Genomic DNA, 55,138 nt, shown 5'->3' with positions numbered 1-55,138 from the left:
GAGCGCAACCCTTATCCTTGTTTGCCAGCGAGTAATGTCGGGAACTCCAGGGAGACTGCCGGTGATAAACCGGAGGAAGGTGGGGACGACGTCAAGTCATCATGGCCCTTACGAGTAGGGCTACACACGTGCTACAATGGCGCATACAGAGGGCAGCCAACTTGCGAGAGTGAGCGAATCCCAAAAAGTGCGTCGTAGTCCGGATTGGAGTCTGCAACTCGACTCCATGAAGTCGGAATCGCTAGTAATCGTGGATCAGAATGCCACGGTGAATACGTTCCCGGGCCTTGTACACACCGCCCGTCACACCATGGGAGTGGGCTGCAAAAGAAGTAGGTAGTTTAACCTTCGGGAGAACGCTTACCACTTTGTGGTTCATGACTGGGGTGAAGTCGTAACAAGGTAGCCCTAGGGGAACCTGGGGCTGGATCACCTCCTTATACGATGATTACTCACGATGAGTGTCCACACAGATTGATGGTTTATGTAGTTTAAGAGACGATACTGGGTCTGTAGCTCAGGTGGTTAGAGCGTTCGCCTGATAAGCGAGAGGTCGGTGGTTCAAGTCCACTCAGACCCACCAATTTCCCTTGTGAGATTGGCACACAGTATCAACACCTGATGGGGCTATAGCTCAGCTGGGAGAGCGCCTGCCTTGCACGCAGGAGGTCTGCGGTTCGATCCCGCATAGCTCCACCATCTTTAAGTGTTCTTGAAAAAGAATCTTTAAAAATGGTTTCATTAGAAATCTAGCTCTTTAACAATTTGGAAAGCTGACAAATCAACAATTTATTTGTTGATTGTAAAGTTCTCAATGTTTGTCTTTAAGACAAACACCAATACAACACATTCAAGTGTTCTTGGGAATGTCACTTTTAGTGACTATTCAAAATTGAGTCCGGCAAAATCGAGTCTGCACATGTATAAAAATGCAGACAACTTTGGTTGTTTAACAACATCCTCAAGATTCGCTTCGCGAAACTCTTTGGGGTTGTATGGTTAAGTGACTAAGCGTACACGGTGGATGCCTTGGCAGTCAGAGGCGATGAAGGACGTATTAACTTGCGATAAGCCCAGATTAGGTAGTAAAAACCACTTGAGTCTGGGATTTCCGAATGGGGAAACCCACGTGCATAAGCATGTATCATTAACTGAATACATAGGTTAATGAGGCGAACCGGGGGAACTGAAACATCTAAGTACCCCGAGGAAAAGAAATCAACCGAGATTCCGAAAGTAGCGGCGAGCGAAATTGGACTAGCCCTTAAGCTTTATATGCGTTAGACGAACGGTCTGGAAAGTCCGGCGATACAGGGTGATAGCCCCGTAGTCGACAACGCACATTCAGTGAAATCGAGTAGGGCGGGACACGTGATATCCTGTCTGAATATGGGGGGACCATCCTCCAAGGCTAAATACTACTGACTGACCGATAGTGAACCAGTACCGTGAGGGAAAGGCGAAAAGAACCCCTGTGAGGGGAGTGAAATAGAACCTGAAACCGTGTACGTACAAGCAGTAGGAGCACCTTCGTGGTGTGACTGCGTACCTTTTGTATAATGGGTCAGCGACTTATATTCAGTAGCAAGGTTAACCATCTAGGGGAGCCGTAGAGAAATCGAGTCTTAACTGGGCGTCGAGTTGCTGGATATAGACCCGAAACCAGGTGATCTAGCCATGGGCAGGTTGAAGGTTGAGTAACATCAACTGGAGGACCGAACCGACTAATGTTGAAAAATTAGCGGATGACTTGTGGCTAGGGGTGAAAGGCCAATCAAACCTGGAGATAGCTGGTTCTCCCCGAAATCTATTTAGGTAGAGCCTCGGACGAATACTACTGGGGGTAGAGCACTGTTAAGGCTAGGGGGTCATCCCGACTTACCAACCCTTTGCAAACTCCGAATACCAGTAAGTACTATCCGGGAGACACACGGCGGGTGCTAACGTCCGTCGTGGAGAGGGAAACAACCCAGACCGCCAGCTAAGGTCCCAAATTATTACTAAGTGGGAAACGATGTGGGAAGGCTTAGACAGCTAGGATGTTGGCTTAGAAGCAGCCATCATTTAAAGAAAGCGTAATAGCTCACTAGTCGAGTCGGCCTGCGCGGAAGATGTAACGGGGCTAAGTAATAAACCGAAGCTGCGGCAATGTAGTTTACTACATTGGGTAGGGGAGCGTTCTGTAAGCCGTTGAAGGTGAGTTGTAAAGCTTGCTGGAGGTATCAGAAGTGCGAATGCTGACATGAGTAACGATAAAGGGGGTGAAAAACCCCCTCGCCGGAAGACCAAGGGTTCCTGTCCAACGTTAATCGGGGCAGGGTAAGTCGACCCCTAAGGCGAGGCCGAAAGGCGTAGTCGATGGGAAACGGGTTAATATTCCCGTACTTCTTATAATTGCGATGGGGGGACGGAGAAGGCTAGGTGGGCCTGGCGACGGTTGTCCAGGTTCAAGTGCGTAGGCTTAAGAGTTAGGTAAATCCGGCTCTTTCTAAGGCTGAGACACGACGTCGAGCACCTACGGGTGTGAAGTCATTGATGCCATGCTTCCAGGAAAAGCCTCTAAGCTTCAGATTATAAGGAATCGTACCCCAAACCGACACAGGTGGTCGGGTAGAGAATACCAAGGCGCTTGAGAGAACTCGGGTGAAGGAACTAGGCAAAATGGTACCGTAACTTCGGGAGAAGGTACGCTCTTGTCGGTGAAGTCCCTTGCGGATGGAGCTAACGAGAGTCGCAGATACCAGGTGGCTGCAACTGTTTATTAAAAACACAGCACTGTGCAAAATCGTAAGATGACGTATACGGTGTGACGCCTGCCCGGTGCCGGAAGGTTAATTGATGGGGTTAGACTTCGGTCGAAGCTCTTGATCGAAGCCCCGGTAAACGGCGGCCGTAACTATAACGGTCCTAAGGTAGCGAAATTCCTTGTCGGGTAAGTTCCGACCTGCACGAATGGCGTAATGATGGCCACGCTGTCTCCACCCGAGACTCAGTGAAATTGAAATCGCTGTGAAGATGCAGTGTACCCGCGGCTAGACGGAAAGACCCCGTGAACCTTTACTACAGCTTGGCACTGAACATTGACCCTACATGTGTAGGATAGGTGGGAGGCTTTGAAGACGGTACGCCAGTATCGTTGGAGCCGTCCTTGAAATACCACCCTTGTAGTGTTGATGTTCTAACATTGACCCCTGAATCGGGGTTGTGGACAGTGCCTGGTGGGTAGTTTGACTGGGGCGGTCTCCTCCCAAAGAGTAACGGAGGAGCACGAAGGTGGGCTAAACACGGTTGGACATCGTGTGGTTAGTGCAATGGCATAAGCCCGCTTGACTGCGAGAATGACAATTCGAGCAGGTGCGAAAGCAGGTCATAGTGATCCGGTGGTTCTGTATGGAAGGGCCATCGCTCAACGGATAAAAGGTACTCCGGGGATAACAGGCTGATACCGCCCAAGAGTTCATATCGACGGCGGTGTTTGGCACCTCGATGTCGGCTCATCACATCCTGGGGCTGAAGTCGGTCCCAAGGGTATGGCTGTTCGCCATTTAAAGTGGTACGCGAGCTGGGTTTAGAACGTCGTGAGACAGTTCGGTCCCTATCTGCCGTGGGCGTTGGAAGATTGAAGGGGGCTGCTCCTAGTACGAGAGGACCGGAGTGGACGAACCTCTGGTGTTCGGGTTGTGTCGCCAGACGCATTGCCCGGTAGCTAAGTTCGGAATCGATAACCGCTGAAAGCATCTAAGCGGGAAGCGAGCCCTGAGATGAGTCTTCCCTGACCCCTTGAGGGTCCTAAAGGGTTGTTCGAGACTAGAACGTTGATAGGCAGGGTGTGTAAGTGCTGCGAGGCATTGAGCTAACCTGTACTAATTGCCCGTGAGGCTTAACCATACAACACCCAAAGGGTTTTGATGGACTCAATACAAGAATATTGAATGTGTTAAGAACTTAAACAGCTTTCCGAATTTTAAGAATTTGCTTGGCGACCATAGCGATTTGGACCCACCTGATTTCCATGCCGAACTCAGAAGTGAAACGAATTAGCGCCGATGGTAGTGTGGGGTTTCCCCATGTGAGAGTAGGACATCGCCAGGCTTTAAATTTAGACTCTAGAGTCTAACCAGTGCGGAGCGGTAGTTCAGTTGGTTAGAATACCGGCCTGTCACGCCGGGGGTCGCGGGTTCGAGTCCCGTCCGCTCCGCCACTTATTCAGACAAAGCCCTAGCAGAAATGCTAGGGCTTTTTCGTCTGTATAGGGTTAATTTGGTCTGTGACCAACGAGTCCCGCTTGCCTGCAAGCCCAGCCATCTGCCACTTATTTAGAAAGCCTAGTCTTACGACTAGGCTTTCGTCGTTTATGAATGCATATTTTAGAAGCCCGTTGCTGACGCAACGGGCTTTTTGCGTTTAAGAGGTAAGGAATAGTGCTAGCTCTCTATAGCGCTTCTTGGAGCTGAGAAATTGCCTTCCTTCGGTCTTTGACTGACACATTGTCATTCCATAGAACGACGAAGGAGTGAGTAGGGGATCTCATTGATTTTTCGACTTACTTCAAGCGAACTCTCTACTGTTGACGCCTCACTAGTGAGCATAGCTGTCTAACTCATCGAAACAAAGTAGGTTGACACTAAGTGCTAACCTCTAATAATTTCTCGTTTCTCGACAACAAAAAAGGCCAGCTCATGCTGACCTTCTGTTAATGCTAGTGGTTGCCCTATTAAAGGATAATATCTCTTACTTCAGGATCTTTACGCTCTAAGTAGTGAATTGACTTAATACGACGAATCGTACGGCAGCGACCACGGATGAGCAGTGTTTCGGTAGTTGCGATATTGCCTTGACGAGTGATGCCTTCAAGTAGATCACCTTTTGTAATACCGGTCGCTGAGAAAACAACGTTATCACTGCGCGCCATATCTTCCATCGTTAGAACAACATTAGCTTTTACGCCCATCTCTTCACAGCGTTTCAACTCAGCAGCGCCATAGATACGGTTTTCTTCGCTGTCACCTTTTACTTCATGGCGCGGAAGTAGTTGACCATGCATATCGCCATCTAGTGCGCGAATAACTGCCGCAGAGACTACACCTTCAGGAGCGCCACCGATGCAGTACATTGCATCGACTTCACTGTCCGGCATACAAGTTAGGATAGAAGCGGCGACATCGCCATCAGGTACGGCGAACACTCTTACGCCCATTGCTTGCATCTGTGCAATCACTTCATCGTGACGAGGCTTAGCTAGGGTAATAACAACCAAGGTATCTAGTGTTTTGTTTAGTGCCTTAGCGATGTTCTCTAAGTTTTCTTTTAGCGGCTTATTCAGGTCGATGCAGCCTTTTGCACCTGGACCTACTACCAACTTTTCCATGTACATGTCTGGTGCTTTAAGGAAACTGCCTTTCTCGCCTGCAGCCAGCACAGCAAGAGCATTTGATTGACCCATTGCTGTCATGCGCGTTCCTTCAATTGGGTCTACTGCAATGTCGACTTCGTCACCACCTACACCGACTTGCTCACCGATGTAGAGCATTGGAGCATCATCGATCTCACCTTCACCAATTACGATCTCTCCGCTGATCTCTGTTTTGTTGAGTAAGGTACGCATGACTTCTACTGCTGCACCATCAGCTGCATTTTTGTCGCCTCGACCAAGCCATTTGTAACCAGCTAGTGCTGCGCCTTCGGTAACTCGAGAAAATGCCATTGCTAAATCGCGTTTCATGATGACTCCAAAATTCAAGGAAAGAGAAAAATAAAAAACGGCAGAATTTTAGCATATCAAGAAGGAAACGTTTGCTTTTTTAATTGAACGACCATTGAACTGCATCAATCTAGTGGGTTAAATTGGTCATTGAGATTAACCAGCTCCCTAGATGTAAGGTGATTGTCAATTTGCGCTGTTTTTTTGACCGAATGGTGCAAAATATCAAATATAGGGAGTGTTTATCAGCTCTCGGCTGAGTAGAATGGAACAAAATAGGTTTTGCTACATCAGTGGTCAAAACCCTTATCCGAATAAATATAGGTAGGCTAAGATGTCTTTTGAAGTACTAGAACAACTAGAAACTAAAATCCAAACTGCAGTAGATACTATTGCCCTTCTACAGATGGAAGTTGAAGAGCTTAAAGAAGAAAAAGAAAAGCTAGCAACTGAAGCGAACGAACTACGCGAAAACCGTCAAGAGCTAGAGCAGAAAGCTCAACAGATGCAACAAGAGCACACTGCATGGCAAGAGCGCATCCGTAACCTACTAGGTAAAATGGATGAAGTAGAGTAATTGATACTTTACTTGAGTAGATCGAAAAGGCCGAACGTAATGTTCGGCCTTTTTGTTTTGAGTGGGATTTTTTGAGGCTTAGCTTAGCCTTGAGGGCGAACCCCCAGTGTATGACATAATGCGTAAGTCATCTCTGCGCGGTTTAGAGTATAGAAGTGGAAGTCTTTGACTCCTTCACGGCTTAGTGTTCTTACCATATCGATTGCTTGGCTAGCACCCACTAGCTGGCGGGTCGTTGGATCATCATCCAGCCCTTCAAATTGTTGCGCCATCCAGCCAGGTACTTTTACATTGTTCATTGCAGCGAAACGTGACGCTTGCTTAAAGTTCGAAACAGGTAGGATGCCCGGGACGATTTCTACATCGATGCCTGCAGCAACACTGCGGTCACGGAAGCGTAGGTAGCTTTCAACATCGAAGAAGAATTGAGTGATGGCGCGGTTAGCACCAGCGTCCACTTTACGTTTTAGGTTTAGCAGGTCTGCTTGAGCACTCTTTGCTTCAGGGTGGACTTCTGGGAAAGCCGCAACGGAAATATCAAAATCATGGCGTTCTTTCAATAGTGTCACTAGGTCAGATGCATACATTTCAGGCGCGCCGCCACCCGGTGGAATATCACCACGCAGAGCCACAATGCTTTGGATGCCATTTGCCCAGTAATCGTCAGCAATCTGGATAAGCTCTTCGCGTGAAGCGTCAATACAGGTTAGGTGCGGTGCTGCTACTAGACCTGTTTGATCTTTGATTTCTTTGATGATTGAATGAGTTCTGTCGCGCTCACCTGAATTTGCGCCGTAAGTAACAGAAACAAATTTAGGTTTGAGAGTTTTTAAGCGGTGTACTGAATTCCATAGAGTCTCTTCCATTTTTTCACTGCTTGGTGGAAAAAACTCAAATGACACATTGATATTGTCAGACAGTTCAGCGATATTCTGATTTAAAGCGTCAATATGACTGGCGTGTGTGTATCCCATCTTACTCTCCCTGTGGCCATCAGTGCCAAAAACTCAAAAATCCAAATCGACGTTTAGACGTCTATATGTCTACAGAATGTATTGAATACGATTTAATGTCAACCGTACGATTATGAATTTTTCTCAAGTTAATTATGAGTGAAGTTCAAGTTGAGTTGAAATCGATTCATGATGAGAGAGGAAGAGTATTAGGCGCAGTGATGACTGCGCCTATTTTGCTTAAAGTAAGCTAGAAAGGAGATTGAGATCCGACTGAATTGCCCCTGCGGTGACTTCTCTGCCAGCACCAGGGCCACGAATGACCAATGGGTTATCTTTGTACCACTTACTCTCTATCGCGAAGATGTTGTCACATGGTAAGAGATTGGCTAATGCGTGCTCTTTATTTAGCGCCTCTACGCCGACTGTAGCTGTTCCATTCTTTTCTAAACGTGCGACATACCTTAGGACCTTATCATCGCGCTGAGCCTTTTCTAGGCGCTCTGCGAGTAGCTCGCTTAGTATTTGGCTTTTATCTAAGAACTCATCTAAAGATACATCGGCAAGCTCTGCAGGAACTAAGCTTTCTACTTTGACCGATTCAGGTTCTAACGATAGGCCAGATTCACGCGCTAATATTACCAGCTTACGCATTACGTCCGACCCATCTAGGTCACTGCGTGGATCTGGTTCAGTCAGGCCTTGTTGCCATGCTAAGTCGACCAACTCTGCAAATGGAATCGTGCCGTCATATTGCTGGAATAGCCATGAGAGTGTTCCTGAGAAGATGCCTGAAAGTGCGATAATGTCATCACCACTTTCGCGCAGATCACGCACGGTATGGTTGATTGGTAGTCCAGCACCAACAGTAGCATTGTATAACCAGTGACGGTTGATTTTCGCAAATGCATCTTGTACTTGATGGTAGTACTCACTTGAAGCTGATCCTGCGACTTTGTTGGCCGATATTAAGTGCATACCTTGCTCGGCAATTTCAAGGTAGCGGCCCGCTAGAATTTGGCTTGCGGTCACATCCAGAACAACAACGTCATCATAGCCTTGTATCGCACCTAACCGTTCGATCCAATTACTCCCCTCGTGACTCATCGACTCTTCATCAAAATGCGCCGACACTTTGCTGGCATCAATGCCTTTATCATCGAACCAATAGGTTTGGCTATCGACAACCGCGACCAGTTCGAAATTCATGCCGTGGCGCTTCTCAAGCTCATTTTTTTGCTCGATAAACAGGTTGATCCAGCTAGAGCCAATATTACCTTTGCCACACAGAGCGATGGCAACCCGCTTTTGCGCTTGGAACAGTTGGCTATGAATTGATTTAACTAGAGGATTCGTATCCGTAGTACGCAGCACCGCCACTAAGCTTAAGCGAGATAATGATTCGGAGATAAACTCAATTGGTGCATTCTTTAGCTGCTGATAGAAACCGTAGCAATGATTGGCATTGGTTGTTACGCCTGCGCCAACGGCAGCGACCATTGAGTAGCCTTCTTTGAGCTTGATCTCGGCTTCAATTGCGGCATCTTGTAAATATTCTAGTGCACCACCTGCGATCTCTGCGGTATAGGCTAAACGCAGACATTGCTGGTCGGGCTGAGACTCATAAGTGAGAGGCTCAAGCTGTGCGCGCTTAAGGCTGGTTAGTACCTCATTTTCGACGCGTTGGAAGTCATGACCAGAGGCAAAGTTAAGCTCGATTAGGAGTACTTCATCAAGTGAAGAAATGATTTTGGCTCCGCGGCCAGATGCCAACACACGTTCAATACGGGTTGAACCAGATTCTGGCTGGTAGCTGCAACGTAGGTGCAGATCCATGGTGCTTTGCGCCACTGGTTGTAATGTACGACTGTGTAAAACTGGAGCCGCAAGGCGGGCCAGCTCACTGGCTTCATCTAAACGCAGTAGGGGCAGCAGACAAGCGTCAGAGACTAAACGTGGGTCAGCACTGTAAACGCCCGCGACATCGCTCCAAATCGTTACTCGGCTTGTTTCCGCTAATGCGCCGATAACCGTTGCCGAGTAATCAGAGCCGTTACGGCCAAGCAGTACGGTATGGCCTTGGCTGTCTTGAGCCATAAAGCCAGTAATGACGATACGATGATGAGAATGCTGTGCGAGAACTTCTTTAATCAATGGGTAAGAAGTGCCAAATTCAACTTCTGGTTGAGTGCCTGCTTCTGCACGAAGAAATGCACGTGCATCTTGGGCCACGGCTGGCAATTCGTTTTGATTAAGCAGTGCAGAGAGTAAGCGAGATGACCACATTTCACCGTGACCGAGAACCGCTGCCTTTTCGGCTTCGGTTAGCGGGTAGGTGAGTTCGCCAAGGGTACTAAATTCATCACGTAGTGTTGCTAGCAGTGGCTCACGTGCTTCTTCGCTTAGCAGTTCTTCAACTAACTCTACTTGAAATTGACGTAGGCTTTGCAGCTCTTCATGGGCAAGGCGGCCATCTTTACTCAGTGCGTCTAAAAAGGCGATTAGACGGTTAGTGGTTTTTCCTGCGGCGGATACCACAATCAGGTCGTCAGGCTTTGAGTATTCTTTGAGTATCCCCACCACACGACGGTAGCATTCTGGGTCTGCTAAGCTGCTACCACCAAATTTATGTAGCTGACGCTCGATAGACATTAGAATGCCTCCTTAGCTTTAGTAAATGCTTGCTGAAGGTCTTCAATTAAGTCATCAGCATCCTCTAAACCGACTGACAAGCGAAGCAGTTGTTGTGATACCCCCGCTTCGGCAAGTGCTTCTTCACCCATTGCTCGGTGCGTCATAGAGGCAGGGTGACAAATTAGGCTTTCTACACCACCAAGTGACTCGGCGAGTGAGAATAGCGCCAGCTCGCCAACAAAGTATTTCAGCTGTTCAAAGCTACCAGCAAACTCAAAACTTAACATTGAGCCAAAACCAGACTGCTGCTTCTTGGCAATCTCGTGACCTGGGTGATCCGGTAAGCTAGGGTGATAGATGCGACCAACTAACTCTTGAGTTTGTAGGTAGTCTAAGATCTTACTTGAGCTTTCCTCGTGCACTTTCATACGCGCGCCTAACGTACGAATACCGCGTAGCGTCATGTAGCTATCAAACGGTGTGCCGGTCGCGCCAATGCAGTTACCCCACCAAGCCAGCTCTTCAGCGTGCTGTTCTGTTTTGGTGATCACAACGCCGCCAATAACGTCTGAATGGCCGTTGATATATTTCGTTGTTGAGTGAATAACAAAGTCAGCCCCAAGCTCTAAAGGCTTTTGGAACACAGGTGTCAAAAAGGTATTGTCGACAGCGACAAGAGCGCCGACTTGCTTAGCCTGTTCACACACCTCTGCAATGTCGACCACGCGCACAAGTGGGTTTGATGGTGTTTCTAGTAGAATTAATTTGGGCTTTTTGGCGATAGCGGCTGCCAATGCTTGCTGATCGGACTGATCAACAAACTCGACTTTAAAATCACCTTTATTAGCGCGAGTGTTGAATAGACGGTAAGTACCGCCGTAACAGTCATGTGGTGCCACGATAAGGTCGTCTGGGCCTAGGAAGGCGGATACCCAAAGATTAAGTGCTGAGGTACCACAGTTAGTGACGACAGCGCCTTTACCGGATTCTAACTCGAACAGAGCCGTTTCAAGCAAACCACGGTTAGGGTTCCCTGAGCGGGTATAGTCGTACTTTGGTACTTCGCCAAATGCAGGGAAGCCATAGTTGGTCGATAGGTAGATTGGTGGAACAACTGCGTGATGCTGAGTGTCAGACTCGATACCAGTACGTACCGCGATTGTGGCTGGTTTGCGGGTGCTCATAAGTGTTTCCTTTCGAACTTTAGTGACTTCTAGTAGGGAATACGCTATACCTGTTGGTTGTTAGATATATGTTATTCCAATCCCATATCTGTTCACTTTACTTGTCATTTTTGTGGCCGTCAATACTTCTAGACGTCTATATGTCTTTGCTTATGGCCATAAATCCCGCTAAAATTGCGCTTTCTAATTTCAAACATAAATATTTACAAAAGGTGCGCAATGGCAGATTGGAATGGCGAATATATAAGCCCATATGCTGAACATGGAAAGAAAAGCGAACAAGTAAAGAAGATTACCGTTTCTATTCCATTGAAAGTATTGAAGGTATTGACTGATGAGCGTACGCGTCGTCAGATTAATAACCTCCGCCACGCAACCAATAGCGAGCTATTGTGTGAAGCATTTCTCCATGCTTATACAGGCCAACCATTGCCGACGGATGAAGACTTACGTAAAGATCGCCCAGACGATATTCCTGCAGAAGTGAAAAAACTAATGACAGAGATGGGTATTGAATTTGAAGCGTTTGACGAAGAATAATAAAAACCACAAGCACCTTAGTTTTTCGCTGTGAGCCAATACTGAATAGATACAAAAAAACCGCTCTCCATTGGAGAGCGGTTTTTTATTGTTTGTGATTTAAACTGATTAGTTTGCCATGTAGTTTTCTGGCATTTCTATACGAGCAACACCTGAGTCAACAGCAGCTTGAGCTACCGCTTTGGCTACGCGAGGTAGTAAGCGAGAATCCATTGGTTTTGGAATGATGTAACCCGGGCCGAATGAAAGCGCATCAACACCTGCTGCAATCAGTACTTCTGCAGGCACTTCTTCTTTTGCTAACTGACGAATCGCATCAACGGCGGCCAGCTTCATTTCATCGTTAATTTCACTTGCGCGAACGTCTAAAGCGCCACGGAAGATAAATGGGAAACATAACACGTTGTTTACCTGGTTAGGGTAGTCACTGCGACCAGTACCCATAATCAGATCGTCACGTACCTCGTAAGCGAGCTCTGGCTTGATCTCTGGATCTGGGTTCGAACACGCAAATACCACTGGTTTGTCTGCCATCAGCTTTAGTGCTTCTGGTGACAATAGGTTAGGACCAGATACACCCAAGAACAGATCCGCCCCTTCAATCACATCTTCTAGTGTGCGCTTGTCTGTATTGTTGGCGAATAGTTGTTTGTATTCGTTGAGATCGTCACGGCGAGTATGAATTACACCCTTACGGTCAAGCATATAGATCTTTTCGCGCATTGCGCCACATTTGATCAGTAGCTCCATACACGCGACAGCAGCGGCGCCAGCACCCAGACACACAATTGTCGCTTCTTCTAGTTTTTTACCTTGCAGCTCAATCGCATTAAGCATACCTGCAGCCGTTACAATGGCGGTACCGTGTTGATCATCGTGGAACACAGGTACATCACAACGTTCAATCAGCTGCTTTTCAATTTCAAAACAATCAGGTGCTTTGATGTCTTCAAGGTTAATACCGCCAAAGGTGTCGGCGATGTTTGCCACGGTATCAACAAACTCTTCAATCGTGCGGTGTTTTACTTCAATATCAATCGAGTCTAGACCTGCAAAACGTTTGAACAGAAGTGATTTACCTTCCATTACCGGTTTTGACGCTAGAGGACCTAAGTTACCTAAGCCAAGAATTGCAGTGCCGTTCGAGATAACCGCAACCATATTTCCTTTCGAAGTGTACTTGTAAACGTTATCGGCGTTTTGCGCGATTTCACGTACAGGTTCTGCCACGCCAGGGCTGTATGCTAGTGCAAGATCTTTTGCTGTTTCAGCTGGAGTCGTTAGTGCGACAGCGATTTTGCCTGGAGTAGGGTAAGCATGATAGTCCAGTGCTTGTTGGCGGAATTGTTCTTCTGGGGATAATTCTTGGCGATTGTCGTCTGACATGGGTGTAGGTACTCGTTAATAATTATAAATAATGGGGAAATCCATTTTAGAGTAACTAAGTCAAGCTGCATAGGTCAGAATGCGAGCTAAAGCAATAAAATGCGGTAAATGACTGGAGATAAGACCAGATGAATAGAGATATGGCTAGCGAACCTAAAATTTAGTAATAGATTACTCTGAGAAATGGCAATTTGGCTGGTGGCAGATAACAAAAAAGGACGCCTGAGCGTCCTTTTTTTCAATCAAGTCGAAGAAATTACTTCTTGCTTGAAAGAGCACCGAAACGCTTGTTAAAGCGATCAACACGGCCGCCTGTATCTACGATACGTTGCTTACCAGTGTAGAATGGGTGACATTTGTCACATACGTCTAGGTGGATAGACTCTTTAGCTAGAGTTGAGTTGAACTCAAAAGAGTTGCCACAAGAACAAGTTGCTTTAACAGCTTTGTATTCTGGGTGGATACCAGTTTTCATGGGATAACCTCAAATTAGGCCGTGTCGCTATCCGAATCTAAGCCGGACACCACACGTAGTGAAAAAAATAACTTAGATACCGCTACACTAAGGCGAGCCATATCCTAAGGCGCGATATAGTAATGAATACGTGAGCTAGGATCAACCAGTTTGAAGAGAAACTTGCTACTTTTTTAGCCATTATTGTTTTTGGCTGACTATTCAGCCTCTCTTTCCACTGCAAGGCTTTTCCCTTAGACTAATTACCGATTCCTTCCAACGAGCTTTTTATCAAACAATGCGACCTTTGATAGCCCGAGTTGCGCTACCCGTACCACTCGACAAACAGTTTGATTACCAGATTCCTAGTCACCTATTTCCTATCATCGGTGGCCGTGTTTCTGTGCCTTTTGGTCGCCAGACGTTAGTGGGTGTTGTCACGGCGTTTGCCAATGAATCTGAGTTCAGTCTTGATAAGCTCAAACCGATCAAGCAAGTTCTCGATAGCCAACCTGTATGGCCTGAAAAGCTTTACTCTTTACTGTTATGGTGCAGCCAGTTCTATCAATATCCATTAGGTGACACTCTACTCAATGCGATGCCAAGTGCACTGCGTAAAGGCAAAGCGGCGGACTTCGCCACGCTAGTGGAGTGGCAACTGACCTCAGCAGGACGTGATCAGTTAATGCAGGGGTTTGGTCGTGCGGTTAAGCAAGCTAAGGTGATGCACATGCTTGAAGCGGGCGCGCTACCTCATCAACGGTTTATTGATGAAGAGGTTTCCTCTTCGGTGCTGAAGTCACTCAGTGAAAAAGGTTGGATTGAATCGGTTGAAACTAAACCAGTTATTCGAGATTGGCGTCAACACGTTGAAGCTAATGTTGACAAGCCTAAGCTCAACTCAGAACAAGCGATAGCGATTGCGACGGTTAACAGTGGGGAAGGGTTCGGCTGTTACCTGCTTGAGGGGGTCACTGGATCGGGTAAAACCGAGGTGTACTTGAACTTAATTAAACCGATTTTGGAAAAAGGGCAGCAAGCCTTGGTTCTTGTGCCTGAAATCGGTTTAACGCCACAAACCATTAACCGCTTCAGAAAACGCTTTGATGTGCCTGTTGAGGTGATCCACTCCGGGCTGAATGATACCGAGCGTCTCAATGCTTGGCTTAGTGCCCGTGATAATGCCAGTGGTATTGTGATTGGTACTCGCTCTGCGCTGCTGACCCCTTTTGCGAACCTTGGCATCATTATCGTCGATGAAGAGCATGACGCCTCGTATAAGCAGCAAGACAGCTTACGTTACCATGCGCGTGATGTGGCAGTGATGCGAGCGAATAAAGAGCAGATCCCAATAGTATTGGGGTCGGCAACACCAGCGTTAGAGACGCTGCACAATGCGTTAGCGGGTAAGTATCATCATTTAGTGCTCTCTTCGCGTGCGGGGAGTGCGACCCCGACCACCAATAAAGTGCTCGATGTGAAAGGCCTATATCTTGAAAGTGGCCTATCTGCTCCCTTGATTGCCGAAATGCGCAAGCATCTTAAAGCGGGTAATCAAGTGATGCTATTCCTCAATCGTCGAGGTTTCTCACCCGCTTTGATGTGCCATGAATGTGGTTGGATTGCCGAGTGTAAACGCTGTGATGCCTATTACACTTACCATCAATCCAGCAATGAGATTCGCTGTCATCATTGTGGTTCTCAGCAGCCGATCATTCACCAGTGCCAAGGTTGTGGTTCAACGCATTTGGTGACGGTTGGTGTTGGGACCGAGCAGCTAGAAAAACAGTTGGCGGAGCTGTTCCCTGAATTTAAAACCATTCGTATTGACCGTGATAGCACGCGCCGTAAAGGTAGCTTAGAGAGTGCATTAGGGGCAATTCGTAACGGTGAATACCAGATATTGATTGGTACGCAGATGCTTGCCAAAGGCCACCACTTTCCGGACGTGACCTTGGTGGCACTTCTTGATGTTGATGGCTCACTCTACAGCAGTGATTTTCGCGCCTCTGAACGTTTAGCCCAGCTCTTTATTCAGGTAGCGGGTCGAGCGGGCCGTGCGAGTAAGCCGGGCGAGGTGGTATTACAAACTCACCATCCGGAGCACAGTTTATTACAGGCTTTATTGACTAAGAGTTATCGCCACTTCGCAGACACCGCCTTACAAGAGAGGAAGTTGGCACAATTACCGCCGTACAGCTTTTTAACCCTGTTCAGAGCTGAAGCGAATCAATCGGAAATGGTGGAAGAGTTTTTACGCCAAGTTCGCCATACCTTGGAAGCCCATCCGTTGTTTGATGATTTTTGTCAGGTGCTAGGTCCAACCCCGGCACCGCTGGCGAAAAGGGCAGGCAAGTACCGCTGGCAGTTATTGCTCCAGACCCAAAGTCGTCCAACGATGCAAAAGTTACTCTCAAGTGCCAAGCCGGTTATTCAAATGCTCCCGCACGCAAAAAAAGTGCGTTGGACACTCGACATCGAGCCACAAGATCTCAGTTGATCAAGTCAGCCTAAGTTGCAAGGAGGGGCGCCGAAACAGCTCTCCTTTGGCTTTTGATAAATGTATATGCAGTTTTTTTTCATTTATTTGTGATTAAGATCTCTTACCAGCTGCCTGTTTTGTTAAATCTCCCGTAACTTTACTCTTTGAAATGAATACACTAGGTCATGTGCAAATAGTTTGTTTTTCAACGATAGTTGGTAAGTAAAACGTTTGCGTTGCAATTAAATACAGAAGATAGGTGTTTTAGCCTACGTCACGTCAAGTCGTTCACTGGACGACTAGATGCAATTCATTAGGTTTAGGTGGCCACTAGGCTGCTAAGTTAGGAAATGAAGAGGGTTAAGAAAATATGGCGACAATGAAGGATGTTGCCCAGCTTGCGGGAGTTTCAACAGCGACGGTTTCACGTGCGCTAATGAATCCAGAAAAGGTATCTTCAGCAACACGGAAAAGAGTCGAAGATGCGGTTTTAGAAGCTGGTTATTCACCAAACTCACTTGCGCGTAACTTGCGCCGCAATGAGTCGAAAACAATTATCGCAATCATTCCAGATATCTGTGACCCATACTATACCGAGATTATTCGTGGCATCGAAGATGCTGCTATGGAACATGGCTACATTGTTCTCCTGGGCGATAGTGGGCAACAAAAGAAACGCGAAAGCTCATTTGTGAACTTAGTATTTACTAAGCAAGCGGATGGCATGCTACTGCTAGGTACTGATCTTCCTTTTGATGTCAGTAAACCTGAGCAGAAGAATCTCCCACCTATGGTGATGGCTTGTGAGTTTGCACCTGAGCTAGAGCTACCAACGGTGCACATCGATAACCTCACATCGGCATTTGAAGCGGTTAATTACTTAACCCAGATGGGCCACAAGCGTGTGGCGCAGATCTCGGGCCCTGAATCAGCGACATTATGTCAGTTCCGTCACCAAGGCTACCAACAAGCATTGCGCCGTGCGGGCATCACCATGACGACCAGTTATTGTACTTATGGTGATTTTACCTTTGAAGCTGGTGCAAAAGCGATTCGTCAACTGCTTGCGTTACCTGAGCCACCAACCGCAGTGTTCTGTCATAACGATGCGATGGCAATTGGTGCGATTCAAGAAGCGAAGAAGCTTGGTTTACGCGTTCCTCAGGATCTTTCAGTGGTTGGCTTTGATGACATCCACTTTGCTCAATACTGTGATCCACCGTTAACGACGATTTCACAACCACGCTATGAAATTGGCCGTCAAGCAATGTTGATGATGCTTGAGCTCCTACGTGGTCATGACGTACGTGCGGGTTCGCGTTTACTTGAGACTAAGTTGGTCGTCAGAGAGAGTGCCGCGCCACCTAGAGTTCTGTAATCTTAGATGTTTTAAAGCGGCGCATTTTGATGCGCCGCTTCCATATCTACGCTGTCATCCAGCGACAATCTGGATTAACATATCGGAAGTAGTAACCAACTTTATTGATGTTTAGTCGTGGCAAATAGAGATTACGTAAAAAGAGGCCGTGGCGGTAATAGCCGCAAGCCAGCAAAAAAGAAGAGTGCTCCTCGTCGTAAACCTTGGCGTAGTGGTCTGCTTGCTGTGCTACTTGTAAGTATTTTTGGCTATGGTTTATACCTTCTGAGTACGGATCCCGAGCCACCAGCGCCGGTAGCACAACCGGTTAAACCTAAGCCGAAACCTCAAGCGAAATTGCCACCGCCCCCTGAAGAGAAGTGGGATTATGTCGATAGTTTGCCGAGCCGTGAAGTTGAAGTGAAGGCGAAAGAGCAAGTTGTATCGGACATTCCATACATCATGCAGTGTGGTGCGTACAAAAACGCCCAACAAGCAGAAGCTCGTAAGCTGGATATTGCCTTCCAGGGCATTAACAGTCAGGTCCGTAAGAAAGAAGGCAGCAGTTGGTATCGCGTAGTACTAGGGCCTTACAAGTTCAAGCGTGATGCTGAGCGAGATAAGCATAAATTGCAGCGTGCTAAAATCGAGCCTTGTGCGATTTGGAAAGAGACGCAGTAATACTTACAACCGAAACAATAATAGAAAGCGAGCCTAAGGGTTCGCTTTTGTTTTTATTGACTGTTTATCCGTTGTCATTCCACCTCCTTCTTTCCCCTTGAATTCCCCATCTTGCAACCTCATATACTTCTTAACACTGAGATTAAAATAACTATGAGGCCCTACTCGTGACTACCATTGTATCTGTACGTCGTAACAACAAAGTCGTCATCGCTGGTGATGGACAAGTATCTCTGGGTAACACAGTAATGAAGGGCAATGCGCGCAAAGTGCGTCGCCTCTACAACAACAAAGTTCTAGCGGGCTTTGCTGGTGGTACAGCCGATGCTTTTACACTGTTTGAGAAGTTTGAAAGCAAGCTACAAATGCACCAAGGCCACCTAACCAAAGCGGCGGTAGAGCTAGCGAAAGACTGGCGTAGTGACCGCGCCCTGCGCAAACTGGAAGCTTTGCTGGCCGTTGCCGATGAAACCGCATCTTTGATCATTACCGGTAATGGCGATGTGGTTCAGCCTGAAAACGATCTTATTGCGATCGGCTCGGGGGGTAACTTTGCCCAAGCAGCAGCGACGGCACTACTTGAAAATACAGAATTGGATGCGCGTGAAATCGCAGAAAAATCACTGACCATTGCGGGTGATATCTGTGTGTTTACCAACCATCACCACACTATCGAAGAACTAGAAATTCCGGCTGCTCAAGCAGAGTAAGTAACGGCTTAAAAGCAAAGATAGTGCAAATCGAATTTAAGGAATTGAATTATGTCTGAAATGACTCCTCGCGAAATTGTTCATGAGCTTAACCGCCATATCATTGGCCAAGAAAATGCTAAGCGCTCGGTAGCGATCGCGCTACGTAACCGCTGGCGCCGTATGCAGCTTGAAGAAAGCTTGCGTGTCGAAGTGACGCCAAAGAACATTCTAATGATTGGTCCAACGGGTGTGGGTAAAACCGAAATTGCTCGTCGTCTAGCTAAACTGGCTAATGCGCCTTTCATCAAAGTAGAAGCGACCAAGTTTACCGAGGTGGGTTACGTTGGTAAGGAAGTAGAAACCATCATCCGTGACCTAACGGATGTCGCAATTAAGTTGACGCACCAGCAAGCGATGGAAAAAGTGAAGTTCCGCGCTGAAGAACAAGCAGAAGAGCGTATTCTTGATGCATTATTGCCTCCAGCACGTGATGCTTGGGGGCAAAATGAGCAGCAAGATGAAAGCTCATCGAACACGCGTCAGGTTTTCCGTAAGAAGTTACGTGAAGGTAAGCTAGACGATAAAGAGATTGAAATCGATGTCGCTGCGCCGCAAATGGGTGTCGAAATCATGGCTCCTCCTGGTATGGAAGAGATGACTAACCAGCTACAAGGTATGTTCCAAAACCTAGCTGGCGACACCAAGAAGAAGCGAAAGCTAAAAATCAAAGATGCGTTTAAAGCGTTAACCGAAGAAGAAGCCGCTAAGCTAGTTAATCAAGAAGAGCTAAAAGAGCAGGCGATTTTCAACGTTGAAAACAATGGTATCGTGTTTATCGATGAGATCGACAAAATCTGTAAGCGTGGTGAAAGCTCTGGCCCTGACGTATCACGTGAAGGTGTCCAACGTGACTTACTGCCTTTGATTGAAGGTAGCACAGTGTCAACTAAGCACGGTATGGTTAAAACAGATCATATCCTATTTGTTGCCTCAGGCGCTTTCCAAGTAGCAAAGCCATCTGACCTGATCCCTGAACTGCAAGGTCGTCTGCCAATTCGAGTGGAACTTGAAGCTCTTTCAAGCCATGACTTTAAACGCATCCTGACTGAGCCAAAAGCGTCTCTTACTGAGCAGTACATTGCGCTTATGAAGACGGAAGAAGTGGATATTGAGTTTACCGAAGAAGGTATCACTCAAATCGCTGAAGCGGCGTGGACAGTGAATGAAACCACTGAAAACATCGGTGCGCGTCGTCTGCATACTGTTATGGAACGCTTAATGGATGAGATCTCATTCGAAGCAACAGATAAAGCGGGTTCTAAGTTAACGATTGACGCTGAATACGTGAAAGCGAAACTTGGTGATACGATTGAAGATGAAGATTTAAGCCGCTTTATTCTTTAGTACTCAATGTAAATATAAAGCCCGCTCAAATGAGCGGGCTTTTTTATAGTATTGAGGTAAGTTGTTGTTTTATTAAATGTTATTTTGCTTCACTAAAGTAAGGATGATTAGTGTTTTGTTTTATATCATTGCTATCTGTATATAAAAACATCGAGAATGTGGTGTGCAATTAGCTTTTTTCTCTGTATGATGGCGCGCTTTTATGATCGTCCTCACATTATTTTTGTAATGGGAGGGAAACACGCCTAACCCGAATTATCGGGCCAGCAAAAGCGAGACTCTAATGTCTAGAGCCAGTTTGGCGGCAGGAGACCCCTGCATTTCTAATGTCGATAACTCGACAACTTCACTCCATCTACCCAACAAAGCAAACATACGTTCCCAGCTAGAGCTATCTAACCCTGTTCTGTGGATCAGCGGAAGCTTCCTTACCATCTTTGTGCTGCTGGCATTGTTTGATACCCAGTTATTGACCGATTTAGTCAACAGTGGCTTTGGTTACGCGACTCAATTTTTTGGCGGCTATTGGCAGTTGTTGATTCTTGCTAACTTCGTTATTGGTTTATTCCTAACATTAGGCCAGACCGGATATGTGCGTTTAGGTGGTTTAGAGCAACCGGAAGTGGGCACGTTCAAGTGGCTTTCAATCTTGCTGTGTACCTTGCTTGCTGGTGGCGGAGTATTCTGGGCTGCTGCAGAGCCTATCGCTCACTTTGTCGCACCGCCGCCATTCTATGGCCAAGATGAAGCTCGCGAGATGGCGATCAATGCACTCTCTCAATCTTTTATGCACTGGGGATTCTTAGCTTGGGCGATCTTGGGGTCATTATCTTCGATTGTCTTGATGCACCTTCATTACGATAAAGGCTTACCACTTAAACCGCGCACTTTGCTTTATCCGGTATTTGGCGAACGCGCGCTGCACGGTTGGTTTGGTAATACGGTCGATGCGTTGAGTATTATCGCCGTGGCAGCAGGCACCATTGGGCCGATCGGTTTCCTAGGTTTGCAAATCAGCTATGCCGTTAATGCATTATTTGGCATTCCTGATGGGCTGATGACGCAAACTTTGGTCGTCCTACTGGCAATGGCGGCCTACACCTTATCGGCGCTGAGTGGCCTGAGTAAAGGAATGCAACTTATCAGCCGCTATAACATCATTCTATCGTTGGTGTTGGTGGTGTTTATTTTGATTGCCGGACCAACGAGTTTTATCGTCGATGGTTATATCCAAGGTATGGGGCGAATGATTGATAATTTCGTGCCAATGGCCTTATATCGCGGCGATACTAATTGGCTCAGCTGGTGGACCGTGTTCTTTTGGGGATGGTTTATTGGTTACGCACCGATGATGGCGATCTTTATTGCTCGTATCTCACGAGGTCGAACTATTCGCCAACTTATCTTAGCCATCAGTATCGTTGCACCGCTTATAACCTGTTTCTGGTTTAGTATTGTCGGTGGCAGTGGTCTGGCATTTGAACTGGCCAACCCAGGCAGTATCAAGGCAGGCTTTGAAGGTTTCAATCTGCCGGGGGCGTTATTAGCGATTACTCAGCAGTTGCCATTTTCGCTGTTACTGGCGGTTCTGTTTCTGATTTTGACCACCACGTTTATTGTCACTACAGGTGACTCAATGACCTACACCATTAGTATGGTGATGACAGGTGATAGCCAACCAAACGCGCTGATTCGTACCTTCTGGGGCATCGTGATGGGGGCAATTGCGATTGTGTTAATCTCAATGGGAGAGGGCGGCATTTCTGCTTTGCAATCTTTCATCGTCATCACCGCCGTTCCCGCGTCATTCATTATTTTGCCTTCATTGTGGGCGGCGCCCAAGTTTGCTCATCAAATGGCGAAGCAACAAAGCTTACTGAAATAAAAAAATCCCTCGCCATGGCGAGGGATTTTTATATCAGCAACGAGTGGCTTAAATCATGAAAATGAAGATAACTGCCAACGCTGTAATCAAACCTGCAAATGCGTAACACGCTACTTTGCCAATTAGACCGGTGTGGAACTTAAGGTCGTGCATGCCGTGGTGAACACGGTGCATCGCATGCCACATCGGTAGCGCGAGTGTGCCAATGATGAACAGTGCGCCAATAATGCTAGTCGCGAAGCCTGCCACACGCTCATAGCTCAAAGCTTCTGCATCAATCACACCAAGTGGTACTAAGATACCTAGTACAAGCACAGTAATCGGCGTGATCATTGCAAACCAAGTACCACCAGCGCCAAATAGGCCCCACCAGATTGGCTCATCAGAACGTTTAGGAGCTGTATCTACAGAGTAATTAGGTTTCATCGTTTACGCTCCTTAAACCACGACTAAGACGATTAGTGAAATAAATGCCACTGCTGCCCACTGAGTGAGCACAATGATCTTCTTATCCACTGGCTTGCCTTTTAAGCGAATTGGCATCACTTGCGGCATCATGCTAAAGAAAGTCTGAGCATGAAGTAGGCTACCAAGTAGGGCAACAATGTTGATCGCTACGACTAACGGGTTGGCCATAAACTCCAGCCAGCCTTGCCAAGCTTCAGGACCTTTCACTAAAGAGCCCAAACCGAAAGTTAGGAAAATAGTAAAAAGAATCAATGGCAGTACAGTTGCTTCACGTAGCATGTAGAAGCGGTAAAACGGATGGTTCTTCCACCAAGTACGCTTTACTTCACGAACGTAAGGTTTACGGTTGCTCATCTTACGCCTCCTCTGCTGTTTTTGTTGGGGTGCCATCAGGCTTGAACATTGAAATCACAAAGTCCATAGATGACTCAACTTTGCCTTGGTTTACCGCTGCCGCTGGGTCTACGTTCTTCGGACATACGTCTGAACAGTAACCAACAAAAGTACAGCCCCAGGCGCCGTTTTCACCATTAATTAGCGCCATACGCTCAGATTTACCGTTGTCACGGCTATCTAGGTTGTAACGATGCGCAAGCGTTAATGCTGCAGGACCGATGAACTCAGGGTTTAGGCCAAATTGAGGACACGCTGCGTAGCAAAGACCACAGTTGATACAACCAGCAAATTGCTTGTACTTCGCCATTTGCTCAGGTGTTTGTAGGTTAGTACCATCTTCAGGCTTGCGGTCGTTACCAATGATGTAAGGTTTGATCGCTTCTAGGCGCTCGATGAACGGCGTCATATCAACGATTAAGTCTTTCTCAATTGGGAAGTTTGCTAGTGGCTCGATCTTGACGCCATTTGGGTAATCACGTAGGAAGCTCTTACAAGCTAGCTTAGGTACGCCATTCACCATGATGCCGCAAGAACCACAGATCGCCATACGACAAGACCAACGGTAAGAGAGATCTTTGTCTAGGTTGTCTTTGATGTAGCCAAGCGCATCAAGCGTTGACATGGTTTCATCAAACGGCACTTCAAAAGTTTGAAAGTGCGGTTCTGCGTCTTGCTCTGGATCGTAACGCAGAATCTCTACTTTTTGGATGCGATTCGCTGACATTATGCTTGCTCCTCTGCTTTCTTCTCTGCTGCCTTAGCTGCTTCTTCTGCTGCCGCTTTTTCTGCTGCTTCACCGTATAGACGAGCTTTTGGTTGAGATTTAGTAATCTTCACGTTGCTGTAGTCGATACTTGGAGCCGCATCTTCTTTGAAGAAGGCCAGAGAGTGTTTGAGGAAGTTCACATCATCACGCTCAGTGCAGTTGTCATCAAGACGTTGGTGCGCACCACGAGACTCTTTACGTAGAATCGCAGAGTGAACCATTGCTTCAGCAACTTCTAGGCCGTAGCCCACTTCGATAGCGTAAAGTAGGTCAGTGTTGAACACTTTGCCTTTGTCTTTGATGCTGATGTTTTTGTAACGAGCTTTCAGTTCAGTAATTTTGTTGATGGTCTCTTGCATCAAGTCTTCTTGACGGTAGATACCACAACCCGCTTCCATGGTGTGACCCATTTCAGTACGGATATCAGCCCAGTTTTCGTCACCTTCTTGGTTCATCAGAGCAGCGATGCGCTCTTCAACCGCTTTCACTTGAGCGGCGATCGATTCTTCGTTCCAGCCTTTGAATTCTGCTGCACGTTTCACCGCTTGCTCACCCGCAACGCGACCGAATACTACAAACTCAGCCAGTGAGTTAGAGCCAAGACGGTTTGCACCGTGAAGACCAACAGAAGCACATTCACCGACTGCGAATAGACCTTTAATGCGCGTCTCACATTCGCCGTTAGTTTCAATGCCACCCATGGTGTAGTGCACCGTTGGACGAATTGGAATCGGCTCTTTCGCTGGGTCGACGTTAACGTACGCTTTCGCTAGCTCACAAATGAAAGGTAGACGTTCTTGCAAGTACTCTTCACCTAAGTGGCGAAGGTCTAGGTGCACCACATCACCTAGAGGGTGTTTGATGGTGTTGCCTTTCTGCTGTTCGTGCCAGAAAGCTTGTGAAACCTTGTCACGAGGACCCAGTTCCATGTATTTGTTCTTTGGCTCACCCACTGGAGTTTCAGGGCCCATGCCGTAATCTTGTAGGTAACGGTAGCCATTCTTATTGACGATGATACCGCCTTCACCACGACAACCTTCAGTCATCAGGATACCTGTACCAGGCAGACCTGTTGGGTGGTATTGAACGAACTCCATATCACGTAGAGGTACGCCGTGACGGTAAGCCATCGCCATGCCGTCGCCCGTTACGATACCGCCGTTAGTGTTACAGTGGTAAACGCGGCCTGCACCACCAGTTGCGAGTACAACAGATTTTGCTTTGATGGTAACCAGTTCACCTTCTGACATGTGAATCGCGATAAGGCCTTGAACCTCACCTTCGTCCACAAGCAGATCCACCACAAAGTACTCATCAAAACGCTTGATGTTGTCGTACTTCATTGATGTCTGGAATAGGGTGTGAAGCATGTGGAAGCCGGTTTTATCGGCTGCGAACCAAGTGCGCTCAACTTTCATACCGCCAAAGCGGCGTACGTTGACTTCACCGTTCTCTTTACGACTCCATGGGCAACCCCATTGCTCCATTTGGATCATTTCGCGAGTCGCGTTTTCTACAAAGTATTCAACAACGTCCTGTTCACATAGCCAGTCGCCACCGCCAACAGTGTCGTTGAAGTGGTTGTCTAGGCTATCTTCATCCTTGATAACTGCTGCTGAGCCACCTTCCGCTGCGACTGTGTGAGAACGCATAGGGTAAACTTTAGAAATCAGAGCAACTTCTAAGTCAGGGTTTGCTTCAGCTGCTGCAATAGCAGTACGAAGACCAGCGCCGCCTGCGCCGATGACTGCGATATCTGTGGTGATAATTTGCACAGTTATCCTCCAGTGTGAAAGTGCGGAATCTTCCGCTTGTTATAATTAAATGGGGAAACACCCCAAAAGTGGTAGGGTTAGTGTAGAAGAGCTAAATGACAGAAAAATTGATTCATTTAGCTTTTTGCTCCGGTAGTGCATCAAAGGGCATAAAAAATATAGGTTATGTGACTGCAATCACGGCAAGAACAGATTGGGGGCTTAGCTGAATCTTATGCTTGTTAAGTCTCTGTTACGTAACATTAGCAGCATTAATAGTAGAGTTAATGAAGGATGTTTTTTGTACTGTGCTACGTAAATTACTTGCTTCAATTATGAACAATATCTGTGACCACTCTTGAGTGGTATTAAGCTAGGCAAATATCAATAAACTTGCTATTTTCCTCGCCAGATATAGAGATGAGATTTTCTACGATGAGCAATCAGTGGCAACCAACCGCGTCGGTCTTTCAACTGCGCCAACGCGCCGATATTGTGGCGAAAATTCGCCAATTCTTTGCACAGCGTGATGTGTTGGAGGTAGACACTCCAGCGATGAGTCATGCCACAGTGACTGATATTCACTTGCATACCTTCCAAACTGAATTTGTCGGCCCGGGTTATGCGGATGGCCGCAAGCTCTACTTTATGACCAGCCCAGAATTCCATATGAAGCGCTTACTCGCGGCGGGTAGTGGCTGTATCTATCAAATTAATAAGGCCTTTCGTAATGAAGAGAGCGGCCGTTATCACAACCCAGAATTCACCATGTTGGAATGGTACCGAGTAGGGTTTGATCATCACAAGCTAATGGACGAAATGGATGCGCTACTGCAGTTAGTGCTTCAGTGTGGTGAGGCTGAGCGCATGAGCTATCAACAAGCGTTTATGAATGTCTTGGGTGTGTGTCCATTAGAAGGCTCGATGGCTGAGCTAAAAACAGTTGCCGCGACATTGGGCTTAAGTGATATCGCAGAGCCCGAACAAGATCGTGATACCTTGCTGCAGTTACTATTCAGTATTGGTGTTGAAAATAAAATCGGCCAACATGTTCCTGCATTTGTTTACGACTTCCCAGCATCACAAGCGGCGCTAGCGAAAATTAACCCGCAAGATTCGCGTGTGGCTGATCGCTTTGAGGTCTACTTCAAGGGCATTGAGTTGGCGAACGGCTTCCATGAATTGGATAACCCGCAAGAACAGCTGAATCGTTTTGAGTCCGACAATGCTAAACGTATCGAGATGGGATTAGCCCCTCAGCCTATTGACCATCACTTGATTGCCGCCTTACAGTCGGGCTTGCCAGAATGTGCTGGGGTTGCTCTCGGTATCGATCGCCTGATAATGCTTGCGATCGGTTGTGATCATATTGATCAGGTGACGGCATTTCCATTCCCTAGAGCATAGGTAAATGTGTAATAGATCCCTATTCTGCGTGTAATTGACTCGCTTAGGCATCTTATCCTCGCTATACTTCAGAACTGAATTTTTAGCCTAGGATCGCTATATCCTTCATATTTGAAGCTGCGGTTCTATCATCAAAGAGCACAGGACATGCAAGAGTACATCGCATTTTTTCAAGAGAACATGATTCTATCTGTGGTTTGGGTAGGTCTTGTTGTCGCCTTGATCATGAACATCGTTAAGTCATCAACAGCGGCTTACAAAGAGATCACAGCAGCGCAGACAACCCAACTAATGAACCGTGAAAGCGGCGTTGTGGTTGATATCCGCAGTAAAGATGAATTCCGTAAAGGTCATATTACGGATGCAGTTCACATTTTACCGTCAGACATTAAAGCGGGTAACTTTGGTAGCCTTGAAAACCACAAATCAGACCCAATCATTGTGGTATGTAAGACTGGTCAAACTGCGCAAGAGAGTGCAAACCTTCTTGCAAAAGCAGGTTTTGAAAACGTTAACTTGCTGAAAAGCGGTTTGATCGCTTGGAGTGAAGCAAACATGCCTTTAGTTAAAGGCAAGAAGTAATTCCAACGCCCAATATCGAAACGCTGATTGAAAAATCAGCGTTTGTTTTAGAGAGATGTGAAGAGTTCCACGAATTTTATCGGAAACCTAGTCATAGCAACGTCTCTCGGTTAGTCTCCAGTAAGACTATTTAATGCAGGATTAAAGGATTTTTAAAATGGCTGAAGCAGCACCACAACAAGAAGCACAGAACTTCGCAATTCAACGTATTTTCCTAAAAGACGTATCTTTTGAGGCGCCTAACTCTCCTGACATGTTCCAAAAAGAGTGGAACCCAGATGTAAAACTGGATCTAGACACTCAAAGCCGTGAACTAGGTGAAGGTGTATACGAAGTGGTTCTACGTCTAACAGTGACGGTTAAGAACGCTGAAGAGAACGCATTCCTATGTGAAGTTCAACAAGGTGGTATCTTCACTGCTGATAAGATGGAAGCTGGTCAACTTGCACACTGCCTAGGTGCATTCTGCCCGAACATCCTATTCCCATATGCTCGTGAAACTATCTCAAGCCTAGTGGTTAAAGGTACGTTCCCGCAACTAAACCTAGCACCAGTTAACTTTGATGCTCTGTTTATGAACTACCTACAGCAGCAAGCTCAGACTGAAGGTCAAGCTGAAGCATAATTAATTGTCCTCTGTGACACAGAGGCGCTGTAAAAAATGCACAGAGTGTCTATTATCGACGCGATGTGCATTTTTTGTTTAGAGGCATGTAGAGCCGACGTTTTGCTGGATACTTATTGTTAATTTTTAATCTCGTGTAGAGTTTAACGATAAGAGTCTAGTTACCCGAATGACAATCAGGCGGAACAATGAAAGATAAGACCAATAATGCTTATGGTAAAGAAATTGCGATGACAGTACTGGGTGCTGGTTCATACGGTACTTCACTGGCAATCTCTTTGGCGCGCAATGGTGCAAACGTAGTAATTTGGGGCCATGATCCAGAGCATATGGCTCAACTAGAAGCGGATCGCGCCAACCATGAATTCTTACCAGGTATTGATTTTCCTGAGTCTCTAATCGTTGAGTCAGATTTAGAAAAAGCGGTGCAATCAAGCCGCGATTTACTGGTGGTTGTTCCTAGCCATGTATTTGGTATCGTGCTGAATAACGTCAAGCCTTTCCTGCGCGAAGATACGCGTATTTGTTGGGCGACCAAGGGGCTTGAGCCTGAAACTGGCCGTCTACTCAAAGAAGTGGCGTTTGATGCGATTGGTGAAGGTTACTCATTAGCGGTTCTGTCAGGGCCAACATTTGCTAAAGAGCTGGCGATGGGGATGCCAACAGCGATTTCTGTTGCGTCACCAGATGCTGAATTTGTTGCCGATCTCCAAGAGAAAATCCACTGCAGCAAAACTTTCCGTGTTTATGCTAATAGCGACTTTATAGGCATGCAGCTTGGCGGCGCAGTGAAGAACGTGATTGCGATTGGTGCCGGCATGTCTGATGGCATTGGCTTTGGTGCTAATGCGCGTACTGCGCTTATCACTCGTGGCCTTGCTGAGATGACGCGTCTAGGCGCAGCATTAGGTGCACAACCTGAAACCTTTATGGGTATGGCGGGTTTAGGCGACCTTGTACTTACTTGTACCGATAACCAGTCGCGTAACCGCCGCTTTGGTCTTGCTTTAGGTAAGGGGAAAGATGTCGATACTGCCCAAGAAGAAATTGGTCAGGTGGTCGAGGGTTACCGCAACACAAAAGAGGTTTATTTATTGGCTGAACGCATGGGCGTAGAGATGCCAATTGTTGACCAAATTTATCAAGTATTGTATCAAGGGAAGGATGCACACTTAGCTGCAAAAGATTTGTTAGCTCGTGATAAGAAAGCGGAAGCATAATTTGAGCGCTAACGCCGTACTAGGGATTCAGTACTAGGTATATAAATGAAACATTGTGAGAAACAGAAAGTTTGGCAAACCATTATCAAGGAAGCTCGCGAGCTTTCTGAGCAAGAGCCAATGTTAGCAAGCTTCTATCATGCGACGATTATTAAGCATGATAGCCTGAGTGCGGCGCTGAGCTATATTCTAGCCAATAAGCTCAACACTGCATCTATGCCGGCAATGGCAGTCAGGGAAGTCGTTGAAGAAGCGTTGAATGCCGATCCTGGCATCAGTGCAGCGGCAGCATGCGATATCTGTGCGACAGTGAATCGTGACCCAGCGGTTGCGATGTATTCAATGCCACTACTGTATTTAAAAGGCTATCACGCTCTGCAAGGCTACCGAGTGGCAAACTGGCTATGGAAACAAGGCCGAATCGCACTGGCGACCTATCTACAGAATCAAATCTCAGTCGCGTGTCAGGTCGACATTCACCCTGCGGCTAAAATTGGTCGCGGCATCATGCTCGATCACGCCACTGGTATTGTGATTGGTGAAACCGCCATTGTAGAAAATGATGTTTCTATTCTGCAAGACGTAACGCTAGGTGGTACGGGTAAAGAGTGCGGTGATCGCCACCCGAAAATCCGTGAAGGCGTGATGATTGGTGCCGGTGCTAAGATTTTAGGTAATATCGAAGTGGGTGAAGGGGCCAAGATTGGTTCATGTTCCGTGGTTCTTCAGCCTGTTCCAGCACATACTACCGTTGCAGGGGTTCCTGCTAAGATTGTTGGCCGACCGAAGACGGACAAACCATCATTGGATATGGATCAGCAGTTTAATGGTCGTTCACAGAGCTTTATTGGTGGTGATGGGATTTAATCCCTAGGTTTAAAAATAAAAAGGTTGGCCATGGCCAACCTTTTTTCGTTTTAGTCGTAAGTTATGCTAGCTCTTCTAGCTCAACTAATACTTCTTCTGCCCATGTGATCCAAGCTTGGCGAAGCAGCAGGTTTCTACGTAGTGTCATACGCTCAAGACGTTGTTGCTTATCAAGCGTCGTCGTTGCTGGGTAGTATGCGTTTTCAATTTCTTGGTAGTGCGTAACCAGCTTACGTGACTCTTCAACCAGCTCAGAAAGCTGAACTCGGTATGGCGCTGAAGGTTGCACGGCACAAGCCATCAATTTTGCAGAAAACTCGTCACGAACAGTTGGATGAGCTGTCGGCTGATCAAACCATTCACCAAGAGCAACTCGGCCTGAATCAGTAATTGAGTAAACCTTACGGTCTGGTTTGCCTTCTTGAGGCTCTAGTACGCAAGTCACTAAGTTGTTTTGAGCCATTTTGTTTAGCTCGCGATAAACTTGTTGGTGGCTCGCTTTCCAGAAATAGCCGATAGTGGCAGAAAATTCTTTAGTGATGTCGTATCCGGTTGCGTCGCGTGTGCTTAGAACGGTTAAGATAACGTGTGGTAATGACATGTCTTCAATCCAAAAGGTAAATAAACTACTAAATACAACTGCTTGATTACTGTCGTGCTTCTTGAGGCACTCTTCATAGTATAAAAAAGCAGCACCAACCAAAGTTGGTCATGTCACCTTGAAAAGCCGGTTTATCACCTAGGATCGATAAGTAAATTATCGAGGTACTACAGCATGTAGATTTTATATGTGTCGCTGTAGAGGTTGAGTAGTATATCTAAATAATAAGCATAAAGTGGAATAGAAGGACAAAATAGCCCAAAAAACTGACAAAAATCTCAATAATGAGTCGTGAGTGAAGTTTTGTGCTGTTTTGATCGTCGTTTTGTCGCTTGTTTGGGTTGTTGTGTCTAGTGTTTTGTTCAATTGCCATATAAAAAAGGTTGATGCTTGCACATCAACCTTTTCTTTTATCGGCGCTGGTGGCGTTAACCGGTATTACGCATACCCGCGGCAATGCCTGCTATGGTCACCATTAATGCTTCTTCAAGCTCTGGTGCAGACTCTTCACTCTGACGAGTACGATATAGCAGCTCTGCTTGCAACATGTTCAATGGCTCGACGTAGATGTTACGTAGACGAATGGATTCTAAACCCCAAGGGTCGCTCTGCATCAAGTTCTCGTTGTTTTCTACGTTCAGTACCGCTTTGATATCTTGCTGTAGTTGATCACGTAAGCGATCGCCCAGTGGTAGTAGCTCGCTGTCTACCAGTCGCTCATCGTAGTAGCGAGAAATTTCTAGATTACACTTGGTGTAAACCATTTCAAGCATACCTAGGCGAGTCGAGAAGAATGGCCACTCACGACACATCTCTTCTAGTAGCGCTTGGTGGCCTTTGTCGACTGAGTATTGAATCGCTTCGCCAGCGCCAAGCCATGCCGGTAGAACCAGACGGTTTTGGCTCCAAGAGAAAATCCAAGGGATCGCACGTAGGCTTTCGACACCACCTTTCGGGTTACGTTTGGCAGGACGAGAACCTAGCGGTAGTTTACCCAGCTCTAGTTCAGGCGTTGCTTGACGGAAGTAAGGGACGAAGTCAGGCTCGCCGCGTACAACCTTACGGTAAGCTTCACAGCTCACTTCAGACAGTACATCCATTAGCTCACGCCACTCTTGCTTAGGCTCTGGTGGCGGCAGCAGGTTAGCTTCTAGAATTGCACTTGCGTACAGATTAAAGCTGTTTACGGCAACATCAGGTAGACCTAGCTTAAAGCGGATCATCTCACCTTGCTCTGTCACACGTAGACCGCCTTTCAGGCTCTTCGGTGGCTGAGAAAGCAGTGCTGCATGCGCAGGCGCACCACCACGACCGATAGTACCGCCGCGGCCGTGGAACAGCGTCAGTTCTACGCCTTCTTCTTCGGCAACTTTAACCAGTGAATCCATTGCATGATATTGCGCCCAGCCTGCCGACATTACGCCCGCATCTTTCGCTGAATCAGAGTAGCCGATCATGACCATCTGGTGGTTCTGGATGAATCCGCGGTATAAGTCGATACCCATTAGTTGTTTGATGACCGCTTCAGCGTTGTTCAAATCGTCTAATGTTTCGAATAGAGGACACACGTCCATGCGGTAAGGACAACCTGACTCCTGTAGCAGTAGGTGAACGGCTAATACATCAGAAGCGGTACGTGCCATAGAAATAACGTAAGCACCAAACGCTTCACGAGGCTGCAGAGCAACAATCTTACAGGTATCGAGTACTTCTTTGACTGACTCTGAAGGTTCCCAATCACGAGGAAGAAGAGGACGCTTAGAAGCCAGTTCATTGGTCAGGAAGGCAACTTTATCTTGCTCGCTCCATTGGTCGTAATCGCCAATGCCTAGGTAGCGAGTTAACTCAGACAGTACATCTGAATGGCGAGTACTCTCTTGGCGAATATCGAGACGAACGAGGTGAACACCAAACGCTTTAATACGGCGCAGGGTATCAAGCAGTGAACCATCAGCGATGATGCCCATGCCACACTCATGCAGTGACTGGTAACACGCGTATAATGGTTCCCACAGTTGCTCAATGCGTTGTAGTGGCGCTTTCACTGCTAACTTTTGGCCGTGAATCTTAGCGTCTAGAATTTCTTTGGTTTCGTTCAACAGCGCGCGAAGCTCTTTAAGAACCGCACGGTATGGTTCGTGCTCATCTTCACCCGCGAGTGCACGAACAGCATCATTACACTGGGTCATCGACAGTTCGCTAACCAACTCGTTAATGTCGCCTAGGTAAAGGTCAGCCGCTTTCCAGCGAGAAAGCAGTAGGACTTCACGGGTAATGGTATGAGTAACAAATGGGTTACCGTCACGGTCGCCGCCCATCCAAGACGAAAAATGTACTGGACGCGCATCAATCGGTAGACCTTCACCTAGGTAACCTTCTAGGCGCTGATCGAGTTCGCGCAAAAAGTCTGGTACCGCTTCCCATAGCGAGTTCTCTACAACGGCAAAGCCCCATTTTGCTTCATCAAGCGGCGTTGGTCGCTGTTGGCGAATGGTATCTGAGTGCCAGCTTTGGGCGATAAGTTGCTCTAGGCGACGTTCTGTTTTCGCACGTTCTTTAACGGATAACTCACCAAGTTCAAGCTTAGATAGACACTCATTGATTTTGACCAGCTTGTTGATCATGGTGCGACGAGTGATTTCAGTTGGGTGAGCGGTGAGTACCAACTCAATGTTGAGATCACGAACGGCTTGTGCGGTATCTAGCTTGCTGATGTCATTTTGCGCCAACTTAGAGAAAAGCGAGTTGATAGCATCAGGCTCGCAAACGTGAGCGTCACAGTGGCGAGAGATCGTATGGTACTGCTCTGCCATGTTAGTAAGGTTTAGAAATTGGTTGAATGCATGAGCAACTGGGGTGAGTTGTTCATTTGGCAGGCTTTTAATCTCTTCGATTAAGCTGTCACGATTTTTTTGGTTGCCTGCGAGGGCGGACTTAGAAAGTTTACGAATGGTTTCTACTTTCTCTAGAAGTACGTCACCATGTGCGTCCTTGATGGTGTTGCCGAGCAAGTGTCCTAGCATGCTCACATTGCTTCTGAGAGCAGAGTATTTCTCGTTCATTGTCATCCTGCCTTGTAAAAAAATTACATCCAATGTTCCTTGTTAGGTAAACAATCTAGCGAAAAATGTCGCCTGGAGTCAATTACTGTAGGCTAAGTTTGCAAATATTGTGCAAGTGAATGTAACCCTGTGCGAGCTATGTATTTGACTAATTATGTTGAAACTTTCTTACAGAATGAGACAGAGGATGCACCATGCAAATGGACTTCGTCATATGAAAAACGGGATTGAGTTCTGGTCTTTGATGTTTGGAGAAATTGTCATTCCATAGAGTGACGAAGGAGCGAGTAGGGAATCTCTTTGGATTTTCGGTTTGCTTTGGGAGATCCCCATCTCACTCGTCCCTCGCTCTTGAGGATGACTGCTTTATCTATTGAAATAAAAAAGGTTGACGCAATACGTCAACCTTCTAAAAAGTCCCAGCTTTTCAGCTCTTGCTAAAAACAATATTTATGCATCGCTTTTGACAGAACATCGATGGTTGGATCGATAAAGTCAAACGCTAAGAACTCATCGGGTTGGTGGGCTTGGTCAATTGAACCTGGCCCGAGTACCAGTGTTGGACACAGCTGTTGCAAAAACGGCGCTTCAGTACAGTAATTGACCGTTTCAGAATCAACACCACAAATCTCTTCTACGCCAGCAATAAATGGATGGTCATGTTGACACTCATAGCCAGGAATCGGTTCGTGCAGTGGGGTAATGGAAATACGCCCAGGCCATTTTGCTTCAACTTCTTTTAGCGCGCCACGCAACATATTATCGAGGCCATCTAAGCTGATTCCCGGTAGTGGTCGCACATCATAGTGCAGCTCACAACAGCCACAAATACGGTTAGCACTATCACCACCATGAATGTGACCAAGGTTTAGAGTTGGACTAGGGATGGCAAACCCTGGATGGTGATACTCTTTGATCAATTTGTCGCGCAGCTGCATCAGAGCAAACAGCACCTCATGCATGATTTCAATCGCGTTGACGCCTAGCGCTGGATCAGAAGAGTGGCCTGATTTACCCGTCACACGCACGGCATTGGCAACATGACCTTTGTGACCGCGAATGGGTACTAGACTGGTAGGTTCACCAATAATGCAGTAATCCGGCTTGAAAGGGGCACTGTCAGTGAAATGGCGAGCGCCGAGCATGGTGGTCTCTTCATCACAGGTCGCAAGGATATAGAGCGGCTTGGTCTGTTTGCTCCAGTCGACTTTTTTAACTGCTTCAATAATAAAGGCAAAGAAACCTTTCATATCCGCAGTACCTAAACCGTAAAAGCGATTGTTCGCTTCAGTGAGTGCATGCGGCTCATAGTTCCAACGTCCCTCATCAAAGGGCACCGTATCACTGTGACCAGCAAGCAGTAGGCCGCCTTCACCAGAGCCTTTCTTGGCGATGAGGTTGAATTTACCCGCTTCCACTTCCGTCAGGTTTACTTCAAAACCGATGTCTTTTAACCAAGTGGCGAGCTTTTCAATCACTTGTGCATTGCCTTCATCCCAACTTGGATCTGTCGAGCTGATCGATGAGGTGGAGATTAGGCCGCTGTAGACCTCTAGAAAACTTGGTAATTGCATAATTAGTTTACTTTCCCTGTTGACAGATTTGGGTTAAGAAGGTAAAACACATATTAAATCACTTTTATTGAATAAAAAACCAATAAAAGGCGAATAATTTAAATTTATAGTCACAACGAGAGTGACGATTTTAAGTCAAAACGGATGTAAGAGATGCTTAAAACCACAATCATAGGCGCAAGCGGTTACACAGGAGCAGAACTCGCTCTGATGGTGCACAAACACCCTGAACTAACGCTATCAGGTTTGTATGTTTCCGCCAATAGTCTAGATGCTGGTAAGAGCATCGCTGAGCTGCACGGTAAGCTAGCGGGCATTATTAGTCATTCGGTAGAGCCGCTAAAAAATCCGGCTGAAGTCGCTAAGCAAAGTGATGTGGTGTTTTTAGCCACGGCTCATGAAGTGAGTCATGACTTAGCGCCAATCTTTCTAGAGCAAGGTTGCCAAGTGTTTGACCTGTCTGGTGCGTTCCGCGTTAAGAAAGATGGTTTTTACGATCAGTTCTACGGTTTTGAGCATCAACATGAAGCTTGGTTAGATAATTCGGTGTACGGACTTGCCGAGTGGAATGCGGAAGGGATTAAACAGAGTCAACTGATTGCCGTGCCGGGTTGTTATCCAACCGCTTCTCAGTTAGCGATCAAACCGCTACTCGACAATGCCTTGGTTGATACTAATCAGTGGCCAGTAATTAATGCCACGAGCGGTGTGTCAGGGGCGGGCAGAAAAGCGTCAATGACCAACAGCTTTTGCGAAGTGAGCTTACAAGCTTACGGTGTGTTTAATCATCGTCATCAGCCTGAGATCGCTTCTCACCTGGGTACGGATGTGATTTTCACTCCTCATCTTGGCAACTTTAAGCGTGGCATCTTGGCCACTATCACGATGAAACTCAAAGCAGGCGTAACAGAAGCTCAGATTGCTGAAGCATTTACCTCGGCTTACCAAGACAAACCGGCAGTGAGGCTGACAGAGTCAACATTGCCAACACTACAGAATGTAGAGAATACGCCTTTCTGCGATATAGGTTGGAAGGTTCAAGGTGAGCATATCATCGTTGTTTCAGCGATTGATAACTTACTTAAAGGTGCATCAAGTCAAGCGATGCAATGTGTAAACATCCACTACGGATTTCCAGAGCTGACTGCTCTTGTTTAATTGGGCAGGGAAGGAATAAGTGATGACAGATAACAAACAAACTCCATTAGTGATCAAATTAGGCGGTGCTGCACTGTCGTGTACTGAGACATTAAGTCAGGTATTTGGTGCGATTGCCACTTACCAACAACAAGCTCAGCGACGAATTGTGATCGTCCATGGTGGAGGTTATCTAGTGGACGATCTTATGGCGAAACTACAACTGGAAACTGTTAAGAAAAATGGTTTACGTGTGACTCCTTATGAGCAGATCCCAGTGATCGCTGGTGCATTAGCGGGTACGGCAAATAAGATGCTGCAAGGACAAGCGATTAAAGATGGCCTTAACGCCGTTGGTTTAAGCCTTGCCGATGGTGGTCTCTGTCATATCGAAGAGCTTGATCCAGAGCTAGGTGCGGTGGGTAAAGCGACCCCAGGTGATTCATCGGTACTTCAAGCAGTATTGGCGACAGGTGCACTGCCAATCATTAGTTCGATTGGCTTGACTGAGCAAGGGCAGATGATGAACGTTAACGCTGACCAAGCTGCAGTCGCAGTCGCGGGCAGTCTAGATGCTGAATTGGTGCTGCTTTCTGATGTGAGCGGTGTATTGGATGGCAAAGGTCATTTGATTAAAAGCCTTGATGAGAAACAAGCGCAAAACTTGATTGATGGCCACGTTATCACTGATGGCATGATCGTTAAGGTACAAGCCGCGCTTGAAGCCGCCAATGACCTCGGTCGACCTATTGAAGTGGCAACATGGCGTTACCCAGACAAGCTGACGGCTCTGTTTGCTGGTCAAAGCATTGGTACCCAGTTTCTACCTCAGTAAAGATGGAATAAACAATTTCGTTTCAATGCACAGACGTTGGACTAAATAAGAATTAACAGGAAGTAACCCGTAGCACTGACCGCCAAGCGCAGCGCCGGGAATTTGGAGAAGTAAAATGAGCAAAGTTCAAGTAAATAAAGTAGTTGTCGCATACTCTGGCGGTCTGGATACATCAGTGATCATTCCATGGCTGAAAGAAAATTATGATTGTGAAGTGGTTGCGTTTGTAGCCGATGTTGGCCAAGGCGAAGAAGAACTAGCAGGCATCGAAGAAAAAGCCAAAGCGTCAGGTGCATCAGAGTGCTACATCGCAGACCTAAAAGAAGAGATGGTTGCTGATTACATCTACCCAACGCTAAAAACAGGTGCTTATTACGAAGGTAAATACCTACTAGGTACCTCAATGGCGCGTCCAATCATTGCCAAGGCTCAAGTGGAAGTGGCACGCAAAGTGGGTGCAGATGCTCTATGTCATGGCTGTACCGGTAAAGGTAACGACCAAGTACGTTTTGAAGGTGCATTCGCAGCACTAGCTCCGGACCTACATGTCATCGCACCATGGCGTGAATGGGATCTCGTGAGTCGTGAAGAGTGTCTAGATTACCTAGCAGAGCGTAATATTCCATGTAGCGCTTCTTTAACTAAGATTTACTCTCGTGACGCTAACGCGTGGCATATCTCAACAGAAGGTGGTGTGCTAGAAGATACTTGGAACGCGCCAAACGATGATTGCTGGGCATGGACGGTTGACCCTGAACAAGCACCAAACGAAGCGGAATACGTAACGCTAAAAGTTGAAAAAGGCGCAGTAGTGGCAGTTGATGGTGAGACAATGACGCCTTACAACGCACTGGTATACCTAAATGACAAAGGTGTGAAACACGGTGTCGGTCGTATTGATATCGTTGAAAACCGTCTAGTCGGCATGAAGTCTCGTGGTTGTTACGAAACGCCAGGGGGCACTATCATGATGGAAGCTCTGCGTGCGGTTGAACAGTTGGTTCTGGATAAAACAGCATTTGAGTTCCGTGAAGAGTTAGGCGTGAAAGCATCGCATCTAGTTTACGATGGTCGTTGGTTCACTCCGCTATGTAAATCTATCCTAGCGGCGTCAGAAGAGTTGGCTCAAGACGTTAACGGTGAAGTGGTTGTTAAGCTGTATAAAGGCCACGCAACAGTAACTCAGAAACGCTCTGACAACAGCTTGTACTGTGAAGAGTTTGCAACCTTTGGTGAGGACGAAGTGTACGACCAAAGTCATGCAGAAGGCTTTATCCGCCTTTACTCACTATCAAGCCGTATTCGTGCGCTAAACAGCTTGAAAAAATAATCACAGCTAGACTGAGATAGTAAAAGCCCGTTTGTGACAGCAAACGGGCTTTTTTAGTTCTCATTGGATAGGAAGTGGAGAATTGGTCGTGAATAAATATGTTAAAAAAGTGAATTAATACTTTCTTTTTGTTTTGATTTGCCGTAACTTTGAACCATCATAAAATACTGAATACGATTCAGAGTCAATCTAAGCAATAACAGCAATTCACTCTTTACAGTGAGCATAGGTAATCAGGAGATACGCGATGGCATTATGGGGCGGAAGATTTACCCAAGCGGCAGATACGAGATTCAAAGATTTTAACGACTCATTGCGTTTCGATTACCGACTAGCTGAACAAGATATCGTAGGTTCAATTGCTTGGTCAAAAGCCTTGCTTTCTGTCGACGTATTAAACGAAGAAGAGCAACAAAAGCTCGAGTTGGCACTGAATGAACTGAAACTTGAGGTGATGGAAGACCCGCATCAGATTTTACGTTCTGATGCTGAAGATATTCACTCTTGGGTTGAGCAGCAACTGATCAGCAAAGTCGGCGACCTAGGTAAAAAGCTTCATACTGGCCGTTCGCGTAACGATCAGGTGGCGACAGACCTTAAACTTTGGTGTCGTCAGCAAGGTCAGCAGCTATTAATGGCACTTGATCGCCTGCAAGCTCAAATGGTCTCTGTAGCGAAAGTTCATCAAAATACGGTACTGCCGGGCTACACGCACCTACAACGTGCCCAACCAGTTACTTTTGCTCACTGGTGTTTAGCTTACGTTGAAATGTTTGAGCGTGACTACTCTCGTCTGCATGATGCAATCCATCGATTAGATACGTGTCCGTTGGGTTCTGGCGCATTGGCAGGTACTGCGTATCCGATTGACCGTGAACAAGTCGCTCACAACCTAGGTTTTCGTCGTGCTACGCGTAACTCTTTAGACTCGGTATCGGATCGTGATCATGTGATGGAGCTAATGTCTGTCGCGTCGATCTCGATGCTGCACCTATCGCGTCTTGCTGAAGATATGATTTTCTACAACTCTGGTGAATCTAACTTTATCGAGCTGGCAGATACCGTAACGTCAGGTTCTTCTCTAATGCCACAGAAGAAAAACCCGGATGCGTTAGAGCTTATCCGTGGTAAGACCGGCCGTGTCTACGGTTCATTGGCTGGCATGATGATGACAGTTAAGGCGTTGCCTCTTGCGTACAATAAAGATATGCAGGAAGACAAAGAAGGTCTGTTTGATGCGCTAGATACGTGGAACGACTGTATGGAAATGGCGGCGCTCTGTTTTGATGGTATCAAGGTTAATGGTGAGCGTACTCTAGAAGCGGCTAAGCAAGGTTATGCTAACGCCACTGAGCTAGCCGATTACCTAGTAGCGAAAGGCATTCCGTTCCGTGAAGCGCACCATATTGTGGGTGTAGCGGTTGTTGGTGCGATTGCTAAAGGCTGTGCACTAGAAGAGCTATCGATTGCTGAATTGAAAGAGTTCTCAGAAGTGATTGAGTCCGATGTCTACGACATCTTGACCATAGAGTCGTGTCTTGAGAAGCGTAGCGCCTTAGGCGGCGTGTCTCCTAAGCAAGTCGCGCATGCGGTTGAGCAAGCGGAAGGGCGCCTAATTAAGCGTGATACTTCTGCGGTTAACGTACGTCCTGCGCGTCTGACTGATATTGAGTCGCTCGAAGGTATGGTGGCCTACTGGGCTAATATGGGTGAGAACCTTCCGCGTTCGCGTAGTGAGCTAGTGCGTGATATTGGCTCGTTTGCCGTCGCTGAGCATCATGGTGAGGTGACTGGCTGTGCATCGCTGTATGTGTATGATTCTGGCCTCGCTGAAATTCGATCGTTAGGTATCGAAGCGGGCTGGCAGGGCCAAGGTCAAGGCAGTGCCATAGTGCAATACTTGGTGGATAAGGCGCGTCAAATGGCGATTAAGAAAGTATTCGTCCTGACACGTACGCCAGAGTTCTTTATGAAGCAATCCTTCTTGCCAACATCGAAGTCATTGCTGCCTGAGAAGGTGCTAAAAGATTGCGACCAGTGTCCACGTCAACATGCTTGTGATGAGGTGGCATTGGAAGTGAATTTGGTTGAGCAATCAATTGCTCGAGTAAACGTCGCGTAACCAATTGAATTGCAAAGGTGCTGAAAAAGATCAAAAAAGATCGAGTAACTTTGGAACTAATTATAAAAGGCAGAGTCTATTAAAGTACCACTGCTTTTTCTTAGAAGAATCTAAGAAGGCCCCCAAACCAGTATTTGGTTTTGGGGCTTTTTTCTTTTTTACTCTTCATATTTGAAGCCATAGCTTCGTTGTTAAAAAAACTCACCTAATCGAATAGACTCACTATGCTCATAGGATTCGTTTTTTCTCCGCCTCGCTCTGACTCCAACTATTTTGAGTGAAAGGGTCGTTATTCTTTTCGGCTGTTGCGCTTTCGCCACGGCAAGATGACAAAACGCACCCATAAGTGCAGAGCTAGCAAACCATTAAACGCAAACCCCGCAATGATCAAAGCGATAGACTCAATGCTTTTCGGATCGTCTTTGAACAGAAACCACCAAACAATCCAGCACAACACCGATAGCACGGTGAGCTGATCCATACAGCGCTTACAGCGGCCAATTTTTTTCCAAAACCAGCCATTATTTTTACAGTGAGGGCATGTCATAGTGGTACGAATTCGGTAACATAACTTGCTATAGAATATCGCAATCTAATTTGAAAGTGAGAAAAATGATCGAACGCCAACATACCAAACAGCGCATGAGCCGTATTGTGAAGCACAATGGTACGATTTACCTATGTGGACAAGTTTGTGCCGATGCTACCAAAGACATCACTGAACAAACTCAAACTATGCTTGATAAGGTTGAACAACTACTGCTTGAAGCCGGTAGTGATAAAGAGCATATGCTATCTGCAACTATCTACTTGAAAGATATGCAAGACTTCCAAGAGATGAATGCGGTATGGGATGCATGGGTACCTGTGGGCCACGCGCCTGCACGCGCTTGTGTCACTGGCGATATGGCTCGTGAAGCGCTGCTGGTGGAAATCTCAGTGATTGCAGCTGAGAAGAATAGCAGCTGTTGCTAATTCTCTGATTGAACGTAAAAAGGAAAGCACAGTGCTTTCCTTTTTTTTGGGCTGATTGAGCTTGCTTACCTAATTAACCTAAGTAAGTTTCTAACTCTTCGCTACCACCGATGTGCTTACCACCAATGAAGACTTGCGGAACCGTTGTACGGCCAGTAATGGCGCGTAGGCTTACTGTAGTCGCATCTTTACCGAGAATAATCTCTTCATACTGAAGGTCATGGTCAATTAGGTTCTGTTTTGCTTTAACACAGAATGGACAACCTGGTTTGGAAAATACCGTGATTGATTCTTGAGTTCTGTAGTCTGGTGCAATGTGTTTTAGCATAGTATCTGCATCTGACACTTTGAACGGGTCACCTGGCTCGTTTGGCTCGATGAACATCTTCTCTACCACACCGTTTTTCACTAGCATGCTGTAGCGCCATGAACGTTTGCCAAAGCCAAGGTCATTCTTTTCAACAAGCATGCCCATGCCATCAGTGAATTCGCCATTACCATCAGGAATGAAGGTGATGTTTTCTGCTTCTTGGTCGTTTTTCCACGCGTTCATCACGAAGGTATCGTTGACGGATACACAGAGGATTTCATCCACACCATGCTCTTTGAACACAGGGAATAGCTCGTTATAACGAGGTAGGTGGCTAGATGAACATGTTGGAGTAAACGCACCTGGAAGGCTGAATACAATAACGGTCTTATCTTTAAATAGATCATCACTCGTAACGTTTACCCATGCGTCGCCTTGACGGATTGGGAAAGTAACTTGAGGGACATTTTGACCTTCTTTAGATGCAAACATAATGATTTCCTATTTTGATTTTATATAATTATTTTTTGAGACTTAGCAGTGTTTTCACTGTGCTCTGTTTCGATGAAGTTATTATTAAAGAAATTCTTTGATAGCTCTAATCGTTTGATGCTATGGTTTTGATAGATAATTTCTATCTAGTAAGTGGAGAGAAGACCAATAATGAATATCCGAGATTTTGAATACTTGGTTTCGCTAGCTGAGCATAAACATTTTCGAAAGGCGGCCGAAGCGTGTTTTGTTAGCCAGCCGACCTTGAGTGGCCAAATTCGCAAACTAGAAGATGAGCTAGGGACAGCATTATTGGAGCGAAGTAGTCGCCGAGTACTCTTTACTGATGCAGGCTTGCAGTTGGTTGATCAGGCTAAACGTATCTTGACCGAAGTGAAAACCTTTAAAGATATGGCTAGCGGGCAAGCAGGCGATATGGTGGGGCCGATGCACATAGGTTTTATTCCAACCGTGGGCCCATACTTACTGCCGAAAATTGTACCTATGCTCAAAGAGGCCTTTCCTGATTTAGAGCTCTATTTACATGAAGCGCAAACTCATCAGCTCGTGCGCCAGTTAGAAGACGGTAAGTTAGATTGTGTAGTCCTAGCTTCTGTGGCGGAAACCGCTGCATTTAAAGAGATTGAAGTCTATAACGAGCCAATGAGTGTCGCTGTGCCCTGTGACCATGAGTGGGCGGGGCTTGATGAAGTTGATATGCTCGATCTGAATGGAAAAACCGTCTTGGCGCTAGGCGATGGACACTGCTTAAGAGATCAGGCGTTAGGTTTCTGTTTCGCAGCTGGCGCTAAAGATGATGAACGCTTTAAGGCCACGAGCCTAGAGACACTACGCAACATGGTTGCGGCAGGTGCGGGTATTACTTTGTTGCCAGAGCTATCACTACCAAAAGAGAAACAAAAAGATGGTGTGTGCTATGTTCGGGCAATCAATCCTGTTCCATCACGCAGCATCGTTTTAGCCTACCGCCCAGGCTCGCCACTTCGATCTCGCTTTGAGCAACTAGCCAAAGCGATTACTCAACAGCTACAAGCTTAAGACTAGTTACCGAAAAGAAAAAAGGGTTGATACCTCGGTATCAACCCTTTTTCGTTAGTACTACTGTAAGTTAGAACAGGTCTTCACCATCTTCAGAGGTGTAGATGCTGTCGGTAAGCTCATTACTGACATACTCTGTCGGTTCAGTGCCCTCACGGAAGTATTCGAACATTGAGCTAGAGTCAAACTTGTTGGTCAGTAAACCAGAATCGCGATCGATACGGACGCGAACGATATTCTCAGGAATGACTTTCTCTTGTGCCGGTACGCCCGCTAAGGCTGAACGCATGAAATCAACCCATGCTGGCTGAGCCGTTTTTGCCCCAGCTTCCGCTCCAGAGATCTGATTCTTAGCGAGGTTGCTGTTTGGAGTCGTTCTACCTAGATTGCGGTTATGGTCATCGAAACCAACCCAAGCAATTGCCACCATTCCTGGGCCATAGCCGTTATACCAAGCATCTTTTGAATCGTTGGTGGTACCGGTTTTACCACCGATATCACGGCGTTCTAGTTTCTGTGCTCGCCAACCTGTACCGTTCCAACCCGTTCCATCACGCCAGTTACCACCACCCCATACGTTGCTGTACATCATTTCACGTACGATGAATGCAGTTTGCTCAGAGATTACCTGAGGCGCGTAGCGAGGCTGTGAGTCATCATCTGCGACCACATCTTGCTCAGCAAACTCGCTTGCAGAGTGGTTAGGCTGCTCACAGTTGCTGCGGCAAATGGTTTTCGGCGTCGCTTCAAACTCTAAGTCGCCATACGGACCTTCGATTCTGCTGATGTAGAAAGGCTCGACATAGTAACCGCCATTGGCGAAAACAGAGTAGCCTTGGGCCATTTTGATCGGTGTTAAGCTACCTGCGCCTAGTGCGATGGTTTCTGAGCGAGGTACCTGGTCAATATTGAAACCAAAGCGAGTGAGGTATTCACGAGTTTCATCCAGACCCACTTCACGCAACACGCGAACGGCCATGACGTTTTTCGATTGAGCTAGACCGATACGTAGGCGTGTTGGGCCGGTATAAGTCGGTGGTGAATTCTTAGGACGCCACGCTGTGCCTTGGCTCTTATCCCACTGGTTAATCGGTGCATCGTTAATCAGTGTCGCCAGAGTTAGCCCTTTATCGATAGCTGCCGAATAGATGAAAGGTTTAATACTTGAACCTACCTGACGTACTGACTGAGTAGCGCGGTTAAATTTGTTGTGAATAAAGTTAAATCCACCTACCAATGAAAGGACCGCGCCGTTTTCTGGGTTCATCGCGACAAAGGCGGTATTGGCATTAGGTACCTGGCTTAGGTGCCATGCAACCGTGCTCTCTTCGTTATCCGATGGTGTTTCTATTTGGCGAACCCAAATTTGTTCACCTGCTGCTAAAACATCAGCCGCTTTATTCGGCACTGGTCCTTGGCGGTCATCAGTTCGGAACTTACGTGCCCACTTAATACCATCCCATTCAAGTGTCTGTACGCCTTGGTTCTTAACCCAAACCGTTGCCTGTTTTCCTTCCACTTTAGTCACGACTGCAGGGATCAGCTGACCGTAAGATGGGACGTTGTCCAGTGTTTTATCGATTTGTTGATCGTCAAAAGCGGTTTGGCCTTTCTCCCAAAGAACTTTCTCTGCACCTCGGTAGCCGTGGCGCTCATCATAAGCCAGTAGGTTATTAATGGTGGAGTCATTAGCGGCGGCTTGCAGTTTTGAATCGACAGTGGTGTAGATTCTCATACCTGAGGTGTACGCTTCTTCTTCACCATAGCGAGCTACCATCCAGGCACGAGCAAGTTCTGCGACGTAAGGGGCACTGAGTTCGATTTCAGCACCATGGTAACTTGAAACGAGCTCTTCTGAGCGTGCTTGGTCGTACTCTGCTTGGGTAATGTACTTTTCATCCAACATACGCAATAAAACGACATTACGACGGTTTGTCGCGCGTTCGATTGAATGAATTGGGTTCATGGTTGATGGTGCTTTTGGCATACCCGCAAGTGTCGCGATCTGACTTAGCGATAAGTCTTTTAGGTCTTTACCGAAATAAGTCTGAGCTGCGGCACCAAATCCGTAAGAGCGATAACCTAAGAAAATCTTATTGACGTAAAGCTCCATGATCTCTTCTTTGCTAAGAAGCTGCTCAATATGGATAGCAATAAAGATCTCTTTAATTTTACGCATGATCTTCTTTTCATTGGAAAGGAAGAAGTTACGTGCAAGTTGCTGAGTGATAGTACTCGCCCCTTGCTTTGCTGAACCTGATAGCGCAACAACAACTGCTGCACGAGTGATACCGATAGGGTCGATACCTGGGTGTTCGTAAAAGCGACTATCTTCTGTCGCGATCAGAGCTTCTACCAGATGGCGAGGGATATCGTCATACGCGACTGGAATTCGACGCTTTTCACCGAACTGAGAAATCAGCTTGCCGTCTTGGCTAAACACCTGCATAGGTGTTTGTAGCTCGACATTTTTTAATGTTGCTACGTCAGGTAGCTCTGGTTTGACATAAAGGTAGAAGCCGAAGATCGTACCGACTCCAAGAATTATGCAAATCAATGTGAATATAAACAGTCGCTTTATGAACTTCACCGGATATTCCCTGATTAATAGGATTCACGATATGCAAACCCTTGTACTTTAAGCTAAAAAATTTAGCTCATTATCTATGTGTTTATCTAACCATCAATTTAAACATATGAGCGAAGCAAAAAGTACGGAGCCAAGCTGCATGGGTAAATCATTAGTTACAGGCATTGATATTGGTCACCACAGCATTAAAGCGGTTGTTCTCAAGTCATACCAAGGCGCAATTGCCCTTGTAGATTATCAAGAACTGCCAATAGAATCGGACATTTTCTCTGATAACCACATGTTAAATTATCAGAAAATTGTAAAGAAACTCAAAGAACTAAGGAAGTCTTTGCCGCGATTTAGCCACAAAGTTGCTTTATCCGTCCCTGATAACGCTGTAATAAGTAAAGAATTACAAATAGATAGAGGCCTAGAGGCGCGAGAAAGAGAGTTTGCCATCTTTGAGGCATTTTCTCACCAATCTCCCTTCCCAATCGAGGAGTTGAGCTTTGATTTTGTCCCTATCGAGGCCACAACGCTAAATAGTGTTTGTCGTTATCAGGTCTATGCGACCAGAAAAGATCTCGTTGAGAGTCGAATCCAAGCCGTGACCAAGGCAGGTTATACGCCTGTGTTGCTCGATGTTCAAGCTCACGGTTTGGCCCAGCTTTGGCGACATACAGCGCATAGATACCAGCGGCAACAGTGGATATTACTGGATGTAGGGTTTAGCCAATCTTCACTGTGTATCGACTTTAATAATAAAGCGCCGCTGTGCAAAGAGCTCCCTATAGGCACTCAGATGATTGAAGCGTTAATCAGTAGTGAAGGTTTACGTCATCACAGTACCGAGCAGTTTATCCATACATTGATTGAGAAACTCCAACGCCAAAGACAGCTAATTGCTTCCATGCACGAGATTGAAATTGAAGGCATCTGGCTATGTGGTGGTGGCGCGGTGACTCCTCTGCTGGCTGAAGAGATAGCTCGTCGTCTTGCAATACCTTGTGAACTTTTGAATCCGCTGACTTTATTCGAAGGCAGTGTTAACCAGCGCCAAGCGGAGATTTTGAGTGGCTACCGGTATGCGACAGCGGCAGGGTTAGCGATGAGAGGAATTGATTGGTTGGAGCGTAAGCATGTTGCATAGCATCAACCTGTTGCCGTGGCGTCAGGGTTTAAGAAGGCGCCATAAACAACGATTTTTCGCACTACTTGTGACAGCGCTTTTTATTGCGTTTTTGCTGCAGTGGTTAGCGGGTCAGTATTTATTCAGCCAAGGGCAGATTCAGCAATCTCGCTTAAGCTATCTCAATCGTTATATTTCTCAGCTTGATGTGCGTATCAAGCAATTAAGCCGACTGGAACAGGACCATGGGGCGTTGCTGACTCGACTTCAAGTGGTTGAAAGGTTGCAAGGGCTAAGAAATAAAACCACCGACTTTATGAATGCGTTGCCAAGTTTTATCCCTCAAGGTGTGTATGTCGACAAAATCAATATGAGTGGTCATCAGGTTCAAATGTCTGGGATCAGCGAAACGACATCGCGTTTGGCGAGTATGCTCGAAAAATTAGAAAAGTCGCCATTAGTTAGCAAGGTAGCAATGCACTCCATCGTTCATGGTGAGGTGCGTTTTGAGCAAAAGTTTCAAACCTTCAATCTTTCCTTCTCTTTTCAATCACCATCTGAAGCGGCAGGTGCGCAGCGATGATGGACTATTCCGATTTCGATCTTGAAGAGATCGCTGAGTGGCCATTGGTCGCTCAAATAACCGCACTGATAGTGTTAATCATGCTGATCCAAACGGCGGGCTACTGGTTCTATTTGATGCCTCAATCTGAAAATATTGCGGCGCTTAAGCGTCAGGAGCAAACCTTGAAAGCGACAGCACAGATAAAGGCCAATAAGGTGGCGACGATCCCTAAGTTGCAACAGCAGCTAGAAGAGTTATCACAGCGATATGACTACCTGTCGCAACAGTTGCCTGAACAAAAGGAGTTGGCCAGTATGTTGGCTGCGGTCAATGAGGTCGGCCTTAAGAACTCGCTGATTTTTACTCGTATCGATTGGGGGAAAAAACAAAACCAACCGTTTCTCTACCGATTGCCACTTAATATCGAACTGACCGGGAGCTACCACAACATCGGTGACTTTAGTCAGGCGATTGCACAGCTTCCACGCATTATTCACTTTGATGAGGTTAATTGGCAGCGAGTAAGCCAAGAGAGCAGCACAGTGCATTTCAGAGTGCGAGCCTATACCTATCAGTTTAAGCCAGAGGTGAGAGATGAACTTTAACCTTAACCGCTTAGCCATCCTAGTGGCAGCTCTGAGCCTAATGGCTTGCAAGGCTAACCAAGCGCCGCTTGACGACTACATTACTCACCTTGAACGTCAGGCTCATAAGGATGTAGCCGCTCTGACGCCACTGGTTGAAGTGAATCTCCGCGACTACCAAGCCCATCAGTTACGAGAGCCTTTTGCGTTGCCACAAGCCGTCATCACATCGACGCGATCTCAGTCAAAGAAAGATTGTTGGCAACCGAATCAAATGAAAACTGGTGGAGAGCTAGAACGTTATCCTCTAGCGAAACTGCGTCTTAAGGGCGTCATGAGCCGAAATAAAAGTATGTCGGCGCTGGTGCAAACGCCGGCAGGCAAGGTGGTTAAAGTCAGCACAGGTCAGCCTATCGGGGTTAATCGCGGCAAGGTAACCCGGGTGACTGCAGAATATGTACAGATTATTGAGCCCCTTCCTGATGGGCTAGGGTGTTGGAATCAGCGCAATGTTAAGTTAGCGCTCAAGTAGAGGCCAAAGGTTGGGAACGAAGATGATAAAAGGAGTTACTGATTGGCTCTCTCGCTATGTGCAGGTGATGATGCTGTTGTGTTGCTGTGGTTTTGGCACGGCAGCGCTGGCGCAACAAGAGGTGGAAAACGTACTGGAAGGAATTGATTTTCGAGTGGGCAATGAGCGACAAGCGAGGATCATTATTCAGCTGCAACACCCTCAAGTGGCCGTTGATATACGCAAAACGGCTGACGGGCTACAGATAGAATTGCTCAATACGCAGGTCCTAGATGAACAACTTTACCTTGCTGATGTAAAAGATTTTGCGACCAATGTGAAGACCATTGAAGTATTTCGCAACCAATCTAGTGCGCTACTCGTTGCGATGATTAATGGTAATTACAGTTATGACTACAGTATCAATGGCACAGACTTACACGTGGAAGTTAAGGCGGCCGTGGGGCAGTTTGATCTAAAGTCGAACCCGGCACCTGAACAGGAAGCGAAAAAAATATCGATTAACTTTCAAGATATTCCGGTGAGACATGTGCTGCAACTTATTGCCGACTATAACGATTTCAACCTTGTGGTGTCTGATTCTGTGAGTGGCAACTTAACCTTGCGGCTAGATGGATTGCCATGGCAACAAGTCCTTGATGTCATTCTGCAGGTAAAAGGGCTAGATAAGCGGGTGATGGACAACGTGGTTTTAATCGCCCCTCAAGCCGAGTTGGATGCTCGCCATCGAGAGGAGCTTGAAAAGGCTCGCCTAGAAGCAGAACTGGGTGAGCTGCGCTCTGAAATTGTCAAAGTGAAATTCGCTAAGGCTTCTGAAATTGCCAGCATGATTGGTGGGGAAGGGGCGATAAGTATGCTCTCTTCGCGTGGGGCATTAAGTGTCGATGAGCGCACCAATGCTCTGCTTATCCGCGATTTGCAACCCAACATTGATGTTATTCAGGAGCTTATCAGCGCATTGGACATTCCGGTTAAACAGGTACAGATCGAAGCTCGGATTGTGACGGTACACGAGGGGAACTTAGATGAACTCGGTGTGCGTTGGGGTTATCACAACACCAATGGCAGTACCTCGCTCGGTAGTAGCATTGAAGACAATGTATTTGGTGCAGTACCAATCGATGACATGTTGAATGTGAACTTGGCAGCCACCTCGGTCAATGCGTCGAGCATCGCTTTTCAGGTGGCTAAATTGGGCTCAGATATGTTGTTGGACTTAGAACTCTCAGCATTGCAGCGAGAGTCCAAGGCTGAGGTCATTTCAAGTCCACGCCTGATTACCACCAATAAGAAGCCAGCCTACATTGAGCAAGGTACGGAAATCCCTTACTTAGAATCCTCTTCTAGCGGAGCAACCAGCGTCGCGTTTAAAAAGGCGGTGTTAAGTTTGAAAGTGGTTCCACAAATAACTCCGGATAACCGACTAGTGTTGGATTTAAGCGTTACCCAAGATCGGCCGGGTGATATCGTCAAAACGGGCACTGGTGAAGCGGTGGCGATTAATACTCAGAGGATTGGCACTCAGGTGTTGGTCGATAATGGTGAGACTGTGGTGTTAGGCGGAATTTTTCAACACAGTGTGACGGATGCGGTGGATAAAGTTCCTATGCTCGGAGACCTTCCGCTACTTGGGGCACTTTTTCGTCGAACCTACCAAAAAATGGGCAAAAGTGAACTGCTGATTTTCGTTACCCCCAAAGTCGTAATTCAGTAAGAATCTCCTTACGTGCAAAAATAAATTTGCATTAAGGGCACCTTATCTAGATAATTTCGGGTCTTATCACGAATTATCTGTGAGGAATAGGTGCCACAAGCATCTCTATTGCTAGTTCTAAACTGGCTTTTCTTGTGGCGATGTCATTGAATTAACGTTGTAAATTACTGCTAAACATGGCTGAGAAACGCAATATTTTCCTTGTAGGCCCAATGGGTGCCGGCAAGAGCACAATCGGTAGACACCTAGCTCAACAACTTCATATGGAGTTTGTTGATTCTGATACCGTTATTGAAGAACGCACTGGCGCAGATATCGCTTGGGTATTTGATGTTGAAGGCGAAGACGGTTTCCGCAAACGCGAAGAATCTGTAATTAATGATCTTACTGATGAGCAAGGTATTGTACTTGCAACAGGTGGTGGTTCAATTAAGAGCAAAGAAAACCGTAACCGTCTTTCTGCGCGCGGTATTGTTGTTTATCTAGAAACAACAATTGAAAAGCAACTTGCTCGCACTAACCGCGACAAGAAGCGCCCATTATTACAAACTGATGATCCACGTGAAGTGTTAGAGTCTCTAGCTGGAGAACGCAACCCACTTTACGAAGAAATTGCGGATTACACAGTACGTACAGACGATCAAAGTGCAAAAGTGGTAGCCAACCAGATCGTAAAAATGCTAGAAGAACGTTAAGACTTTTTTAGCAATTGGAGAATACCCATGGAACGGATTACGGTCAGCTTAGGCGAACGTAGCTATCCAATCTCAATTGGTGCCGGATTATTTAATGATCCGGCCCACCTTTCTTTTTTATCGGGCAAGCAAAAAGTAGTGGTGATTTCTAATGTCACTGTTGCTCCTCTTTATGCCGATAAAATCCTCTCTCTTTTAAAGCAATTAGGCTGTGACGCATCGTTACTGGAACTGCCTGATGGCGAGCAATACAAATCACTAGAGACATTCAACTCTGTCATGAGCTACCTACTTGAAGGGAATTTTGCCCGTGATGTGGTCGTGATTGCCCTTGGTGGTGGAGTGATCGGTGATTTAGTTGGTTTCTCTGCGGCGTGTTATCAGCGCGGTGTCGACTTTATTCAAATTCCGACCACCCTGCTGTCTCAAGTGGACTCTTCTGTTGGTGGCAAAACGGCGGTTAACCACCCACTGGGTAAGAATATGATTGGTGCCTTTTATCAGCCGAAAGCGGTGGTGATTGATACCGATTGTCTAAAGACATTACCAGAACGTGAATTTGCTGCTGGTATTGCTGAAGTGATCAAATACGGCATTATTTACGATCAGGCATTCTTTGTTTGGTTAGAAGAGAACCTTGAAAAGCTCTATGCTCTGGATGAGCAAGCACTGACTTATGCCATTGCACGTTGCTGTGAAATCAAAGCGGAAGTGGTCGCAAAAGATGAAAAAGAGTCAGGTATTCGCGCTTTACTGAACCTAGGTCATACATTTGGTCATGCGATCGAAGCAGAGTTGGGTTATGGTAAGTGGCTACATGGCGAAGCGGTTTCTTCGGGCACGGTAATGGCTGCAAAAACAGCGCAGCTTCAAGGGCTTATCAGTGAAGAGCAAGTTGAGCGAATTCTCTCTATACTGAAGAGAGCGAAACTGCCAGTACATACACCTGAGCAAATGTCTTTTGCTGATTTCATCAAGCACATGATGCGCGATAAGAAGGTGTTAGCTGGTGAGCTTCGTTTAGTCTTACCTACCAGTATAGGTACAGCTGACGTAGTGAAAGGTGTGCCAGAGTCGATTATTGAACAAGCCATCGACTTCGCTCGCACGGTTTAAGTCTTCTTGTTTGTAGTATCAATCCACGCTAACCAGTGATTGGTACTGCTCAAATGATCATTAGGATTTTGTGAAATGAGCTTAGCGCGTGATCCACGTGTGTTGGAGTTAGACTCGCAGGTTGAACTGCTAGAACGATTACAACTACTGACCAATTTTGGTTCCAACCTCGTCACCATTGGAGGTGACAAAGGGGCGGGGAAAACGTGGTTAGCACAGTATTACCTTGAAGCTTGGGCGCAAGACAAAAACCAATCTTTGTTGATGTGCTACCCCAATCAAGATGATCAGCAGCGCCGCACTACCGTTCTAACTCAACTTATTTCAGAGCCTCTATTTGACCCATCGGACTCCATCGTGGAGTCTTTTTCGCGTTTAATGGAAGGTGAAAGTTGCGATGTCGTGATCGCGGTTGATGATGCTCATCTGCTCAGTGAGTCTTTTATTTCAGAGCTGTGGATGTTGGTGCTGGAAGCGCAGATTCATCCGGGCTGGACGATAAACGTGTTACTGTTTGCTCAGCCAAGCAGTTTAGACGCCTTGTTAACTCGTCTGAGCTATGGTCAAGAACACAAGCCAATTGATTTGGAAATTGAAGCACTTAGTCAACAAGAAGCGGACCGTTTTTTTGAACATTTGGTGATTCGTTTTGTCGAAGACGATATGGAAAAGCGGGTTCGCAACGCGTATCGAACTGTGGCGCGCCGCCCTGGCGAAATCATGGCATTAGGGGAACAAAAAGTGGAAAAAAGGATCATTATCCGCTCGATCGTAGGCTCGCCTACCAATATCGCTATGCTAGTGGCGATTCTACTGATGGTTATTGGTGGAGGGTATTGGTGGATGATGTCTCAGCCATCACCTGATGATAAAGCTCAGCAAATCACTCAGACAATGGAACAGACGGTAATCCCAACACTGCCAGAAGTTTCCTCAGTGGATGCGACTTCGCAACTGGTTGAACCCGAGGCGAGCATTGACCCGAGTTTAGCTGGTGCAGAAGATGATTCTAGTGCTTTGCCTCCAGATGTCACCGAGCAAGTCTCGAGTGTGGGCAATGCTGACGACGATCACCAACGTGTGGTGATTACCTCTGATGTGGTCGATGCCTTGTTGGAGAATAAGCCGGAAACGGTCGATACCAGCAATATTAAGGCGGTCGTTGAGCAATCAACGGAAGCTGAACCTGTCGTTGAACCACAAGCGCAAAGTGAACCAGAGACTCAGCCGCAGCCTTCGGAAACTGTTATTACGTTCTCATTTACTAAAGCTGAACTTAAGAGCTTTTCTCCTCGTAGCTATACCTTACAGCTTGCCGCCGTGCAATCACTGCAAGAGGTGCAGAAGTTTATTGACCAGTATGACCTGAGCAACCAAGTCTTTATTTATCCTACCGTTCGTAATGATGTGGATTGGTACATCGTGACTTACAGTAACTATCCAACCATTCAGGTGGCACGTGACGCGGTGCAAGGGCTTTCTAGCGAGCTGCAAAACCTAGAGCCTTGGGCAAAATCTCTTAACCAAGTTCAACGTGAAATTGAGCGTGGCAACTAAGATGGCTTGATTCTCTCTTTGAGCTAGAAAATTGTCTGAGATTAATTGCAAAATATGTTACATTCCGCAGCCTTAATTTGTGGTTGATAGATAGAGCAGTAGATGAAGAAGCAGCGAGCCTTCCTGAAATGGGCAGGTGGAAAATACGGACTTGTCGAAGATATCCAGCGTCACTTGCCAGAAGCACGTAAGCTGGTGGAGCCGTTCGTAGGTGCTGGTTCTGTTTTTCTTAATACTGACTATGAGCAGTACTTACTTGCAGATATCAACCCAGATCTGATTAACCTCTACAATCTGCTTAAAGAGAACCCACAAGCGTATATCTCAGAGTCCAAGCGTTGGTTCTGTCCTGAGTACAATCGCAAAGAAGTTTATTTGGATGTCCGCGCTCGGTTCAATGCGACTGATGACGTGATGTATCGCTCTTTGGCATTCCTTTACATGAACCGTTTTGGTTTTAATGGCCTGTGCCGTTACAACAAAAAAGGTGGTTTCAATGTGCCATTTGGCTCGTACAAGAAGCCATACTTCCCAGAAGCAGAATTAGAATTCTTCGCCGAGAAAGCCAAGAAAGCGACCTTTGTTTGTGAAGGTTATCATGAGACGTTTAAGCGCGCGCGTAAGGGCAGTGTGGTATACTGCGATCCTCCATATGCGCCACTTTCAACCACGGCGAATTTTACCTCCTATGCGGGTAATGGTTTTAGCTTAGATGATCAAGCTGCGCTAGCGGATGTGGCCGAGAAAGCGGCCACGGAACGAGGCATTCCAGTGCTGATCTCAAACCACGACACCACGTTAACGCGCCGCTTGTACCATGGTGCTGAGCTTAACGTGGTCAAGGTGAAACGAACCATAAGCCGCAACGGTGCTGGTCGCAACAAAGTTGATGAACTTCTTGCGCTGTTTAAGCCTGTTGAAAGCAAATAATCACATTTCATCACACTTCTCTATCTTCTGATCTCTAGCTTAGGTAGAATTGCGCGCAAAGTTTCTTCAGTGTGCAATGATGCCCAATTTAACCTAGAGGTCAGGTATGAAAGATTTCCTTATCGCTCCATCGATTCTGTCTGCAGATATGGCTCGCTTAGGCGAAGACGTAGAAAAAGTACTCGCAGCTGGCGCTGATGTGGTTCATTTCGACGTAATGGACAACCACTAC

At 46.5% G+C, this 55,138-nt stretch carries 45 protein-coding genes, 3 tRNA genes and 3 rRNA genes (1 of these 51 running past the window's edge); 35 read left to right on the top strand and 16 right to left on the bottom strand.

From position 1 onward, the window contains the following. The 6 genes from VIA_RS21530 to VIA_RS21505 all read left to right on the top strand — a co-directional run. A 16S ribosomal RNA gene (locus VIA_RS21530) occupies positions 1–440 on the top strand; the annotation flags it as partial. A 66-nt stretch (positions 441–506) separates the two neighbouring features. Beyond that, a tRNA-Ile gene (locus VIA_RS21525) sits at positions 507–583 on the top strand. 40 nt (positions 584–623) lie between these two features. Further along, a tRNA-Ala gene (locus VIA_RS21520) sits at positions 624–699 on the top strand. A 298-nt stretch (positions 700–997) separates the two neighbouring features. After that, a 23S ribosomal RNA gene (locus VIA_RS21515) occupies positions 998–3,888 on the top strand. Between the two features lie 87 nt (positions 3,889–3,975). Then, positions 3,976–4,092: ribosomal RNA gene (gene rrf, locus VIA_RS21510) — 5S ribosomal RNA — on the top strand. 32 nt (positions 4,093–4,124) lie between these two features. After that, positions 4,125–4,201 (top strand) — tRNA-Asp (locus VIA_RS21505). Between the two features lie 513 nt (positions 4,202–4,714). On the opposite strand, the gene glpX is transcribed toward VIA_RS21505, so the two are convergent. Continuing rightward, positions 4,715–5,722: a class II fructose-bisphosphatase gene (gene glpX / locus VIA_RS21500; protein WP_004416003.1), complete on the bottom strand. Its 1,008-nt coding sequence runs from the start codon at positions 5,720–5,722 to the stop codon at positions 4,715–4,717. Between the two features lie 313 nt (positions 5,723–6,035). Here glpX and zapB point away from each other — a divergent pair, with 313 nt between their 5' ends. Continuing rightward, on the top strand, positions 6,036–6,278 hold the full coding sequence (gene zapB / locus VIA_RS21495) for a cell division protein ZapB (protein WP_004416001.1): 243 nt from the start codon (positions 6,036–6,038) through the stop codon (positions 6,276–6,278). Positions 6,279–6,361: 83 nt separating this feature from the next. Here zapB and metF read toward each other — a convergent pair whose 3' ends face one another. The 3 genes from metF to VIA_RS21480 all read right to left on the bottom strand — a co-directional run bounded on the left by metF (position 6,362) and on the right by VIA_RS21480 (position 11,049). Further along, positions 6,362–7,252, bottom strand: coding sequence for a methylenetetrahydrofolate reductase (gene metF, locus VIA_RS21490; protein WP_004415999.1), 891 nt, complete (start codon positions 7,250–7,252; stop codon positions 6,362–6,364). A gap of 219 nt (positions 7,253–7,471) precedes the next feature. Next, a complete protein-coding gene (locus VIA_RS21485) occupies positions 7,472–9,883 on the bottom strand; it encodes a bifunctional aspartate kinase/homoserine dehydrogenase II (RefSeq protein ID WP_004415997.1) in 2,412 nt (803 codons plus the stop codon). Continuing rightward, complete coding sequence (locus tag VIA_RS21480; RefSeq protein WP_004415995.1) at positions 9,883–11,049, bottom strand: O-succinylhomoserine (thiol)-lyase; 1,167 nt, start codon at positions 11,047–11,049, stop codon at positions 9,883–9,885. The genes VIA_RS21485 and VIA_RS21480 overlap by 1 nt, the downstream gene beginning before the upstream one ends. A gap of 219 nt (positions 11,050–11,268) precedes the next feature. Here VIA_RS21480 and metJ point away from each other — a divergent pair, with 219 nt between their 5' ends. After that, positions 11,269–11,589, top strand: coding sequence for a met regulon transcriptional regulator MetJ (gene metJ / locus VIA_RS21475; protein ID WP_004415993.1), 321 nt, complete (start codon positions 11,269–11,271; stop codon positions 11,587–11,589). Between the two features lie 108 nt (positions 11,590–11,697). Here the strand turns inward: metJ and VIA_RS21470 are convergent, their stop codons facing one another. Further along, positions 11,698–12,975 (bottom strand): malic enzyme-like NAD(P)-binding protein, encoded by a 1,278-nt coding sequence (locus tag VIA_RS21470; protein WP_004415990.1) that lies wholly within the window; start codon positions 12,973–12,975, stop codon positions 11,698–11,700. Between the two features lie 256 nt (positions 12,976–13,231). Further along, entirely contained in the window at positions 13,232–13,450 is a 219-nt protein-coding gene (gene rpmE, locus VIA_RS21465) for a 50S ribosomal protein L31 (protein ID WP_004415989.1), read from the bottom strand. A gap of 277 nt (positions 13,451–13,727) precedes the next feature. Between rpmE and priA the strand changes: the two genes are divergently transcribed. The 6 genes from priA (at position 13,728) to VIA_RS21435 (ending at position 21,930) form a co-directional block, all read left to right on the top strand. After that, complete coding sequence (priA, locus tag VIA_RS21460; RefSeq protein WP_004415988.1) at positions 13,728–15,929, top strand: primosomal protein N'; 2,202 nt, start codon at positions 13,728–13,730, stop codon at positions 15,927–15,929. Between the two features lie 352 nt (positions 15,930–16,281). After that, positions 16,282–17,289 (top strand): DNA-binding transcriptional regulator CytR, encoded by a 1,008-nt coding sequence (gene cytR, locus VIA_RS21455; protein ID WP_004415987.1) that lies wholly within the window; start codon positions 16,282–16,284, stop codon positions 17,287–17,289. Positions 17,290–17,406: 117 nt separating this feature from the next. Further along, entirely contained in the window at positions 17,407–17,949 is a 543-nt protein-coding gene (gene ftsN / locus VIA_RS21450) for a cell division protein FtsN (protein WP_004415985.1), read from the top strand. Between the two features lie 167 nt (positions 17,950–18,116). After that, positions 18,117–18,659 carry an ATP-dependent protease subunit HslV gene (hslV, locus tag VIA_RS21445; RefSeq protein WP_004415984.1) on the top strand — a complete coding sequence of 181 codons (543 nt, stop codon included), beginning with the start codon at positions 18,117–18,119 and terminating at the stop codon, positions 18,657–18,659. 51 nt (positions 18,660–18,710) lie between these two features. After that, the gene (hslU, locus tag VIA_RS21440; protein ID WP_004415983.1) at positions 18,711–20,045 is read left to right on the top strand and encodes an HslU--HslV peptidase ATPase subunit; all 1,335 of its coding nucleotides are present in this window, start codon (positions 18,711–18,713) and stop codon (positions 20,043–20,045) included. Positions 20,046–20,328: 283 nt separating this feature from the next. Continuing rightward, a complete protein-coding gene (locus VIA_RS21435; protein ID WP_004415981.1) occupies positions 20,329–21,930 on the top strand; it encodes a BCCT family transporter in 1,602 nt (533 codons plus the stop codon). A 48-nt stretch (positions 21,931–21,978) separates the two neighbouring features. On the opposite strand, the gene frdD is transcribed toward VIA_RS21435, so the two are convergent. Genes frdD through frdA form a run of 4 tightly spaced genes read right to left on the bottom strand, consistent with a single transcriptional unit; the run spans position 21,979 to position 25,335 of the window. Continuing rightward, positions 21,979–22,356 carry a fumarate reductase subunit FrdD gene (frdD, locus tag VIA_RS21430; RefSeq protein ID WP_004415978.1) on the bottom strand — a complete coding sequence of 126 codons (378 nt, stop codon included), beginning with the start codon at positions 22,354–22,356 and terminating at the stop codon, positions 21,979–21,981. A 12-nt stretch (positions 22,357–22,368) separates the two neighbouring features. Next, positions 22,369–22,752 carry a fumarate reductase subunit FrdC gene (gene frdC / locus VIA_RS21425; RefSeq protein WP_004415977.1) on the bottom strand — a complete coding sequence of 128 codons (384 nt, stop codon included), beginning with the start codon at positions 22,750–22,752 and terminating at the stop codon, positions 22,369–22,371. Between the two features lies 1 nt (position 22,753). After that, a complete protein-coding gene (locus tag VIA_RS21420) occupies positions 22,754–23,518 on the bottom strand; it encodes a succinate dehydrogenase/fumarate reductase iron-sulfur subunit (protein ID WP_004415975.1) in 765 nt (254 codons plus the stop codon). After that, on the bottom strand, positions 23,518–25,335 hold the full coding sequence (frdA, locus tag VIA_RS21415) for a fumarate reductase (quinol) flavoprotein subunit (protein WP_004415973.1): 1,818 nt from the start codon (positions 25,333–25,335) through the stop codon (positions 23,518–23,520). Before frdA ends, VIA_RS21420 begins: the two co-directional genes overlap by 1 nt. A gap of 414 nt (positions 25,336–25,749) precedes the next feature. On the opposite strand from frdA, the gene epmA reads away from it, so the two are divergent. The 5 genes from epmA to cysE all read left to right on the top strand — a co-directional run bounded on the left by epmA (position 25,750) and on the right by cysE (position 30,015). Next, positions 25,750–26,721 (top strand): elongation factor P--(R)-beta-lysine ligase, encoded by a 972-nt coding sequence (gene epmA / locus VIA_RS21410; RefSeq protein ID WP_004415971.1) that lies wholly within the window; start codon positions 25,750–25,752, stop codon positions 26,719–26,721. 147 nt (positions 26,722–26,868) lie between these two features. Continuing rightward, positions 26,869–27,303 (top strand): rhodanese-like domain-containing protein, encoded by a 435-nt coding sequence (locus VIA_RS21405; protein ID WP_004415969.1) that lies wholly within the window; start codon positions 26,869–26,871, stop codon positions 27,301–27,303. A 157-nt stretch (positions 27,304–27,460) separates the two neighbouring features. Then, complete coding sequence (gene secB / locus VIA_RS21400) at positions 27,461–27,928, top strand: protein-export chaperone SecB (protein ID WP_004415967.1); 468 nt, start codon at positions 27,461–27,463, stop codon at positions 27,926–27,928. A gap of 188 nt (positions 27,929–28,116) precedes the next feature. Then, positions 28,117–29,148 carry an NAD(P)H-dependent glycerol-3-phosphate dehydrogenase gene (gpsA, locus tag VIA_RS21395; protein WP_004415966.1) on the top strand — a complete coding sequence of 344 codons (1,032 nt, stop codon included), beginning with the start codon at positions 28,117–28,119 and terminating at the stop codon, positions 29,146–29,148. A 45-nt stretch (positions 29,149–29,193) separates the two neighbouring features. After that, a complete protein-coding gene (cysE, locus tag VIA_RS21390; protein ID WP_004415963.1) occupies positions 29,194–30,015 on the top strand; it encodes a serine O-acetyltransferase in 822 nt (273 codons plus the stop codon). A 61-nt stretch (positions 30,016–30,076) separates the two neighbouring features. Here the strand turns inward: cysE and VIA_RS21385 are convergent, their stop codons facing one another. The 3 genes from VIA_RS21385 to argE all read right to left on the bottom strand — a co-directional run bounded on the left by VIA_RS21385 (position 30,077) and on the right by argE (position 35,252). Further along, positions 30,077–30,616 carry a PadR family transcriptional regulator gene (locus VIA_RS21385; protein ID WP_038211154.1) on the bottom strand — a complete coding sequence of 180 codons (540 nt, stop codon included), beginning with the start codon at positions 30,614–30,616 and terminating at the stop codon, positions 30,077–30,079. A 428-nt stretch (positions 30,617–31,044) separates the two neighbouring features. Next, positions 31,045–33,678: a phosphoenolpyruvate carboxylase gene (ppc, locus tag VIA_RS21380; protein WP_004415958.1), complete on the bottom strand. Its 2,634-nt coding sequence runs from the start codon at positions 33,676–33,678 to the stop codon at positions 31,045–31,047. A 437-nt stretch (positions 33,679–34,115) separates the two neighbouring features. Continuing rightward, a complete protein-coding gene (gene argE, locus VIA_RS21375; protein WP_004415956.1) occupies positions 34,116–35,252 on the bottom strand; it encodes an acetylornithine deacetylase in 1,137 nt (378 codons plus the stop codon). Positions 35,253–35,405: 153 nt separating this feature from the next. On the opposite strand from argE, the gene argC reads away from it, so the two are divergent. The 4 genes from argC to argH all read left to right on the top strand — a co-directional run bounded on the left by argC (position 35,406) and on the right by argH (position 40,676). Continuing rightward, positions 35,406–36,410, top strand: coding sequence for an N-acetyl-gamma-glutamyl-phosphate reductase (argC, locus tag VIA_RS21370; protein WP_004415955.1), 1,005 nt, complete (start codon positions 35,406–35,408; stop codon positions 36,408–36,410). 22 nt (positions 36,411–36,432) lie between these two features. Further along, positions 36,433–37,224: an acetylglutamate kinase gene (gene argB / locus VIA_RS21365; protein ID WP_004415954.1), complete on the top strand. Its 792-nt coding sequence runs from the start codon at positions 36,433–36,435 to the stop codon at positions 37,222–37,224. Positions 37,225–37,339: 115 nt separating this feature from the next. Continuing rightward, complete coding sequence (locus VIA_RS21360) at positions 37,340–38,554, top strand: argininosuccinate synthase (protein ID WP_004415953.1); 1,215 nt, start codon at positions 37,340–37,342, stop codon at positions 38,552–38,554. A 247-nt stretch (positions 38,555–38,801) separates the two neighbouring features. Next, positions 38,802–40,676, top strand: a complete 1,875-nt coding sequence (argH, locus tag VIA_RS21355) for an argininosuccinate lyase (protein WP_004415951.1) — start codon at positions 38,802–38,804, stop codon at positions 40,674–40,676. A 289-nt stretch (positions 40,677–40,965) separates the two neighbouring features. Here argH and VIA_RS21350 read toward each other — a convergent pair whose 3' ends face one another. Then, entirely contained in the window at positions 40,966–41,223 is a 258-nt protein-coding gene (locus tag VIA_RS21350; protein WP_038211150.1) for a DUF3624 domain-containing protein, read from the bottom strand. 65 nt (positions 41,224–41,288) lie between these two features. Between VIA_RS21350 and VIA_RS21345 the strand changes: the two genes are divergently transcribed. Further along, positions 41,289–41,651 (top strand): RidA family protein, encoded by a 363-nt coding sequence (locus VIA_RS21345; RefSeq protein WP_004415948.1) that lies wholly within the window; start codon positions 41,289–41,291, stop codon positions 41,649–41,651. 73 nt (positions 41,652–41,724) lie between these two features. On the opposite strand, the gene VIA_RS21340 is transcribed toward VIA_RS21345, so the two are convergent. Next, positions 41,725–42,453: a redoxin family protein gene (locus VIA_RS21340; RefSeq protein ID WP_004415946.1), complete on the bottom strand. Its 729-nt coding sequence runs from the start codon at positions 42,451–42,453 to the stop codon at positions 41,725–41,727. A gap of 171 nt (positions 42,454–42,624) precedes the next feature. Between VIA_RS21340 and oxyR the strand changes: the two genes are divergently transcribed. Continuing rightward, complete coding sequence (gene oxyR / locus VIA_RS21335) at positions 42,625–43,512, top strand: DNA-binding transcriptional regulator OxyR (RefSeq protein ID WP_004415945.1); 888 nt, start codon at positions 42,625–42,627, stop codon at positions 43,510–43,512. A 70-nt stretch (positions 43,513–43,582) separates the two neighbouring features. Here oxyR and VIA_RS21330 read toward each other — a convergent pair whose 3' ends face one another. Then, the gene (locus VIA_RS21330; protein WP_004415944.1) at positions 43,583–46,102 is read right to left on the bottom strand and encodes a penicillin-binding protein 1A; all 2,520 of its coding nucleotides are present in this window, start codon (positions 46,100–46,102) and stop codon (positions 43,583–43,585) included. A 139-nt stretch (positions 46,103–46,241) separates the two neighbouring features. On the opposite strand from VIA_RS21330, the gene pilM reads away from it, so the two are divergent. From pilM to rpe, 10 genes are all read left to right on the top strand, one after another. Then, positions 46,242–47,234: a type IV pilus assembly protein PilM gene (gene pilM / locus VIA_RS21325; protein WP_004415942.1), complete on the top strand. Its 993-nt coding sequence runs from the start codon at positions 46,242–46,244 to the stop codon at positions 47,232–47,234. Next, on the top strand, positions 47,224–47,796 hold the full coding sequence (locus tag VIA_RS21320; RefSeq protein ID WP_004415941.1) for a PilN domain-containing protein: 573 nt from the start codon (positions 47,224–47,226) through the stop codon (positions 47,794–47,796). Before pilM ends, VIA_RS21320 begins: the two co-directional genes overlap by 11 nt. Continuing rightward, complete coding sequence (locus tag VIA_RS21315) at positions 47,793–48,383, top strand: type IV pilus inner membrane component PilO (RefSeq protein ID WP_004415939.1); 591 nt, start codon at positions 47,793–47,795, stop codon at positions 48,381–48,383. The genes VIA_RS21320 and VIA_RS21315 overlap by 4 nt, the downstream gene beginning before the upstream one ends. Then, complete coding sequence (locus VIA_RS21310; protein WP_004415938.1) at positions 48,373–48,894, top strand: pilus assembly protein PilP; 522 nt, start codon at positions 48,373–48,375, stop codon at positions 48,892–48,894. Before VIA_RS21315 ends, VIA_RS21310 begins: the two co-directional genes overlap by 11 nt. Positions 48,895–48,916: 22 nt before the next feature. Beyond that, positions 48,917–50,608, top strand: coding sequence for a type IV pilus secretin PilQ (locus VIA_RS21305; RefSeq protein WP_004415936.1), 1,692 nt, complete (start codon positions 48,917–48,919; stop codon positions 50,606–50,608). 176 nt (positions 50,609–50,784) lie between these two features. Then, positions 50,785–51,303: a shikimate kinase AroK gene (aroK, locus tag VIA_RS21300; RefSeq protein WP_004415935.1), complete on the top strand. Its 519-nt coding sequence runs from the start codon at positions 50,785–50,787 to the stop codon at positions 51,301–51,303. 27 nt (positions 51,304–51,330) lie between these two features. Beyond that, positions 51,331–52,419, top strand: a complete 1,089-nt coding sequence (aroB, locus tag VIA_RS21295) for a 3-dehydroquinate synthase (RefSeq protein ID WP_004415933.1) — start codon at positions 51,331–51,333, stop codon at positions 52,417–52,419. Positions 52,420–52,494: 75 nt separating this feature from the next. After that, a complete protein-coding gene (locus tag VIA_RS21290) occupies positions 52,495–53,976 on the top strand; it encodes an SPOR domain-containing protein (RefSeq protein ID WP_004415931.1) in 1,482 nt (493 codons plus the stop codon). Positions 53,977–54,078: 102 nt separating this feature from the next. Continuing rightward, complete coding sequence (locus VIA_RS21285; protein ID WP_004415929.1) at positions 54,079–54,906, top strand: Dam family site-specific DNA-(adenine-N6)-methyltransferase; 828 nt, start codon at positions 54,079–54,081, stop codon at positions 54,904–54,906. 106 nt (positions 54,907–55,012) lie between these two features. After that, positions 55,013–55,138 carry the beginning of a ribulose-phosphate 3-epimerase gene (gene rpe / locus VIA_RS21280; protein WP_004415927.1) on the top strand. It continues 546 nt past the right edge of the window, so the window shows 126 of its 672 coding nt (coding positions 1–126); the start codon lies at positions 55,013–55,015; the stop codon falls past the right edge of the window.

Source organism: Vibrio orientalis CIP 102891 = ATCC 33934, assembly GCF_000176235.1.
Lineage (GTDB): Bacteria > Pseudomonadota > Gammaproteobacteria > Enterobacterales > Vibrionaceae > Vibrio > Vibrio orientalis.
This window is presented reverse-complemented; position numbering and strand designations above follow the sequence as displayed.

Excerpts from the sequence above, each read along its gene's own strand:
- glpX (WP_004416003.1), bottom strand. The coding sequence starts at position 5,722 with ATGAAACGCGATTTAGCAATGGCATTTTCTCGAGTTACCGAAGGCGCA.
- zapB (WP_004416001.1), top strand. The coding sequence starts at position 6,036 with ATGTCTTTTGAAGTACTAGAACAACTAGAAACTAAAATCCAAACTGCA.
- metF (WP_004415999.1), bottom strand. The coding sequence starts at position 7,252 with ATGGGATACACACACGCCAGTCATATTGACGCTTTAAATCAGAATATC.
- VIA_RS21485 (WP_004415997.1), bottom strand. The coding sequence starts at position 9,883 with ATGTCTATCGAGCGTCAGCTACATAAATTTGGTGGTAGCAGCTTAGCA.
- VIA_RS21480 (WP_004415995.1), bottom strand. The coding sequence starts at position 11,049 with ATGAGCACCCGCAAACCAGCCACAATCGCGGTACGTACTGGTATCGAG.
- metJ (WP_004415993.1), top strand. The coding sequence starts at position 11,269 with ATGGCAGATTGGAATGGCGAATATATAAGCCCATATGCTGAACATGGA.
- VIA_RS21470 (WP_004415990.1), bottom strand. The coding sequence starts at position 12,975 with ATGTCAGACGACAATCGCCAAGAATTATCCCCAGAAGAACAATTCCGC.
- rpmE (WP_004415989.1), bottom strand. The coding sequence starts at position 13,450 with ATGAAAACTGGTATCCACCCAGAATACAAAGCTGTTAAAGCAACTTGT.
- priA (WP_004415988.1), top strand. The coding sequence starts at position 13,728 with ATGCGACCTTTGATAGCCCGAGTTGCGCTACCCGTACCACTCGACAAA.
- cytR (WP_004415987.1), top strand. The coding sequence starts at position 16,282 with ATGGCGACAATGAAGGATGTTGCCCAGCTTGCGGGAGTTTCAACAGCG.
- hslU (WP_004415983.1), top strand. The coding sequence starts at position 18,711 with ATGTCTGAAATGACTCCTCGCGAAATTGTTCATGAGCTTAACCGCCAT.
- VIA_RS21435 (WP_004415981.1), top strand. The coding sequence starts at position 20,329 with ATGTCTAGAGCCAGTTTGGCGGCAGGAGACCCCTGCATTTCTAATGTC.
- frdD (WP_004415978.1), bottom strand. The coding sequence starts at position 22,356 with ATGAAACCTAATTACTCTGTAGATACAGCTCCTAAACGTTCTGATGAG.
- frdC (WP_004415977.1), bottom strand. The coding sequence starts at position 22,752 with ATGAGCAACCGTAAACCTTACGTTCGTGAAGTAAAGCGTACTTGGTGG.
- VIA_RS21420 (WP_004415975.1), bottom strand. The coding sequence starts at position 23,518 with ATGTCAGCGAATCGCATCCAAAAAGTAGAGATTCTGCGTTACGATCCA.
- epmA (WP_004415971.1), top strand. The coding sequence starts at position 25,750 with ATGAGCAATCAGTGGCAACCAACCGCGTCGGTCTTTCAACTGCGCCAA.
- VIA_RS21405 (WP_004415969.1), top strand. The coding sequence starts at position 26,869 with ATGCAAGAGTACATCGCATTTTTTCAAGAGAACATGATTCTATCTGTG.
- secB (WP_004415967.1), top strand. The coding sequence starts at position 27,461 with ATGGCTGAAGCAGCACCACAACAAGAAGCACAGAACTTCGCAATTCAA.
- gpsA (WP_004415966.1), top strand. The coding sequence starts at position 28,117 with ATGAAAGATAAGACCAATAATGCTTATGGTAAAGAAATTGCGATGACA.
- cysE (WP_004415963.1), top strand. The coding sequence starts at position 29,194 with ATGAAACATTGTGAGAAACAGAAAGTTTGGCAAACCATTATCAAGGAA.
- VIA_RS21385 (WP_038211154.1), bottom strand. The coding sequence starts at position 30,616 with ATGTCATTACCACACGTTATCTTAACCGTTCTAAGCACACGCGACGCA.
- ppc (WP_004415958.1), bottom strand. The coding sequence starts at position 33,678 with ATGAACGAGAAATACTCTGCTCTCAGAAGCAATGTGAGCATGCTAGGA.
- argE (WP_004415956.1), bottom strand. The coding sequence starts at position 35,252 with ATGCAATTACCAAGTTTTCTAGAGGTCTACAGCGGCCTAATCTCCACC.
- argC (WP_004415955.1), top strand. The coding sequence starts at position 35,406 with ATGCTTAAAACCACAATCATAGGCGCAAGCGGTTACACAGGAGCAGAA.
- argB (WP_004415954.1), top strand. The coding sequence starts at position 36,433 with ATGACAGATAACAAACAAACTCCATTAGTGATCAAATTAGGCGGTGCT.
- VIA_RS21360 (WP_004415953.1), top strand. The coding sequence starts at position 37,340 with ATGAGCAAAGTTCAAGTAAATAAAGTAGTTGTCGCATACTCTGGCGGT.
- argH (WP_004415951.1), top strand. The coding sequence starts at position 38,802 with ATGGCATTATGGGGCGGAAGATTTACCCAAGCGGCAGATACGAGATTC.
- VIA_RS21350 (WP_038211150.1), bottom strand. The coding sequence starts at position 41,223 with ATGACATGCCCTCACTGTAAAAATAATGGCTGGTTTTGGAAAAAAATT.
- VIA_RS21345 (WP_004415948.1), top strand. The coding sequence starts at position 41,289 with ATGATCGAACGCCAACATACCAAACAGCGCATGAGCCGTATTGTGAAG.
- VIA_RS21340 (WP_004415946.1), bottom strand. The coding sequence starts at position 42,453 with ATGTTTGCATCTAAAGAAGGTCAAAATGTCCCTCAAGTTACTTTCCCA.
- oxyR (WP_004415945.1), top strand. The coding sequence starts at position 42,625 with ATGAATATCCGAGATTTTGAATACTTGGTTTCGCTAGCTGAGCATAAA.
- pilM (WP_004415942.1), top strand. The coding sequence starts at position 46,242 with ATGGGTAAATCATTAGTTACAGGCATTGATATTGGTCACCACAGCATT.
- VIA_RS21320 (WP_004415941.1), top strand. The coding sequence starts at position 47,224 with ATGTTGCATAGCATCAACCTGTTGCCGTGGCGTCAGGGTTTAAGAAGG.
- VIA_RS21315 (WP_004415939.1), top strand. The coding sequence starts at position 47,793 with ATGATGGACTATTCCGATTTCGATCTTGAAGAGATCGCTGAGTGGCCA.
- VIA_RS21310 (WP_004415938.1), top strand. The coding sequence starts at position 48,373 with ATGAACTTTAACCTTAACCGCTTAGCCATCCTAGTGGCAGCTCTGAGC.
- VIA_RS21305 (WP_004415936.1), top strand. The coding sequence starts at position 48,917 with ATGATAAAAGGAGTTACTGATTGGCTCTCTCGCTATGTGCAGGTGATG.
- aroK (WP_004415935.1), top strand. The coding sequence starts at position 50,785 with ATGGCTGAGAAACGCAATATTTTCCTTGTAGGCCCAATGGGTGCCGGC.
- aroB (WP_004415933.1), top strand. The coding sequence starts at position 51,331 with ATGGAACGGATTACGGTCAGCTTAGGCGAACGTAGCTATCCAATCTCA.
- VIA_RS21290 (WP_004415931.1), top strand. The coding sequence starts at position 52,495 with ATGAGCTTAGCGCGTGATCCACGTGTGTTGGAGTTAGACTCGCAGGTT.
- VIA_RS21285 (WP_004415929.1), top strand. The coding sequence starts at position 54,079 with ATGAAGAAGCAGCGAGCCTTCCTGAAATGGGCAGGTGGAAAATACGGA.